Annotated in this window: 41 protein-coding genes; 22 read left to right on the top strand and 19 right to left on the bottom strand. The window is 70.1% G+C overall.

Features of this window, described 5'->3' with window-relative positions:
- Window position 1: 1 nt before the first annotated feature.
- Entirely contained in the window at window positions 2-898 is an 897-nt protein-coding gene (locus ACLL9L_RS08965; protein WP_411284299.1) for a COX15/CtaA family protein, read from the top strand.
- A 51-nt stretch (window positions 899-949) separates the two neighbouring features.
- On the opposite strand, the gene ACLL9L_RS08960 is transcribed toward ACLL9L_RS08965, so the two are convergent.
- Entirely contained in the window at window positions 950-1,942 is a 993-nt protein-coding gene (locus tag ACLL9L_RS08960) for a heme o synthase (RefSeq protein ID WP_411284298.1), read from the bottom strand.
- A gap of 203 nt (window positions 1,943-2,145) precedes the next feature.
- Between ACLL9L_RS08960 and tkt the strand changes: the two genes are divergently transcribed.
- The 6 genes from tkt to pgl are packed head-to-tail and all read left to right on the top strand — an operon-like array spanning window position 2,146 to window position 10,746.
- Window positions 2,146-4,449 carry a transketolase gene (tkt, locus tag ACLL9L_RS08955; RefSeq protein WP_411284297.1) on the top strand — a complete coding sequence of 768 codons (2,304 nt, stop codon included), beginning with the start codon at window positions 2,146-2,148 and terminating at the stop codon, window positions 4,447-4,449.
- Between the two features lie 28 nt (window positions 4,450-4,477).
- Window positions 4,478-5,590, top strand: a complete 1,113-nt coding sequence (gene tal, locus ACLL9L_RS08950; protein ID WP_411284296.1) for a transaldolase — start codon at window positions 4,478-4,480, stop codon at window positions 5,588-5,590.
- Window positions 5,587-7,242 carry a glucose-6-phosphate isomerase gene (locus tag ACLL9L_RS08945; RefSeq protein ID WP_411284295.1) on the top strand — a complete coding sequence of 552 codons (1,656 nt, stop codon included), beginning with the start codon at window positions 5,587-5,589 and terminating at the stop codon, window positions 7,240-7,242. The genes tal and ACLL9L_RS08945 overlap by 4 nt, the downstream gene beginning before the upstream one ends.
- Window positions 7,239-8,780: a glucose-6-phosphate dehydrogenase gene (gene zwf / locus ACLL9L_RS08940; protein ID WP_411284294.1), complete on the top strand. Its 1,542-nt coding sequence runs from the start codon at window positions 7,239-7,241 to the stop codon at window positions 8,778-8,780. Before ACLL9L_RS08945 ends, zwf begins: the two co-directional genes overlap by 4 nt.
- Window positions 8,777-9,997, top strand: coding sequence for a glucose-6-phosphate dehydrogenase assembly protein OpcA (gene opcA, locus ACLL9L_RS08935; RefSeq protein WP_411284293.1), 1,221 nt, complete (start codon window positions 8,777-8,779; stop codon window positions 9,995-9,997). Before zwf ends, opcA begins: the two co-directional genes overlap by 4 nt.
- Window positions 9,997-10,746, top strand: coding sequence for a 6-phosphogluconolactonase (gene pgl / locus ACLL9L_RS08930; protein WP_411284292.1), 750 nt, complete (start codon window positions 9,997-9,999; stop codon window positions 10,744-10,746). Before opcA ends, pgl begins: the two co-directional genes overlap by 1 nt.
- Before the next feature lie 303 nt (window positions 10,747-11,049).
- Here the strand turns inward: pgl and ACLL9L_RS08925 are convergent, their stop codons facing one another.
- The 10 genes from ACLL9L_RS08925 to ACLL9L_RS08880 form a co-directional block, all read right to left on the bottom strand.
- Window positions 11,050-11,400 carry an RNA polymerase-binding protein RbpA gene (locus ACLL9L_RS08925; protein WP_411284291.1) on the bottom strand — a complete coding sequence of 117 codons (351 nt, stop codon included), beginning with the start codon at window positions 11,398-11,400 and terminating at the stop codon, window positions 11,050-11,052.
- Between the two features lie 12 nt (window positions 11,401-11,412).
- Window positions 11,413-11,658, bottom strand: coding sequence for a preprotein translocase subunit SecG (gene secG, locus ACLL9L_RS08920; RefSeq protein WP_411284290.1), 246 nt, complete (start codon window positions 11,656-11,658; stop codon window positions 11,413-11,415).
- 132 nt (window positions 11,659-11,790) lie between these two features.
- Complete coding sequence (gene tpiA, locus ACLL9L_RS08915; protein ID WP_411284289.1) at window positions 11,791-12,621, bottom strand: triose-phosphate isomerase; 831 nt, start codon at window positions 12,619-12,621, stop codon at window positions 11,791-11,793.
- Complete coding sequence (locus ACLL9L_RS08910; RefSeq protein ID WP_411284288.1) at window positions 12,621-13,832, bottom strand: phosphoglycerate kinase; 1,212 nt, start codon at window positions 13,830-13,832, stop codon at window positions 12,621-12,623. The genes tpiA and ACLL9L_RS08910 overlap by 1 nt, the downstream gene beginning before the upstream one ends.
- A gap of 16 nt (window positions 13,833-13,848) precedes the next feature.
- A complete protein-coding gene (gap, locus tag ACLL9L_RS08905; RefSeq protein WP_411284287.1) occupies window positions 13,849-14,853 on the bottom strand; it encodes a type I glyceraldehyde-3-phosphate dehydrogenase in 1,005 nt (334 codons plus the stop codon).
- A gap of 209 nt (window positions 14,854-15,062) precedes the next feature.
- A complete protein-coding gene (whiA, locus tag ACLL9L_RS08900; RefSeq protein WP_411284286.1) occupies window positions 15,063-16,040 on the bottom strand; it encodes a DNA-binding protein WhiA in 978 nt (325 codons plus the stop codon).
- Between the two features lie 92 nt (window positions 16,041-16,132).
- On the bottom strand, window positions 16,133-17,098 hold the full coding sequence (locus tag ACLL9L_RS08895) for a gluconeogenesis factor YvcK family protein (protein WP_411284285.1): 966 nt from the start codon (window positions 17,096-17,098) through the stop codon (window positions 16,133-16,135).
- Window positions 17,095-17,994: an RNase adapter RapZ gene (gene rapZ, locus ACLL9L_RS08890; RefSeq protein ID WP_411284284.1), complete on the bottom strand. Its 900-nt coding sequence runs from the start codon at window positions 17,992-17,994 to the stop codon at window positions 17,095-17,097. Before rapZ ends, ACLL9L_RS08895 begins: the two co-directional genes overlap by 4 nt.
- A gap of 25 nt (window positions 17,995-18,019) precedes the next feature.
- Complete coding sequence (uvrC, locus tag ACLL9L_RS08885; RefSeq protein ID WP_411284283.1) at window positions 18,020-20,053, bottom strand: excinuclease ABC subunit UvrC; 2,034 nt, start codon at window positions 20,051-20,053, stop codon at window positions 18,020-18,022.
- Window positions 20,054-20,115: 62 nt separating this feature from the next.
- A complete protein-coding gene (locus tag ACLL9L_RS08880) occupies window positions 20,116-20,559 on the bottom strand; it encodes a Rieske 2Fe-2S domain-containing protein (RefSeq protein ID WP_411284282.1) in 444 nt (147 codons plus the stop codon).
- 287 nt (window positions 20,560-20,846) lie between these two features.
- Here ACLL9L_RS08880 and ACLL9L_RS08875 point away from each other — a divergent pair, with 287 nt between their 5' ends.
- The 6 genes from ACLL9L_RS08875 to ACLL9L_RS08850 all read left to right on the top strand — a co-directional run bounded on the left by ACLL9L_RS08875 (window position 20,847) and on the right by ACLL9L_RS08850 (window position 26,755).
- On the top strand, window positions 20,847-22,070 hold the full coding sequence (locus tag ACLL9L_RS08875; protein ID WP_411284281.1) for a branched-chain amino acid ABC transporter substrate-binding protein: 1,224 nt from the start codon (window positions 20,847-20,849) through the stop codon (window positions 22,068-22,070).
- Window positions 22,071-22,166: 96 nt separating this feature from the next.
- On the top strand, window positions 22,167-23,093 hold the full coding sequence (locus tag ACLL9L_RS08870) for a branched-chain amino acid ABC transporter permease (protein WP_411284280.1): 927 nt from the start codon (window positions 22,167-22,169) through the stop codon (window positions 23,091-23,093).
- Window positions 23,090-24,796 carry a branched-chain amino acid ABC transporter permease gene (locus tag ACLL9L_RS08865; protein WP_411284279.1) on the top strand — a complete coding sequence of 569 codons (1,707 nt, stop codon included), beginning with the start codon at window positions 23,090-23,092 and terminating at the stop codon, window positions 24,794-24,796. The genes ACLL9L_RS08870 and ACLL9L_RS08865 overlap by 4 nt, the downstream gene beginning before the upstream one ends.
- The gene (locus ACLL9L_RS08860; RefSeq protein ID WP_411284278.1) at window positions 24,793-25,650 is read left to right on the top strand and encodes an ABC transporter ATP-binding protein; all 858 of its coding nucleotides are present in this window, start codon (window positions 24,793-24,795) and stop codon (window positions 25,648-25,650) included. Before ACLL9L_RS08865 ends, ACLL9L_RS08860 begins: the two co-directional genes overlap by 4 nt.
- Window positions 25,647-26,360: an ABC transporter ATP-binding protein gene (locus ACLL9L_RS08855; protein WP_411284277.1), complete on the top strand. Its 714-nt coding sequence runs from the start codon at window positions 25,647-25,649 to the stop codon at window positions 26,358-26,360. The genes ACLL9L_RS08860 and ACLL9L_RS08855 overlap by 4 nt, the downstream gene beginning before the upstream one ends.
- Before the next feature lie 104 nt (window positions 26,361-26,464).
- Window positions 26,465-26,755, top strand: coding sequence for a putative quinol monooxygenase (locus ACLL9L_RS08850; protein ID WP_411284276.1), 291 nt, complete (start codon window positions 26,465-26,467; stop codon window positions 26,753-26,755).
- Between the two features lie 51 nt (window positions 26,756-26,806).
- Here ACLL9L_RS08850 and uvrA read toward each other — a convergent pair whose 3' ends face one another.
- Window positions 26,807-29,986, bottom strand: a complete 3,180-nt coding sequence (gene uvrA, locus ACLL9L_RS08845) for an excinuclease ABC subunit UvrA (protein ID WP_411284304.1) — start codon at window positions 29,984-29,986, stop codon at window positions 26,807-26,809.
- A 111-nt stretch (window positions 29,987-30,097) separates the two neighbouring features.
- Here uvrA and ACLL9L_RS08840 point away from each other — a divergent pair, with 111 nt between their 5' ends.
- The 4 genes from ACLL9L_RS08840 (at window position 30,098) to ACLL9L_RS08825 (ending at window position 34,838) form a co-directional block, all read left to right on the top strand.
- The gene (locus tag ACLL9L_RS08840; protein ID WP_411284303.1) at window positions 30,098-31,852 is read left to right on the top strand and encodes a glycoside hydrolase family 15 protein; all 1,755 of its coding nucleotides are present in this window, start codon (window positions 30,098-30,100) and stop codon (window positions 31,850-31,852) included.
- A complete protein-coding gene (locus ACLL9L_RS08835) occupies window positions 31,849-32,553 on the top strand; it encodes a maleylpyruvate isomerase family mycothiol-dependent enzyme (protein WP_411284275.1) in 705 nt (234 codons plus the stop codon). The genes ACLL9L_RS08840 and ACLL9L_RS08835 overlap by 4 nt, the downstream gene beginning before the upstream one ends.
- Window position 32,554: 1 nt before the next feature.
- Complete coding sequence (locus ACLL9L_RS08830; RefSeq protein WP_411284274.1) at window positions 32,555-33,214, top strand: MBL fold metallo-hydrolase; 660 nt, start codon at window positions 32,555-32,557, stop codon at window positions 33,212-33,214.
- A gap of 88 nt (window positions 33,215-33,302) precedes the next feature.
- A complete protein-coding gene (locus tag ACLL9L_RS08825) occupies window positions 33,303-34,838 on the top strand; it encodes a glycosyltransferase family 4 protein (RefSeq protein WP_411284273.1) in 1,536 nt (511 codons plus the stop codon).
- A gap of 4 nt (window positions 34,839-34,842) precedes the next feature.
- Here ACLL9L_RS08825 and ACLL9L_RS08820 read toward each other — a convergent pair whose 3' ends face one another.
- Entirely contained in the window at window positions 34,843-35,637 is a 795-nt protein-coding gene (locus ACLL9L_RS08820; protein ID WP_411284272.1) for a serine hydrolase, read from the bottom strand.
- A 65-nt stretch (window positions 35,638-35,702) separates the two neighbouring features.
- Between ACLL9L_RS08820 and ACLL9L_RS08815 the strand changes: the two genes are divergently transcribed.
- Both ACLL9L_RS08815 and ACLL9L_RS08810 read left to right on the top strand, forming a co-directional pair.
- Window positions 35,703-36,464 carry an NlpC/P60 family protein gene (locus tag ACLL9L_RS08815; protein WP_411284302.1) on the top strand — a complete coding sequence of 254 codons (762 nt, stop codon included), beginning with the start codon at window positions 35,703-35,705 and terminating at the stop codon, window positions 36,462-36,464.
- Window positions 36,465-36,676: 212 nt separating this feature from the next.
- On the top strand, window positions 36,677-37,702 hold the full coding sequence (locus ACLL9L_RS08810) for a TerC family protein (protein WP_411284271.1): 1,026 nt from the start codon (window positions 36,677-36,679) through the stop codon (window positions 37,700-37,702).
- A gap of 26 nt (window positions 37,703-37,728) precedes the next feature.
- Here the strand turns inward: ACLL9L_RS08810 and ACLL9L_RS08805 are convergent, their stop codons facing one another.
- From ACLL9L_RS08805 to coaE, 3 genes are all read right to left on the bottom strand, one after another.
- Window positions 37,729-38,604: an EamA family transporter gene (locus ACLL9L_RS08805; RefSeq protein ID WP_411284301.1), complete on the bottom strand. Its 876-nt coding sequence runs from the start codon at window positions 38,602-38,604 to the stop codon at window positions 37,729-37,731.
- A 92-nt stretch (window positions 38,605-38,696) separates the two neighbouring features.
- Window positions 38,697-40,811, bottom strand: coding sequence for an excinuclease ABC subunit UvrB (uvrB, locus tag ACLL9L_RS08800; RefSeq protein WP_411284270.1), 2,115 nt, complete (start codon window positions 40,809-40,811; stop codon window positions 38,697-38,699).
- A 29-nt stretch (window positions 40,812-40,840) separates the two neighbouring features.
- Window positions 40,841-42,079, bottom strand: coding sequence for a dephospho-CoA kinase (gene coaE / locus ACLL9L_RS08795; RefSeq protein ID WP_411284269.1), 1,239 nt, complete (start codon window positions 42,077-42,079; stop codon window positions 40,841-40,843).
- 135 nt (window positions 42,080-42,214) lie between these two features.
- On the opposite strand from coaE, the gene ACLL9L_RS08790 reads away from it, so the two are divergent.
- Window positions 42,215-44,284, top strand: a complete 2,070-nt coding sequence (locus ACLL9L_RS08790; protein ID WP_411284268.1) for a M64 family metallopeptidase — start codon at window positions 42,215-42,217, stop codon at window positions 44,282-44,284.
- 11 nt (window positions 44,285-44,295) lie between these two features.
- Window positions 44,296-45,012 (top strand): hypothetical protein, encoded by a 717-nt coding sequence (locus ACLL9L_RS08785; protein WP_411284267.1) that lies wholly within the window; start codon window positions 44,296-44,298, stop codon window positions 45,010-45,012.
- Between the two features lie 367 nt (window positions 45,013-45,379).
- On the opposite strand, the gene rpsA is transcribed toward ACLL9L_RS08785, so the two are convergent.
- A complete protein-coding gene (gene rpsA, locus ACLL9L_RS08780) occupies window positions 45,380-46,882 on the bottom strand; it encodes a 30S ribosomal protein S1 (protein ID WP_411284266.1) in 1,503 nt (500 codons plus the stop codon).
- A 187-nt stretch (window positions 46,883-47,069) separates the two neighbouring features.
- Here rpsA and ACLL9L_RS08775 point away from each other — a divergent pair, with 187 nt between their 5' ends.
- The gene (locus ACLL9L_RS08775) at window positions 47,070-47,873 is read left to right on the top strand and encodes a class I SAM-dependent methyltransferase (protein ID WP_411284300.1); all 804 of its coding nucleotides are present in this window, start codon (window positions 47,070-47,072) and stop codon (window positions 47,871-47,873) included.
- Here ACLL9L_RS08775 and ACLL9L_RS08770 read toward each other — a convergent pair.
- Window positions 47,814-48,536, bottom strand: coding sequence for a GNAT family N-acetyltransferase (locus ACLL9L_RS08770; protein WP_411284265.1), 723 nt, complete (start codon window positions 48,534-48,536; stop codon window positions 47,814-47,816). The genes ACLL9L_RS08775 and ACLL9L_RS08770 overlap by 60 nt on opposite strands.
- Window positions 48,537-48,545: 9 nt before the next feature.
- Entirely contained in the window at window positions 48,546-51,218 is a 2,673-nt protein-coding gene (gene polA / locus ACLL9L_RS08765) for a DNA polymerase I (protein WP_411284264.1), read from the bottom strand.
- Window positions 51,219-51,393 lie beyond the last annotated feature (175 nt).

Here is a 51,393-nt window from a genome sequence, read left to right as displayed (position 1 = left end):
AGTGCAGATCCCCGCGGTCCGACCCTCGCTCGTGCGCCCCGTCCTGCTGGCCAACCTCGTCGGCGAAGTGGCCATCGTCGTCACGGGCGGCGTCGTGCGGCTCACCGGGAGCGGGCTGGGCTGCCCCACCTGGCCGGAGTGCGTGCCGGGGTCGTTCACCCCGGTCCAACAACAGGCGGAGGGGTTCCACAAGCTCATCGAGTTCGGCAACCGGACCCTTACCGGCGTCGTCGGCATCCTCGCGCTGCTGGCCCTCTGGGCGGTCTTCACCCACCTGCCTCGTCGCCGCCCGCTGCACCTCGTGGCCCTCGGCATCGTCGTCGGTGTCCTCGTGCAGGCGGTCGTTGGAGGGATCACGGTCCGGACCGGGCTCAACCCCTTCACGGTCGCCTTCCACTTCCTCCTGTCGATGCTCATGGTCGTGCTCGCGACCATGCTCCTGCGCGGGGCGGAGGATCCGGAGCCCGGCCCGCGCGGGCTGCTGGTGCCCCCGCTCGTTGCCCGGCTCGGGTGGGCGACGTCGGTGGTCGCCTTCGTCGTGCTCGTCCTCGGCACGATCGTGACCGGCTCGGGTCCCCACTCCGGCGACGCCCTGCAGCCCGCCAGGACCGGCTTCGACCCGCGGTTCGTGTCCTGGTTGCACGCCGACACCGTGATGCTCTTCAGCGGCCTCGTGGTCGCCGTCCTCGTGGCGGTGAACCTGACGAGTGAGTCGTCACGCGCCAAGGCGACGTGGCGCACCGTGCTCATCGTCACGCTGGCGCAGGGACTGGTCGGCTACGTGCAGTACTTCACCAAGCTGCCCGAGGCACTCGTCGCGGTGCACATGCTCGGGGCGACGCTGCTCGTCGTGACCATGACGACCGGGATGCTCAACCTGCGCCGCAACCCGCTCTGAGCTCCCCCGCCCCTGCCGACCTCCCCCCTGAGCGCTCCCGCCCGGGACTGGTCAGCGCAGGATCGTCAGGTGGACCAACGGGTCGATGGCCACCCCGACGAAGAGGATCGTCAGGTAGGTGATCGAGAAGTGGAACAGCCGCATCGGCTTCAGCACCGAGGCGCCCGAGCCGAGCCGGGCGTGCCGCAGCAGGCGGTGCGCCTCGGCGATGAACAGGGCGCCTGCGACCACTGCGGCGACGAGGTAGACCCAGCCCATCCGGGCGACCGGCACGAGCACGAGCGACGTGACGACCATCGCCCAGGAATAGGCGACGACCTGCCGGGCCACGACAACGAACCGCTCCACGACCGGGAGCATGGGGACGCCCGCGGCGGCGTAGTCGTCCCTGAACTTCATCGAGAGCGGCCAGTAGTGCGGCGGCGTCCAGAAGAAGATCACCATGAAGAGGACCAGGGCCGACCACGACACGGAGCTTGTGACGGCCGACCAGCCGATGAGGACGGGCATGCACCCCGCCGCACCTCCCCAGACGATGTTCTGCGACGTGCGCCGCTTGAGCAGCACGGAGTAGACCCCGACGTAGAACGCGAGCGCCGCGAAGGCGAGCGCCGCGCTGAGCCAGTTGACCAACAGTCCCAGCCACACGGTCGACACCAGGGTGAGCGCGGCTCCGAAGACGAGCGCCGCCCGTGGCGTGATCGTGCCGGTGACGAGCGGTCGGTTGCTGGTGCGGTGCATCAACGCGTCGATGTCACGGTCGACGTAGCAGTTGAGGGTGTTGGCGGCCCCGGCCGATAGCGAGCCCCCGATGAGGGTCGCCACGACGAGCCACAACGAGGGCACTCCGCGCTCGGCGAGGAACATCACCGGCACCGTGGTGATGAGCAGGAGCTCGATGATCCGCGGCTTGGTGAGGGCGACATACTGCCCGACGACGAACGCGGGTCCGCGACCGCCGGGACCGGGCGCCGCCGACAGGTCGGCGCGGGGATCCAGGTCGGCGCGGGGGTTCAGGTCGGCGCGGGGATCCAGAGCGGTCACGACGTCCTTCGGGTGCGACGGGGCGGGTGGTGCAGGTGCTCGAGAAGTCTATCCCGGCTCCCGAGGACCGATCGCGGGGCGGGGTGCCGACCCCTGCCACCCACGCACACCGCCGAGAAGCCACGGCACCAGATGTTGTCGACGTCACGTCGGGGTCTAGGCTCGCAACGACCACCAAACCGGGTTCTGAAGGAGACGTCTTAGTGACCACCACATCGGCCCCACGCGCATCGAATCTCGCCAGACGCAGCGCAGACCTGCCTCTGCCGATCGCGACGAGGGCCGGCTGGGGCGACCTCGACGTCCGAGCGGTCGACACGGTCCGCCTCCTCGCCGCCGACGCCGTCCAGAAGGCCGGCAACGGCCACCCCGGCACGGCCATGTCGCTGGCCCCCGCGGCATACCTGTTGTTCCAGCAGGTCATGACCCACGACCCGTCGGACCCGTCGTGGCTGGGCCGCGACCGCTTCGTGCTCTCCTGCGGGCACTCGAGCCTGACGCAGTACATCCAGCTCTTCCTCTCCGGCTACGGCCTCGAGGTGAAGGACCTGCAGGAGCTGCGCACCTGGGGCAGCCTCACCCCCGGACACCCCGAGGTGCACCACACGAAGGGCGTCGAGATCACGACCGGCCCCCTCGGCAGCGGTCTCGCGTCGGCCGTCGGCATGGCGTTCGGGCAGCGTCGCCAACGCGGTCTGCTCGACCCCGACGCCAGGCCCGGCGAGAGCCCGTTCGACCACCACGTCTACGTCCTCGCCTCCGACGGGGACATCATGGAAGGCGTCAGCCACGAGGCCTCGGCGCTGGCCGCTCACCAGGAGCTCGGCAACCTCACCCTCATCTACGACCAGAACCACATCTCCATCGAGGACGACACCGAGATCTCGTTCTCCGAGGACGTCGCGAAGCGCTACGAGGCATACGGCTGGCACGTCGTCACCGTCGACTGGCGCAAGCAGGCCACGGTCGGCGACGGCGGGCACGACTACGTCGAGGACGTCGACGCCCTCCTCGAGGCGCTCGAGTCCGGCAAGGAGATCACGGACAAGCCGACGCTCGTCGTCCTCAAGACGGTCATCGCCTGGCCCGCACCGACCAAGCAGAACACCGGCAAGGCGCACGGCTCGGCCCTCGGCGACGAAGAGATCGAGGCGACCAAGAAGCTGCTCGGCTTCCCGGTGAAGCAGACATTCACCGTCGAGCGGCCCGTCCTGCGCCACGCCCGACAGGTGCTTCGGCGGGGCAAGGCCGCCCACACGGCCTGGGACAAGAGGTATACCGGGTGGCGCAGGGCCAACCCCGAGCGTGCCCGGCTGCTCGACCGGCTCGTCGCCGGCGACCTGCCGCAGGGACTCGAGCGTGTGCTCCCGAGCTTCCCCACCGACCTCGACAAGGGCGTCTCGACCCGGGCCGCCTCGGGCAAGGTCCTCGGCTCGCTCGCCGACGTCATGCCCGAGCTGTGGGGTGGCTCGGCCGATCTGGCCGAGTCAAACAACACGACGATGGAGGGTCAGCCGTCCTTCATCCCCGCGGGCCGCCAGACCACCGAGTGGCAGGGTGGGCCCTACGGCCGCACGCTCCACTTCGGCATCCGTGAGTTCGGCATGGGCTGCATCCTCAACGGCATCGCCCTCGAGGGACTGACCAAACCCTACGGTGGCACGTTCCTCGTCTTCTCCGACTACATGCGCGGCGCCGTGCGGCTGGCGGCGATCCAGAAGCTGCCGGTGACGTTCGTGTGGACCCACGACTCCATCGGCCTCGGCGAGGACGGCCCGACGCACCAGCCGGTCGAGCACCTCGCGGCCCTGAGGGCCATCCCCGGCCTCGACGTCGTGCGCCCCGCCGACGCCAACGAGACCGCGGTGGTGTGGGCCACGATCCTGCGCAACGCCCGCCCGGCCGGACTGGCCCTCACCCGCCAGAACCTCCCGGTCTTCGACCGGAAGGCGTTCGCCAGGGCGAGTGGAGCGGCCAAGGGCGCCTATGTGCTCGTCGACGGCGGCGAGAACGGCAAGGAGTCGCCCGACGTCATCCTCATCGCGACCGGTTCCGAGGTCAGCCTCGCCGTCGAGGCGCGGGCGAAGCTCGAGAAGTCGGGCATCCGCACCCGCGTCGTGTCGATGCCGTGCCGCGAGTGGTTCGAGGAGCAGACCAGGGCCTACCAGCAGAAGGTCCTGCCCCCGGCCGTCCGGGCACGGGTCAGCATCGAGGCGGCCGTGTCCTTCGGCTGGCACGACGTCGTCGGGGACGCCGGGCGGTGCATCAGCCTCGAGCACTTCGGCGCCTCCGCGGACTACAAGAGGCTGTATGCCGAGTTCGGCCTCACGGCGGACGCCACCGTCAAGGCCGCGAAGGACTCGATCAAGGCCGCAGGCAGGACCGGCGTCGCTCCCGGCATCACCGAGACCAACCCGCGCAAGCGCACCGACCCCGCGCAGACCGACACCGGCGCCGGGAAGTCCGCGGCAACGAAGAGCGCGGCCTCCAGGTCGTCCGCCCGATAACAGCCAGCCACCAACCGGAAGTGACATCATGAGCAACCCCAACCTCCAAGCCCTGTCCGACGCCGGCGTCTCCATCTGGCTCGACGACCTCTCCCGCGAGCGGCTGCGGTCCGGCAACCTCAAGGAGCTCATCGACACCAAGAACGTCGCCGGCGTGACGACCAACCCGTCGATCTTCCAGGCGGCCCTGGCCAAGGGCGACGCCTACGACGCCCAGCTCGACGAGCTCCGCGAGGCCGGCACGAACGTCGAGGACGCCGTCTTCGCCCTGACCACATCTGACGTGCGCGACGCCTGCGACCTCTTCCGGCCGGTCTTCGAGCGGACCGGTGGTGAGGACGGCCGGGTCTCGATCGAGGTCGACCCGCGGCTGGCCCACGACACCGGGAAGACCTCCGAGGAGGCCGGCAGGCTGAGCGACGAGGTCGACCGTCCGCAGGTGTTCATCAAGATCCCCGCGACCCGCGAAGGACTGTCGTCGATCAGCGCGACGTTGGCCCGCGGCATCAGCGTGAACGTCACGCTGATCTTTGCCCTCGATCGCTACCGCGCCGTGATGAACGCCTACCTCGACGGACTCGAGCAGGCCACCGCCAACGGTCACGACCTGTCCGGCATTCGTTCTGTCGCCTCGTTCTTCGTCTCGCGCGTCGACACCGAGGTCGACAAGCGGCTCGACGCCATCGGGACCGACGAGGCGAGGTCCCTCAAGGGCCAGGCGGGCATCGCCAACGCCAGGCTGGCCTACCAGGCCTACGAGGAGGTCTTCTCCACGCCCCGCTGGCAGACGCTCGCGGCCAGGGGCGCGCACCCGCAGCGTCCGCTGTGGGCCTCGACCGGCGTCAAGGACCCGGCCTACCGCGACACGATGTACGTCACGGACCTCGTCGCGCCCGGGGTCGTCAACACGATGCCGGAGAAGACCCTCGACGCCGCAGCCGACCACGGCGTAGTGACCGGTGACACCATCACCGGCCACTACGCGGACGCCCAGAAGGTCCTCGACGACCTGTCCGCCGTCGGGATCTCCTACACCGATGTCGTCGCCCTCCTGGAGAAGGAGGGCGTCGAGAAGTTCGAGAAGTCCTGGAGGGACCTCCTGGAGCAGGTCTCGGCCGACCTCGCCAAGGCCACGGCGTGAGCGCTCTGTCCGTCACCGCCTCCGGGCCGGCAGCGGACGCGATCGCCGCTCACGTGCCCGCCCTCGTGGAGGCCGGCTTCGCATCGAAGCTGTTCGACCGGGACCCGACCCTCTGGGGTCCCGATGCCGAGTCGGAGTCGAGGATCCGGCTCTCGTGGGTCGGCCTGCCCCGCAGCTCCCGGCCCCTCGTCGGTGAGGTGGCCGCGCTGCGTGACCACCTCGCCTCCCTGGGCCTGGACCACGTCGTCCTCTGCGGGATGGGCGGCTCGTCCCTGGCGCCCGAGGTCATCTGCGCCACGGCCGGCCGCGAGATCACCATCCTCGACTCCTCCGACCCCGACTACGTCCGGGCAGCACTGGGAGACCGGCTCGAGCGGACCGTCGTCGTCGTCTCGAGCAAGTCGGGCTCCACCGTCGAGACCGACTCCCAGCGCCGGGCCTACGAGGGCGCGTTCACGGCGGCCGGCCTCGACCCGAGCGAGCGGATCGTCATCGTCACCGACCCCGGGAGCCCCCTCGACGGGGACGCCCGTGCCGCCGGCTACCGCGTCATCAACGCCGACCCCGACGTCGGCGGTCGCTACTCCGCGCTGACCGCGTTCGGTCTCGTGCCGAGCGGTCTGGCCGGCGTCGACATCGAGGCGCTGCTGGACGACGCCGAGTCGGTGGCCGATCTGCTCGCCGCCAACGACGATGCCAACCCGGGCCTGCGTCTCGCCGCGGCCATCGCCGGCACGCAACCCCTGCGCGACAAGCTCGTCCTCGTCGACAACGGCTCCGGCATCGCCGGATTCGCGGACTGGGCCGAGCAGCTCATCGCCGAGTCGACCGGCAAGAACGGCACCGGCATCCTGCCGGTCGTCGTGACGGACGACGGCGACCCCGAGGTCCAGCACCCGGCGGCCGACGTCACCGTGGCGCGACTGGTCGGGTTCGACTCCGACGACGACGAAATCGACGAGGACGCCGAGCCGGACGGCTCCCGGGCCGAGGTGCACGTCGGGGGGTCCCTCGGCGCCCAGCTGCTGCTCTGGGAGGTGGCCACGGCCGCCGCGGGCGCCATCCTCGGCATCAACCCCTTCGACCAGCCCGACGTCGAGAGCGCCAAGAAGGCCGCCCGGTCGCTGCTGGGCCAGGACGCCGGCAAGGGCGCCGAGCCCGCCGCGACGGACGGCGCCATCGAGATCCGTTCGCTCGGCGGGGACTGGCTCGGCGACGCGACGAGCGTGCCGGACGCCCTCGACGCGCTCTTCGCGCAGCTCGATCCCGAGCACGGCTACGTCGCGATCATGGCCTACCTCGACCGGCTCGCCGACGCGTCCCTCGCCCGGTCACGACGGGCGGTGGCGGTGCGCACCGGCCGCCCCACGACGTTCGGCTGGGGGCCCCGCTTCCTGCACTCGACCGGCCAGTTCCACAAGGGTGGCCCCGCCGTCGGCGTCTACCTCCAGGTCACCACGAACCCCCACGAGGACCTCGCCGTCCCCGGTCGGGAGTTCACCTTCGGTGACTTCATCGCGGCCCAGGCCGGTGGGGACGCCGCGGTCCTGGCCGACCACGGGCGCCCGGTCCTGCGCCTGCACCTCAGCGACCACGACGCCGGCCTGGCCCAGCTGAGCCAGGCCCTCGGCATACAGGAAGGGACCGCATGAGCCCCACCCGAGTCGCCGACGGAGCCAACCCGCTCCGCGATCCCCGGGACCGGCGCCTCCCCCGGATCGCCGGCCCCTGCGGCATGGTGCTCTTCGGGGTGACCGGTGACCTGTCGCGCAAGAAGCTGATGCCGGCGATCTACGACCTCGCCAACCGGGGCCTGCTGCCGCCGGGCTTCTCGCTCGTCGGTTTCGCCCGTCGCGACTGGGCCGACCAGGACTTCGGCCAGGTCGTCTACGAGTCCGTCAAGGAGTATGCCCGCACCCCCTTCCGGGAGGACGTGTGGCGCAACCTCGCTGAGGGATTCCGTTTCGTGCCAGGCACGTTCGACGACCCCAACGGGTTCGACCTGCTCGCCGAGACCGTCCACGCCCTCGAGCACCAGCGCGGCACGGGGGGGAACCTCGCGTTCTACCTCTCCATCCCACCCGGCAACTTCGCCCAGGTCTGCGAGCAGCTGCAGCGCTCCGGGCTGGCCACGACGGAGGACCAGAGCTGGCGGCGCGTCGTCATCGAGAAGCCGTTCGGTCACGACCTCAGGAGCGCGCAGGAGCTCAACGCCATCGTGCGCACCGTCTTCCCGGCCGACTCCGTGTTCCGGATCGACCACTACCTCGGGAAGGAGACGGTCCAGAACATGCTGGCGCTGCGCTTCGCCAACCAGATGTTCGAGCCGATCTGGAACGCCAACTACGTCGACCACGTGCAGATCACCATGGCCGAGGACATCGGCATCGGCGGGCGCGCGGGCTACTACGACGGCATCGGCGCCGCCCGCGACGTCATCCAGAACCACCTGCTCCAGCTCCTGGCCCTCACGGCCATGGAGGAGCCGGTCTCGTTCAACGCCAGGGACCTTCGGGCAGAGAAGGAAAAGGTCCTCTCCGCGGTCAAGATCCCGCAGGACATCGCGGCCGACACCGCGCGCGGCCAGTACGCCAGTGGGTGGCAGGGCGGCGAGGAGGTCGTCGGCTACCTCGAGGAGGACGGCGTCGATGCCACCTCCACCACGGAGACGTATGCCGCGGTGAAGCTCGCGGTCGACACCCGCCGCTGGGCCGGGGTCCCGTTCTACCTGCGGACCGGCAAGCGCCTCGGCAAGCGGGTCACCGAGATCGCGGTCGTCTTCAAGAAGGCCCCGCACCTGCCGTTCGACGACACCGCGACGGAGGAGCTGGGCAAGAACGCCATCGTCATCCGGGTCCAGCCCGACGAGGGGATCACGATGCGCTTCGGCTCCAAGGTGCCGGGCAACCAGATGGAGGTGCGCGACGTGACGATGGACTTCGGCTACGGCAGCGCGTTCACCGAGTCCTCCCCCGAGGCCTACGAGCGGCTCATCCTCGACGTCCTGCTCGGCGACCCGCCGCTCTTTCCGAGGCATGAGGAGGTCGAGCTGTCCTGGCAGATCCTCGACCCCATCGAGCAGTGGTGGGGCAAGCACGGCAGGCCGCAGGCCTATCCCGCCGGCGGCTGGGGACCGGAGTCGAGTGACGCCATGATGGCCCGCGACGGCCGCACCTGGAGGATGCCGTGATCATCGACCTACCGAAGACCACCAGCGCGTCGGTCAGCAAGAAGCTGGTCCGTCTGCGCAACGACGTCGGCGCCATGACCCTCGGGCGGGTCCTCACGCTGATCATCGTCGTCGACGACCACCAGGCCGACGAGATCATCGAGGCGGCCAACGACGCGAGCCGCCAGCACCCCTGCCGGATCATCGTCGTCGTTGCCGGCAACCGGCGCGGGGCAAACCGCATGGATGCCCAGATCCGGGTCGGCGGCGACGCCGGCGCGAGCGAGGTCGTCGTCCTGCGGCTCTTCGGAGCACTCGCCAACCACGGGCAGTCGGTCGTCGTGCCGCTGATGCTGCCCGACTCCCCCGTCGTTGCGTGGTGGCCGCACGAGGCCCCCACCGACCTGCGCAAGGACCCGATCGCGCAGATGGCGCAGCGGCGCATCACCGACTCGGCCGAGTCGCCCAACCCGAAGGCGGCCCTGAAGCGGCTGGCCAAGGTCTACGCCCCGGGAGACACCGACCTCGCCTGGACGCGGATCACGTTGTGGCGTGGGCTCCTGGCCGCAGCCCTGGACGGACCTCCGTTCGAGCCGGTGACAGAGGCCGTCGTGGCCGGCGCCACGGACTCCCCGTCGTCCGACCTGCTCGCTGCGTGGCTGGCCCAGGTGCTCAAGGTCCCGGTCAAGCGGGTCCGCACCAAGGGCGGCACGGGCGTCATGAGCGTTCGCCTCGAGCGCGCTAGTGGCCCGGTCGACCTCGTCCGTCCCGACGGGGCCGTCGCGACGCTGTCACAGCCGGGACAGCCCGATCGCCGGATCAGCCTCAAGCGCCGCGGCGTCGCCGAGTGCCTGGCCGACGAACTGCGTCGTCTCGACGCCGACGAGGTCTACGCGGAGACGCTGACCCACGGGTTGGCCAGGCTCGGGGCAGCGACCAAGACCGCCAGCGAGGCGGCCGCTGACGGTGAGGCGCCGTCCGTGCCCGACTCGCGTCGTCTCGCGGCCAGGCTGGCCCGCAGGCCGTCCACCAAGGAGGCCTCCGAGATGGTGACGGCACCCCCGGCGCCCGACGGCGGGGACACGGCCACGGTCAAGAAGGCCACCGCCCACAAGCTCGCCGCCAGGGCGACGCCGCGGGAGAAGGAGCTCGCCTCCACCGCGGAGGCAGCAGAGCAGAAGGCGGCGACGAAGGGCAGCGCCCGCAAGAAGGCGGCCGCCCAGCCGGCGACCCGCTGATGACCGGCCGGCCGCGCGTCGTCGTCCACCGCGACAAGACGCTCCTCGCCGAGGCCTCGGCCGCACGGCTGGCCGTCGCGGTGCTCGACGCCCAGGCGGCGCGGGGCGGAGCCGACATCGTCCTCACCGGAGGCTCGATGGGCTCGGCCATCCTCGAGGCTCTGGGTCGCAGCCCGCTGCGCGAGGCCGTCGACTGGTCCACGGTGAACGTCTGGTGGGGGGACGAGCGCTTCCTCCCCACCGGCGATCCGGACCGCAACGAGACCCAGGCCCGCGAGGCGCTGCTCGACGCCATGCCCCTCGACCCGGCCCGGGTGCACCCGATGGCGGGCCCGGACACCTGCGGCTCACCCGAGGAGTCGGCCGAGCAGTATGCCGCTGCCTTGGCTCAGGGGTCCGGTGCGCCGGGCGACGTGCCCGCCTTTGACGTCGTCATGCTCGGGGTCGGCCCGGACGCCCACATCGCGTCACTCTTCCCGGGCCACGAGGCGCTGAGGGCCACGGGGAGCACCGTCGGTGTCCACGGGTCCCCCAAGCCCCCGCCGGAGCGGGTCTCGCTGACCTTCGAGGCCCTGCAGCGCGGCACCCAGGTCTGGTTTCTCGTCGCGGGTGCGGACAAGGCGGAGGCGGTCCGTCGGGCCCTCGGGGGCGCCAGCCGCGAGGAGGCGCCCGCCGGGTCCGTCCACGGCACCTCGGCGACCGTCTGGCTGCTCGACGCCGACGCGGCCGGCGAGCTTCCCGGCCGCTGACCCCCGCCGCTGACCCCCGAGGTTCGCCGGCACGCCCCCACGGGTCCGGTGCGCTGCCCACACCCGCGGGCACGGCATACGCGCCCCCGGCTGGCTCCTCCCACCCGCGCACGCCGGCCAGCGCCGCACTCGACCCGGCGCCGCACTCGACCCCGCGCCGCACTCGACCCCGCGCCGCACTCGACGCAGCGTCAACCCTGTTGACGCGGGCTGCAGGCAGCGTCAACCGGCTTGACGCCGCGTCAACCTCGCAGCGTCAACCTCACGAGGAAGCCAGACCACACCGCTCCTCGCGAGCGCGACCTACTGGATCAGCCCGCGCCCGCGCAAGGTTGCCAGCGCCTCGTCGAGGATCGCCTTGCCGTCGGCGTCGCTGCGACGCTCCTTCACGTAGGCGAGGTGGGTCTTGTAGGGCTCGACCTTAGGCGGGGCCGGGGGGTGGTCCTTGTCCTGGCCGGCCGGGAGCCCACAGCGCGGACAGTCCCAGGTCTCCGGCAGGACCAGCCCCTGCTCCTGCGCGAAGCTCGGACGGGTCTCGTGTCGGTTGGAGCACCAGTATGAGATGAAGACCCGAGGGGCGGAGTCGCCACGCTCAGCTTCGCCCATCGGCCCAGCGCCGACCCGACTGCCACGAATTGCGTTACCGCTGGCCATTCAAGCTACCTTTCAGGACGCGAACCGGGCGAGCAGCCCGAGTCCCACGACGGTGACGAACCAGACGATCCCCAGGGCGACGGTGAAGCGGTCGAGGTTGCGCTCGGCAATCGACGACCCGCCGAGCGAGGTGGACACGCCCCCACCGAACATGTCGGAGAGGCCACCGCCCTTGCCCTTGTGCATGAGAATCAGGAGGATCAGGAACAGGTTGGAGAGGACCAGGACGATCTGGAGGCCCAGTTTCACCGCGTTCACGCTCGGAGGTGTCCCATCTCGGGTCGATATCGGGTGAGTGCCACCCGCGGAGCGGACGGCCGTGGTCAGGATAACCCGCGCGGCGCGTGATCTCCCAACCCCGCGTCGAACATCGCCACGCGACAGCGCTGATCAGCCGGTCACGTGGTCGCGGTAACGGCAGATCGACGCGAACTCTGCCGGGTCGATCGAGGCCCCGCCGACGAGCGCCCCGTCGACATCCTCCTCCGCCATGATGGCGGCGATGTTGGTCGCCTTGACCGAACCGCCGTAGAGGATCCGGACCGCGTCCGCGACGTCCCCGGAGTAGAGCTCGGCGAGGAGGGTGCGGATCGCGGAGCACACCTCTTGGGCGTCCGACGGCGTCGCAACCTCACCCGTCCCGATCGCCCAGATGGGCTCGTAGGCGATGACGATGCTCCGGGCCTGCTCCTTGCTCACGCCGACGAGCGCCGCGCTGAGCTGGTCGAGCACGTGGGAGACCTGGCCGCCCGCCTTGCGGACCTCGAGCCCCTCACCGCAGCAGAGGATCGGGACGAGGCCGTGCTGGAAGGCCGCGCGCACCTTGTCGCCGACGATCTCGTCGCTTTCGTGGTGGTGCTCGCGGCGCTCGCTGTGCCCCACGGCGACGTAGGTGCAGTTCAGCTTGGCGAGGAAGGCGCCGGAGACCTCGCCCGTGAAGGCCCCTGCCGTATGCCGTGAGAGGTCCTGCGCGCCGTAGCGCAGCGAGAGCTTGTCCCCCTCGACCAGGGTCTGGACCGAGCGCAGGTCCGTGTAGGGCGGCAGCACTGCGACCTCGACAGCCGAGAAGTCGTGCTTGGCGTCGCGCAGGGTCCAGTCGAGCTTCTGGACGAGGTGGGTCCCCTGGAGGTGGTCGAGGTTCATCTTCCAGTTGCCCGCCATCAGCGGGGTCCGGCCCGATAACGCGCTCGCCTTCCCGGACCGTTCGGTGCGTGCAGCCATCAGTGGCCTTCCTCCTCGTCGAGAACGGTGAGACCGGGCAGCTCCTTGCCCTCGAGGTACTCCAGGCTCGCTCCACCGCCGGTCGAGATGTGACCGAACTGCGCGTCCGTGAAGCCCAGCTGGCGCACGGCCGCGGCCGAGTCCCCGCCGCCGATGACGGTCAGCCCCCCGGCCGCCGTCACGGCGACGAGCGCGTCGGCCAGCGCCTTGGTGCCGGCCGCGTAGGGCGCCATCTCGAACGCGCCCATGGGTCCGTTCCAGAACACGGTGCGGCAGTCGGCGAGCCTCTCGGCGAAGAGCTTCGAGGACTCCGGACCGATGTCGAGCCCCATCCGGTCCGCAGGAATGCTGTCGGCGTCGACGATGCGGTGGTCGGCGTCGGCGGAGAACGCCGCGGCGGCAACGACATCCACCGGCAGGACGATCTCGACGCCCCGCTGCTCCGCGTCGGCGAGGTAGCCCTTCACCGCCTCGACCTGGTCCTCCTCGAGGAGGCTGGAGCCGACCTCGTGTCCCTGCGCCTTGAGGAAGGTGAACACCATGCCGCCCCCGATCAGGAGGCGGTCCGCCGTCCGGAGGAGGTTGCCGATGACCCCGAGCTTGTCCGAGACCTTCGCGCCGCCGAGCACCACGGCATACGGGCGCGCTGGTTCGAGGGTGAGGCGGCGCAGCACGCCGACCTCCGCAGCGACGAGGGCCCCCGTCGCGTGCGGCAGCAGCCGCGCGACGTCATAGACCGAGGCCTGCTTGCGGTGGACGACGCCGAACCCGTCGGACACGAATACGTCGGCGAGGGCCGCGAGCTGCCCCGCGAACTGCGCCCGGTCTCCGTCGGTCTTGGCCGTCTCCCCCACGTTGAACCGCAGGTTCTCCAGCAGCACGACGTCGCCGTCGGCTGCGCCGCTGACCGCCGCCTGGGCCGAGCTCCCCACCGTGTCCTCGGCGAATGCCACCGGACGCCCGAGCAGCTCACTGAGGCGAGCAGCCACTGGCGCCAACGAGTACCTGGCCTCCGGAGCACCCTTGGGGCGCCCGAGGTGGGCGCACACGACCACGCGGGCGCCCGCCTCGGACAGGGTCTTGATGGTCGGGACGGAGGCGCGGATCCGGCCGTCGTCGGTGATCGTCGTGCCGTCCAGGGGCACGTTGAGGTCGGACCTGACGAGGACCCGTTTGCCGCGCAGGTCGCCCAGATCGGCAATCGTCTTCACGAGTTCCCTTCCGGGGTCAGAGGCTCTTGCCGACGAGGTCGACGAGATCGACGAGGCGGTTGGAGTAGCCCCACTCGTTGTCGTACCAGCCGACGACCTTGACCTGGTTGCCGAGGACCTTGGTCAGCCCGGCGTCGAAGATGCACGAGTGGGGGTCGGTGACGATGTCGCTCGAGACGATCTCGTCCTCGGTGTACTTGAGGAAGCCCTTGAGTGGACCCTCGGCAGCAGCCTTCATGACGGCGTTGACCTCGGCGGCGGTGGTCTCCCGGCCGGCCTCGAAGGTGAGGTCGGTCGCGGAGCCCGTCGGCACGGGGACGCGCAGGGCATAGCCGTCGAGCTTGCCCTTGAGCTCGGGCAGGACAAGGCCGATGGCCTTCGCGGCACCGGTCGAGGTCGGGACGATGTTGATGGCCGCGGCGCGGGCGCGGCGCAGGTCCTTGTGCGGGCCGTCCTGGAGGTTCTGGTCGCCGGTGTAGGCGTGGATCGTGGTCATCAGCCCCTTGACGATGGTGAACTCGTCGTTGAGGACCTTGGCCATCGGGCCCAGGCAGTTCGTCGTGCACGACGCGTTGGAGATCACCGTGTGCTTCGCGCCGTCATAGGCCTCATGGTTGACGCCCATGACGATCGTGACGTCTTCGTTCTTGGCCGGCGCCGAGATGATGACCTTCTTGGCGCCGTTGTCCACATGGACCCTGGCCTTCACGGCGTCCGTGAAGAACCCCGTCGACTCCACGACCACGTCGGCGCCGACGTCGGACCATTTCAGGTTGGCCGGGTCGCGCTCCTCGAAGACCTTGAAGGACCTGCCGTCAACGGAGATGCTGCCCTTGTCGGAGGTGACCTCACCCTCCAGCCGGCCGAGGATCGAGTCGTACTTCAGCAGGTGCGCCAGCGTGGCGTTGTCCGTCAGGTCGTTGACGGCGACGATCTCGATGTCGGCGCCGGAGGCCTGCACGGCACGGTAGAAGTTGCGGCCGATGCGGCCAAAGCCATTGATCCCTACGCGGACAGTCACAGTTCTCAAACCTTCCGGATGGTGGTCCATGTCCGGCGCCGCTCAGGCCGCATGGCAGCTGGCTGCGCCTCTCCTCGAAACCCTAGTGCCACGAGGTCGACGCGGTCAGGTCGGCCCGGCCACGCCGGGCCACTGGGAGGACACACGGCGGACGGTGTGCCGGGTGACGAGCACCCGGCACACCCCACCTCAGCGCGCTGCGGGTGGTGTCACTCGAGCATGTCGGCCGTGAGGTTGGCGTCCGTGCCCGGCAGGCCGTGGTCCTGGGCGCGCTTGTCGGCCATGGCGAGCAGTCGCCTGATCCGGCCGGCCACGGCGTCCTTGGTCATGGGGGGGCTCGCCAGCTGTCCGAGCTCCTCGAGGGAGGCCTGCTTGTGCTCCAGGCGCAGGGTGCCGGCCTCGCGCAGGTGGTCGGGCACCTCCTCGCCGAGGATCTCCAGCGCCCGCTCCACGCGGGACCCGGCGGCCACGGCCGCACGGGCCGAGCGGCGCAGGTTGGCGTCGTCGAAGTTGGCGAGGCGGTTGGCCGTGGCCCGCACCTCGCGGCGCATTCGGCGCTCCTCCCACGCCATGACCGCGTCGTGGGCGCCGAGTCGGGTGAGCATCGCGGCGATGGCGTCCCCGTCGCGGATGACGACCCGGTCGACCCCGCGGACCTCCCGGGCCTTGGCCTGGACGCCCATCCGGCGGGCCGCACCGACGAGGGCCAGCGCCGCCTCGGGGCCGGGGCAGGTGACCTCCATGGCCGAGGAGCGGCCCGGCTCGGTCAGCGAGCCGTGGGCGAGGAAGGCCCCACGCCAGGCAGCCTCCGCGTCGTGGGCGGAGGCGCTGACGACCTTCGGCGGCAGACCGCGGACCGGGCGACCGCGTGAGTCGATGAGGCCCGTCTGGCGAGCCAGGGTCGCGCCCTCCTCGACGACCCGCACGACGTAGCGGCTGCCCTTGCGCAGCCCCCCCGCCGACATCACGAGGACCTCGGATCGATGGCCGTAGACCTCGGCGATGAACTTGCGCAGCCGCCGGGCGGCGTTGGCGGTGTCGAGCTCCGCCTCGACGACGATCTGACCCCCGACAATGTGGAGACCCCCGGCGAAGCGCAAGGTGGCCGCCACCTCGGCCTTGCGACAGCAGGGCTTCGTCACCTCGAGTCGGCTCAGCTCGTCCTTCACCTTCGCCGTCATCGCCATGCGGGCCATCCTGTCATCGACTGGCGCTGGGTGCGGCCCAGAGGCCGGCGCCTCCGGCGAAAAGCGCCACGCACTCCTGCGAACGGGTCACCTTAGCCGATCACGTCCCGGTAGGCGGCGGCCAGTCGGAGCGAGTCGTGCTGGCCCAGGGACCCGACCGCGGACACGGTCGACACGACGAGCTCGGCGCCGAGCCCGGCCGCCGCCGCACGCAGCACGGCCGGGTCGTCGACACAGCTCGGATCGGCGAGCACCACGTCGACCCGCAGCTCGGGCGCGTGCTTGAGCAGGGACTCGAGGTGGTCCTGGGCGCGGAAGCCCTTGGTCTCGCCGATGTGGATCTCGAGGTTGAGGTTGAGCAGCAGCCTCGCCGAGGTGGTGGTCAGGGCCTCACGCAGGCTGGGCACGAGGACGTGGGGCAGCACCGAGGTGAACCAGGACCCCGGTCCGAGGAGCACCCAGTCGGCGTTCCGGACCGCGGCGAGCGTCTCGAGGGGGCAGCCCGGATCGGCGGGCAGGAGCCGTACCCCCTGGACTGTGCCCCGGGACGAGGCGACGACGTGCTGGCCCCGCACGGTGACGAGCGCGTCGGGTCGCGTCGGGTCGTGCCCGAGGATGTCGGCCTCGATCTCGAGTGGGCTGCTCGCCATAGGCAGCACCCGTCCCCGGGAGTTGAGCAGGCGGCCGACAAGGTCGAGCCCGCCGACGGTGTCGTCGAGCAGGTCCCAGAGCGAGACGATGAGCAGGTTGCCGAGGGCATGCCCGCCGAGCGGTCCGTCTCCTTGGAACCGGTGCTGCAGGACGTCGCGCCAGGTGTGACCCCACTCGGTGTCGTCGCAGAGCGCTGAGAGCGCCATCCGCAGGTCACCCGGCGGCAGGACGTCGAACTCGTCGCGCAGCCGGCCGGACGATCCCCCGTCGTCAGCGACGGTGACCACGGCCGTGATCCGGTCGGTGATCAGCTTGAGGGCGGCCAGCGACGCAGCCAGGCCGTGGCCACCACCGAGGGCCACGACCCGGGGCTGGGTGAACCGCCGCTCCTCCGTCGGGCCCGTCACTCGCGGCCCAGGTCACGGTGGACGAGGAAGGTGTCGACGCGGTCGCTGGCGAGCCGACGGGCCAGCTGCTCGGCGACGGCGACAGACCGGTGCTTGCCCCCGGTGCACCCCACCGCGAGCGTGACGTAACGCCGTCCCTCGTGGACGTAGCCCGTGACGACCGGGTCCATCAGCGCGACGACCCCGTCGACGAAGGGTCCGGCGCCCGGCTGGGTCAGGACGAACTCCGAGACCGCAGCGTCCTGCCCCGTCTGCGCCCGCAGCGCCGGCACCCAGAACGGGTTGGGGAGGAAGCGCATGTCGTAGACGAAGTCGGCGTCGAGGGGGACGCCGTACTTGAACCCGAACGACATCACCGCCAGCCGGATCTGCGCCGCGCCCTCCCGCCGGAAGAGGGAGGTGATCTTGGCCGCGAGCTGGTGGACGTTGAGGCCGGAGGTGTCGACGATGATGTCGGCCTCGGACCGCAGCTCGCCGAGGAGCTCGCGCTCCTCGAGGATGCCGTCCAGGAGCCGGCCGTCGCCCTGGAGCGGGTGCGGGCGGCGGACGCTCTCGAAGCGCCGGACCAGGGCCTCGTCGGTCGCGTCGAGGAAGACGACGACGGGCCGGTGACCGGCTCGGGCCAGGTCCCGGACGATCTCGCCGAAGTCGACGAAGATGCCGTGGCTGCGCACGTCGACCACGGCGGCCACCCGGGGCGTCGTGCCGTCGGGTGCGCGCTCGAGGTAGGCCGCGTGCAGCTCGAGCAGCTGCGGCAGCATCTGCGGGGGCAGGTTGTCGACGACGTAGAACCCGAGGTCCTCCAGGACGTTGCCGGCGGTGGTGCGGCCGGCCCCGCTCATCCCCGTGAGGATCAGCAGCGGCTCCGCCTCGGCCTGCGGCTCGAACACGCTCACTCTGCTCCGTCCCTCGTCGTCCTGGTCATTCGAGCACCTCTCCGGTCGTCAGGTTGACGGCCGGGACCGCGGCGGACGCGTCCTGACCGAGGCGGGCCGAGACGGTCGCGGCGAGCGCGGGCCCGATGCCGGCGACCTCCACGATCTCCTCCACGGACGCCGCCCGCAGCTTCTTGACCGATCCGAAGTGTCGCAGCAACGCCTTGCGACGGGTCTCCCCCAGGCCCGGTATGCCGTCGAGCACCGAGGCGGTCATCGACGTGGACCGGCGCTGGCGGTGGAAGGTGATGGCGAACCGGTGCGCCTCGTCGCGCACCCGCTGCAGCAGGTAGAGACCCTCACTGGTGCGGGGCAGGATGACCGGGAAGTCCTGACCGGGGACCCAGACCTCCTCGAGGCGCTTGGCGAGCCCGACGAGGGCGACGTCGTCGATGCCGAGCCCGGTCAACGCGGCGCGGGCCGCGTTGACCTGCGGCAGGCCCCCGTCGACGACGACGAGGTTGGGCGGGTAGGCGAAGCGCCGCGGTCGCCCGGTGACCTCGTCGATCGGGCCCGAGGAGCGAGGCCCTCCCGAGGGCACCCGACCCTCGTCGTCGGCGTCCGTGTGGTCGGGGATCTCGAGGTCGCTCGCGCCGTCGCGGTCGCTGAGGTAACGCGTGAAGCGACGGGTGAGGACCTCATGCATCGCCGCCGTGTCGTCGATGGTCGCGGGCTGACCGTCGGGGCCCTGCGTGAGGGCGCCCCGGACGATGAAGCGCCGGTACTCCGCCTTGCGCACCAGCCCGTCCTCGAAAACGACCATCGACGCGACGACGTTGGTGCCCTGGACGTGGCTGACGTCGTAGCACTCGATGCGCAGCGGGGCCTCGTCGAGCTCGAGCGCCTCCTGAAGCTCGGCCAGCGCCAGGCTGCGCGCCGTGAGGTCGCCAGCGCGCTGGACCTTGTGGCGGGTAAGGGAGTGCTCGGCGTTGCGGCGGACCGTCTCCATCAGCGCGCGCTTGTCGCCGCGCTGTGGCACCCGCAGGTCGACCTGGGCCCCCCGCAGCCCGGACAGCCAGGCCTGCGCGGCGTCCCGCTCGGTCGGGAGCACGGGCACGAGCACCTCGAGGGGCACGGCGTCCGAGCCCTGGTCGCCGTAGACCTGTTGGAGCAGGTGCCCGACCAGCTCGGGCACGTCCTCGCTCTCCTTCTCGACCACCCAGCCGCGCTGGCCGCGGATCCGCCCGCCGCGCACGTGGAAGACCTGCACAGCCGCCTCGAGCTCGTCGTCGGCGAGCGCGAAGACGTCGGCGTCCGTGGCGTCCCCGAGGACGACGGCGGACTTCTCCAACGCCTTGTTGAGGGCGCCGATGTCGTCCCGCAGCCGGGCGGCGAGCTCGAACTCCAGCGCCGACGACGCGTCTCTCATACGCCGCTCGATGCGCTTGACGAACTTCGTCGTGTTGCCGGCCATGAAGTCGCAGAAGTCCTCGGCAATGGCCCGGTGCTCCGCCGGGGTGACCCGTCCCACGCAGGGGGCGGAGCACTTGTCGATGTAGCCGAGCAGGCAGGGCCGGCCGCTCGCGCTCGCCCGCTTGAACACCCCCGAGCTGCAGGTGCGCACCGGGAACACGCGCAGGAGCAGGTCCAGGGTCTCGCGGATCGCCCAGGCGTGCGAGAACGGCCCGAAGTAGCGGGTCCCCTTGCGCTTGACCCCGCGCAGCACCTGGGCACGCGGGAAGTCGTCAGCCAACGTCACGGCGAGGAACGGGTAGGACTTGTCGTCGCGGTACTTGACGTTGAAGCGGGGGTCGAACTCCTTGATCCAGGAGTACTCCAGCTGGAGCGCCTCCACCTCGGTCGCCACGACGGTCCACTCGACGCTCGCACCGGTGCGCACCATCGTCGCGGTCCGCGGGTGGAGCGCGGCGATGTCCTGGAAGTAGGACGACAGCCGGGGTCGCAGCGACTTGGCCTTGCCGACGTAGATGACCCGGCCGTCCTTGTCCCGGAACCGGTAGACGCCCGGGTCGACGGGGATCTCCCCCGGCTTCGGGCGGTACGTCGACGGGTCGGCCACGAATCCACTCTAGGTCGCGGGACCGACGCTCCCTCGCCAAGGGCCGCGGCCGGGGCTGCTCCTCAGGTGATGGTGATCGTGGCGCCGCTCACCGTGGCCGTCCTCGACCCGAGCGGGGCCTTGGCCGGGCTCTCCGCCGTCGGGGCGCCGGTGGTGATGTCGAAGTGGCTGCCGTGGCAGGAGCAGACGATCTGACCGCTCTCGACCTTGGAGACCGTGCACTGCTTGTGGGTGCACGTGGCGCTGAAGGCCTTGAACATGCCCGGCGTGGGTTGGGTGACGACGAGCTCATCGGCGAGGATGATGCCCCCACCCACCGGGACATCGGCCACCTTGACGACGGAGCCGGTGGACGACGTGGCGGAGGTGCCGCGGGCGCCGGGAGCGGCGCTCTCACCGCTGGCGGACGAGCCGCAGGCCGCCAAAGACCCGGCACCGGCGACCCCCACCCCGAGGACGCCGGCGGCGCGCAGGACCGTGCGGCGGTCCGTGGATTCGTGTGACATGGTCAGGCTCCTCGCCCGTGGAAGTGGTTCTCGTCTCAACGACACCGTCCGGGGTGGAGGTTCCCGGGCAACAGGGACAGACGTCCGGGAAGAGTCCGTGGTCGGGTGGGTCTGAAGAACTTTCTCCTCGTGCGGCAGACACGAAACACCACGGTTACACATAACGAGAGAGACACAGAGGGCGGGTGTCCACGTTGTGGACGCCGTCATAGCGTTAATGTGCGGAGCGCTCGCGGTTGTCGCGAGGGTCCTGCCTCTCGGTGGGACCGAACAACACAGGAGGAACTGTGCAGCAGCGTTCCATTGTCCGGATTGGTGTGCCGCTCGCCGTCGCGGCCCTCGCTCTCTCTGCCTGCGGCTCCCGCGGCGACTCAGGCACGACCGGTGGCGGCACGGGAGGCAGTGCCAGCAAGACCGTCAAGATCGGCGTCATCGCCCCGTTGTCCGGCGACCTCTCCGCCCTGGGCAAGGGCATCCAGCACTCGGTCGAGCTCGCGGTCAAACAGGCCAACGACACCAACGCGATCCCTGGCTGGAAGATCTCGGTTGAGGCCGTCGACGACGAGGGCAAGGCCGAGGTGGGCAAGAACGGTGCGACCAAGCTCGCCTCGGACGACCAGGTCATCGGCGTGGTCGGAAACCTCAACTCCAGCGTCAGCCAGCAGACCCAGCCGGTGTTCTCCTCCGCGAAGATCACCCAGATCTCCCCGGCCAACACCAACCCGAGCCTGACCAAGGGCGCCGACACGGCGAGCCCGAAGCGGGCCTACCCGACCTACTTCCGGACCTGCACCACGGATGCCGTCCAGGGTCCCTTCGCCGCCCAGTACCTCATCAGCAAGGGCATCATGAAGGTCGCCACGATTCACGACAAGAAGACCTATGGCCAGGGTCTGGTCGATGCCTTCTCCGCCGAGTTCAAGAAGGGCGGCGGCACGATCGTCGCGGCAGAGACGATCAACCCGGACGAGTCCAACTACCAGGCCGTGGTGTCCAAGGTCGCTCCGTCCGCTCCGCAGGCGGTCTACTACGGCGGCGAGTTCCCGCAGGCCGGGCCGCTCTCGCAGCAGATGAAGAACGCGGGGCTCAACGTCCCGCTCATGGGCGGTGACGGCATCTTCGACCCGAAGTACATCGACCTCGCCGGCGCCAACGCGACCAACGACCTCTCGACCTCGGTCGGAGCGCCCACCGACAGCACCCCGGCGGGCAAGAAATTCCTCTCGGAGTACCAGGCGGCTGGCTACGCCGACCCGTCGGCGGCCTACGGCGGCTACTCCTACGACGCAGCCACCGCCATCATCACCGCGATGAAGGCGACCCTGGCGAGCGCCAGCGACGTCAAGTCCGCCCGCGAGGCGACCACGGCGGCCGTCGGCAAGGTGAGCTTCGACGGGGTGACCGGCAAGGTCGCGTTCGATCAGTTCGGCGACACCACGAGCAAGATCCTCACGGTCTACAAGGTCACCGGCGGCAAGTGGGCTGCGGACAAGACCGACGAGTTCAAGTAAGCCGGACGACGACCAGCGCAGGGGCGGGCGGGTGCTCGCCCCTGCGTCGTCGGATCCGGGAGCCCGTGCGAACGAGGACCTAAGGAGCGCTGGGTAGTGGTCAACGACTTCCTGCAGCAGCTGGTCAACGGCTTGAGTCTGGGATCGCTGTATGCCCTGATCGCCGTGGGGTACACGGTGGTCTACGGCATCGTGCAGCTGATCAACTTCGCCCATGGCGAGGTGTTCATGATCGGAGCGTTCGGGTCGCTCGCCACGTGGACGGTGCTCTTCAAGGGCACGACGACCGTGTGGGTCCTGCCGGTGATGCTCGTCGGCGCCATCGTCGCCTCGGTGGGCGTGGCCGTGATCATGGAGCGGTTCGCCTACCGGCCACTGCGACATGCGCCCCGACTCGCCCCCCTCATCACGGCCATCGGTGTCTCGGTCTTCCTGCAGGAGGCGATCCGGCTCTTCTATCCGGGAGCCAAGAGCAAGATCCCGTTCCCACAGATCGAGTTCGTGACCGGCAACGCGCTCAAGATCGGGTCATTGACGATCCAGCGCGCGGCGATCTTCACCGTCCTCGCCCTGGCCGTCTGCGCCGCCCTGCTGTGGTTCTTCGTCAACCGCACCAAGCTCGGGCGCGGCATGCAGGCCGTCTCGCAGGACCCGGACACCGCCCGTCTCATGGGCATCAACGTCGACCGGATCATCGTCGTCGCATTCGTCCTCGGGGCGATCCTCGCCGGCATCGCCGGTGTCGCCCAGGGGCTGCAGAACAACAACATCGACTTCCGGATCGGCTTCCTCGCCGGTCTCAAGGCCTTCACGGCCGCCGTCCTCGGTGGCATCGGCAACATCCAGGGCGCGGTCGTGGGCGGCCTCGTCCTCGGGGTCGTCGAGTCGATGGCCACCCAGTTCATCCCCGGCCAGTTCGGGGGGTCCTCGTGGAAGGACGTCTGGGCCTTCGTCCTGCTCATCATCGTCCTCGTCTTTCGTCCACAAGGCCTCCTCGGCGCCCGGGTGGTGGACCGGGCATGAGCACTGACACCACGATCTCGACCACCGCCGCGCCGGCCCCCTCGTCCTCACCACGGGGATGGGCCATCGCCCTCGTCGGCGTTGTCCTCCTCGCTGTCGGGTGCTTCCTCTCGTGGAGCTACGTCGCGGACATCCTCGGTGACCTGTCGATCGACGGCTACCCCGGCTCCCTGCAGATCCTCGTCCTCATCCTCGTCGTCGTCGCCCTCCTGCTCCTGCTTGCCCACCGGGGCCCGCTGCGCCGGCTCGGACACTGGCTGGACACCACCGCTGCCCTGCGCGTCCTCGGGCTCGGCGCCGTCGCCATCATGGTCCTCACCGTGGCGGTCATCGCCCTCTCCAGCGGTGGCCTGATCAACGTCCAGCCGGGTGGGTGGTTGTCACTCGTCGGCGCCGGCCTCCTCGCCGGAGGGGCCTGGCTGATGCCCGTCACCGAGACCCGCGACATCCTGCGTGCCCGCGTTCCCGGGTGGTTGGAGATCCTCGTCATCGTGGCCATCATGGCCGCCGCCCTGTTCGGGGCCGCGTTCGCCCTGAACCAGAACGACGGGTCGATCTTCTCCCTCTTCCTCATCCTCGCCGGCACAATCGCCGTCGCGCTCGCCAGGGCCCACGCCTTCACGTGGGTCGGGGTCATCGCGCAGCGCCACCGGCGGGTCCTCACCCTCGGCGCCTTCGCCGTCGCGTTCCTGTTCCCGTTCACCCAGAACGGTTCCGACGCAAACATGTCGATCGCGACCCAGGTCCTCATCTTCGCCGCGACCGCCCTCGGCCTCAACATCGTGGTCGGCCTCGCCGGTCTGCTCGACCTCGGCTACATCGCCTTCCTCGGTGCCGGTGCCTACGTCGGCGCCACGTTGTCGACCTCGGCGTTCGCCACGATCGGGTGGAAGCCCCCCTTCATCATCGTCGTGCTCCTCGGCGCCCTCGTCTCGGCCACCCTCGGCCTGATCATCGGCACCCCGACCCTGCGGGTCTCGGGTGACTACCTGGCCATCGTCACCCTGGCCTTCGGTGAGATCTTCCGCCTCTCGGTCAACAACCTGGACGGCAGCAACGGCCCGGACCTGACGAACGGCCCGAACGGCATCCCCGCCATCCCCGACCTCGAGATCGGGGCGTTCAACTTCGGCGACACGCACCAGGTCCTCGGAATCACCCTGGGCCGGTTCGCGAACTACTACTTCCTGCTGCTCGTGGTCGCGGCGGTGATCATCACCATCTTCACCCGGCTCAACAACAGCCGGATCGGCCGGGGCTGGGTCGCCATCCGCGAGGACGAGAAGGCCGCCGAGGCGATGGGCGTCAACGTCTTCGGTCTCAAGATCTTTGCGTTCGCCAGCGGAGCGTTCCTCGCCGGCATGGCGGGCACGATCAAGGCTCATCAGGACGTCTCGGTGACCCCGGACCAGTACGTCTTCCTCGAGTCCGCCTTCCTCCTCGCGGCCATCGTCCTCGGGGGGATGGGGACGGTCGCGGGCGTCCTCGTCGGCGCGACGGTCCTCAAGCTCCTCCCCGAGAAGCTGCGGTTCGTCGCCGACTACCGACTGCTGATCTTCGGCCTCCTGCTCGTGCTGATGATGCGCTTCCGCCCGGAGGGGATCGTGCCCAGCCAGCGTCGCACGCTCGAGTTCCACGAGGAGGACGAGGGGCTCGCCGAGCGCATCGAAGCTGTCCATCTCGAGGAAGAGGCGACGACATGACCGTCACGCACGAGACCCCGACGCGGACCGCCCCGCCGCGGGGAGCCCTGATCCTCGAGGCCCGCGGCGTGATCATGCGGTTCGGCGGCCTCACGGCGGTCAACAACGTCGACCTCACCGTCCACCGGGGGGAGATCGTCGGGCTCATCGGCCCGAACGGGGCCGGCAAGACGACCTTCTTCAACTGTCTCACCGGCCTCTACAAACCGACCGAGGGGCAGGTGACCTTCGACGGAGCGATCCTGCCGCCCAAGCCACGAGCCGTCGTCATCGCCGGCATGGCCCGCACGTTCCAGAACATCCGCCTCTTCAACAACATGACGGCCCTCGAGAACGTCATGGTCGGCCGCTACTGCCGCACGAGCGCCGCGGCCCTGACCTCGGTCCTGCGCGGTCCGAAGTTCCGTCGCGAGGAGGCCGAGACCCGGGCGAAGGCGCAGGAGCTGCTCGACTTCGTCGGGCTCGGCCGGACCAGCGAGCACCTGGCCCGCAACATGCCCTACGGCGACCAGCGGCGGCTCGAGATCGCGCGGGCCCTCGCCACGGATCCCCAGCTGCTCCTGCTCGACGAGCCGACGGCGGGGATGAACCCGCAGGAGACCAAGCAGACGATGGAGCTGATCTTCAAGATCCGCGAGAGCGGGATCGCCGTCGTGGTCATCGAGCACGACATGCGGTTCATCTTCGGCCTGTGTGACCGGGTCCTGTGCCTCGTGCGCGGCGAGACGCTCGTCGAGGGGACGCCCACGGAGGTCCAGTCGGATCCTCGGGTCATCGAGGCCTACATCGGCACAGGAGACGACGACGAGGACGACGAGGGCCCCGAGACCAAGGACGGGGTGGTCGGCCCGTGACCGCGATGCTCGAGGTCCGTGACCTGCGGGTCTCCTACGGCAAGATCGAGGCCGTCAAGGAGATCAGCTTCTCTGTCGAGGAAGGCCAGGTCGTCACGCTCATCGGGACGAACGGCGCCGGCAAGACGACGACCCTGCGGACGATCTCAGGACTCCTGCGCCCCTCGGGTGGGTCGATCCACTTCCAGGGCAAACCGATCGACAGGACACCCGCGCACGAGATCGTCACCCTCGGCGTCGCGCACTCTCCCGAGGGCCGAAAGATCTTCCCCCGGCTCACCGTGGAGGAGAACCTCCTCCTCGGGGCCTTCTCCCGCAAGGACGGCGGGGTCAAGGCGGACCTCCAGGCTGCCTACGAGCTCTTCCCAATCCTCGGTGAGCGCTCGAAGCAGCCCGCTGGCACCTTCTCCGGTGGCGAGCAGCAGATGCTGGCCATGGGCCGGGCGATGATGAGCCGCCCCAAGTTGCTCATGCTCGACGAGCCGTCCATGGGTCTCTCGCCGCTGATGATGAAGCGGATCATGTCGACGGTGAAGACCCTCCAGAGACAGGGCACGACGATCCTCCTCGTCGAGCAGAACGCCCAGGCTGCGCTCAAGCTCGCCGACCGGGGGTATGTCCTCGAGGTGGGCAAGATCGTCCTGCAGGGTTCGGGCAAGGAGCTGCTCGCCAGCGATGACGTGCGCAAGGCCTACCTCGGCGAGGACTGAGGGCCGGGGGCTGCCCCGTCGGTCCCGGGTGACGAGGTCGGTCCGCATGCCACACTGCCCCCGTGGCCGTCCGGCCGCGCCAGCTCGAGTGAAGGATTCGTCTCATGAGCGTTCTCAATGTCGTTGCGCTGATCACCGCAAAGCCCGGGTCGGAGGAGCTGGTGCGCTCGACCCTCGCCGCCCTCGCCGAAGAAACCACAAAGGAGGAGGGCTGCCGCAAGTACGAGCTCTTCGCGTCCGCGGCCACCCCCGGCACGTTCGTGACGATCGAGGAGTGGGCGAGCCAGGCCGACTTCGACGGCCACCTGGCCTCGCCCCACATCGCCGCAGCGCTCGGCGCCACCGCGGACGCGTTGACGACCCCCCCGGCGATCCACCCCCTGCTCCCGGCCTGACCAGCCCGTCGCTCTGGCCCCGACCCTGCTGTCCGCCGCCGGACGGCAGGGTCAGGCCGACTTCCTCGATCTCGCCTTCTGCGGGGTCGTCGCGGACGTGCGCGACGTCGACGTGCCGGTCTTAGAGGTCGCGGCCGCAGCGGTCTTGGCGGCGCGCTTGACCGGCGCCCGGTCGGCCTTGGTGGTCTCCGCCTTGGCGGTCGACGTCGCTCGTGGGGCCGCCCTTGCCGCGACCTTCTGGGCGGGCCGGCTCTTCGCGGCACCCTTCCGCCCTGAGACGCCGGCCCCGCTCACGCTCGGACGAGCCGACGGGCCGACGCTGGCGCCCTTCGCGAGGACCGGCGCCAGGAACTGCCCGGTGTAGGAGTCGCCCACTGCGGCCACGTCCTCCGGGGTGCCCTCCGCGAGCACCTGGCCCCCGCGCTTGCCGCCCTCGGGACCGAGGTCGATGATCCAGTCCGCGCTCTTGATCACGTCGAGGTTGTGCTCGATGACGATGACCGAGTTGCCCTTGTCGACCAGGCCCTGAAGCACCTCGAGGAGCTTGCGGATGTCCTCGAAATGCAGGCCGGTCGTCGGCTCGTCGAGCACGTAGATCGTCCGTCCCGTCGAGCGCTTCTGCAGCTCGGTGGCGAGCTTGACCCGTTGGGCCTCCCCACCGGAGAGCGTCGGCGCGGGCTGGCCGAGACGGACGTAGCCGAGGCCCACGTCGTTGAGCGTGCGCAGGTGGCGGGCAATCGCCGGGACCGCCGCGAAGAAGTCCGCTGCCTCCTCTATCGGCATGTCGAGGACGTCGGAGATCGTCTTGCCCTTGAAGTGGACCTCGAGCGTCTCGCGGTTGTAGCGGGCGCCGTGGCAGACCTCGCATGGGACGTAGACGTCCGGCAGGAAGTTCATCTCGATCTTGATCGTGCCGTCGCCGGAGCAGTTGTCGCACCGACCGCCCTTGACGTTGAAGGAGAACCGGCCGGGAAGGTATCCGCGCACCTTGGCCTCGGTCGTCTCCGCGAAGAGCTTGCGCATGTTGTCGAAGACCCCCGTGTAGGTGGCCGGGTTGGACCGCGGGGTGCGCCCGATCGGGCCCTGGTCGACGTGGACGACCTTGTCGAGGTGCTCGAGGCCGGTCACCGTCTTGTGCCGGCCCGGGACGTGCCGGGCGCCGTTCAGCTTGTTGGCCAGGACGTTGTAGAGGATGTCGTTGACGAGGGTCGACTTGCCGGAGCCGGAGACGCCCGTGACCGCGACGAGGTTGCCCAGCGGGAAGGAGACCGCCACGTCGTCGAGGTTGTTCTCGCGCGCCCCGACGACGCTGACCGCGCGGCCGTCCTGCGGACGGCGCTCGGCGGGGATGGCGATCTCGCGGCGGCCGGACAGGTATTGCCCGGTGATCGAGTCGGGGTGGTCGAGCAGTCCCTGCACTGTGCCGCTGTGGACGACCTCGCCGCCGTGTTCCCCGGCGCCCGGGCCGATGTCGACGACCCAGTCGGACGCGGCGATGGTGTCCTCGTCGTGCTCGACGACGATGAGCGTGTTGCCGAGGTCCCGCAGCCGGGTCAGCGTCTCGATGAGGCGGTGGTTGTCGCGCTGGTGGAGCCCGATGGACGGCTCGTCCAGCACGTAGAGCACGCCCACGAGGCCCGATCCGATCTGGGTGGCGAGCCGGATCCGCTGGGCCTCACCCCCGGAGAGGGTGCCGGCGGGACGGTCGAGGGAGAGGTAGTCGAGCCCGACGTCGAGGAGGAAGCCGAGGCGGGCCTCGATCTCCTTGATGACCCGCTCGGCGATCTGGCGCTCCCGCGTCGAGAAGTCCACGGTCGCGAGGAACTGCGCGCACTCGTTGATCGCCAGGGCGCAGATCTCGGAGATGTTCTTGCCGCCGACGTGGACGGCGAGGATCTCCGGCCTGAGGCGGGCGCCAAGGCACTGTGGGCACGGCACCTCGCGCATGTAGCCCTCGTAGCGCTCCCGGCTCCACTCGGAGTCGGTCTCGCCGTGGCGGCGCCGCACGAACGGCACGACGCCCTCGAATCCCGTGGTGTAGGAACGGTCCCGGCCGTAACGGTTGCGGTACTTCACGTGCACCTTGTAGTGCTGGCCGTGGAGCAGCGCCTCCGTGGCCCGGGCGGGCAGGGACTTCCACGGCGCGTCCATCGAGAACTTCAGGTCATCCGAGAGGGCGCTGATGACGCGCTGGAAGTACTCCGCCGACCCGGACCCCTGCGACCACGGCGCGATGGCGCCCTGGTTGATCGACAGGTCGTCGTCGGGGATGAGCAGCTCGGGGTCGACCTCGAGCTCGGTGCCGATGCCGGTGCACTTGGTGCAGGCGCCGAAGGGTGAGTTGAAGGAGAACGACCGGGGCTCGATCTCGTCGATGGAGATCGGGTGGTCGTTGGGGCAGGCCATCTTCTCGGAGAAGCGCCGTTCCGACACCGCGTCGGGTTCGCCCGGGTCGACGTCGACGAAGTCGATCAGGACAACACCGTTCGCGAGCTTCAGCGCGGTCTCGACGGAGTCCGTGAGGCGACGCTTCGCGCCCCTGTCGTCACCCTTGGCGACGAGCCGGTCGACGACGACCTCGATGGTGTGCTTGATCTGCTTCTCGAGCCTGGGCGGCTCCGCGAGGGAGATCACCTCGCCGTCGACGCGGGCCCGGGAGAACCCCTTGGTCTGCAGCTCGGCGAAGAGGTCGACGAACTCCCCCTTGCGTGCCTGGACGACGGGCGCGAGCACCTGGAACCGGGTGCGGTCGGGCAGCTCGAGGAGCCGGTCGACGATCTGCTGCGGCGACTGTCGGGTGATGGCCTCACCACAGACGGGGCAGTGCGGTCGTCCGGCCCGGGCGAAGAGCAGGCGCAGGTAGTCGTAGACCTCCGTGATCGTCCCCACCGTCGAGCGCGGGTTGCGGTTGGTCGACTTCTGGTCGATCGACACGGCCGGTGACAGGCCCTCGATGAAGTCGACGTCCGGCTTGTCCATCTGCCCGAGGAACTGGCGTGCATAGGCCGACAGCGACTCGACGTAGCGGCGCTGGCCCTCCGCGAAGATCGTGTCGAACGCCAGCGACGACTTCCCCGACCCCGAGAGCCCGGTGAAGCAGATGAGGCTGTCGCGGGGCAGCTCGACCGAGATGTCCTTGAGGTTGTGCTCGCGGGCACCGCGGACGACGAGCGAGTCGTGCGCGTGTCGAGAGGGGGTGCGGGGGGACGCAGAAGTCACGCTGGCAACCATAAGTCCGACCACCGACAACCCTTCAATCGCCACCGAGCGGGCACGGCATACGCTCTGGGGGTGCCCGAGCACCTGCCCACCCCCATCGAGGACTACGCCGTCATCGGTGACATGCAGACCTGCGCCCTGGTCAGCCTCGGCGGGTCGGTCGACTGGCTGTGCCTGCCCCGCTTCGACTCGCCCTCGTCGTTCACCGCCATCCTCGGCACCCCCGACAACGGCCGGTGGCTCCTCGGGCCGCGTGACCCGGCCCGCACGAGCCGGCGCTACGTCGGGGACACCTTCATCCTCGAGACGACCCACGAGACCGCGACCGGCGTGGTCCGGGTCATCGACACGATGCCGACCGGCGACGACCGGGCCGACATCGTGCGCTGCGTCGTCGGGGTGAGCGGCACCGTGACCATGGAGCACGAGTGGGTGGTGCGGTTCGGCTACGGGAAGATCAAGCCGTGGGTCAGCCGCCAGACCGGCCCCGGCGGCAAGGGCGACCACCTCATCACCGCCGTCGCCGGACCGGACCTGCTCGTCCTGCGCGGCACCCGCCTCCCGAAGGCCTCCGACGGGCGGCACTGTGACCAGTTCGACGTTTCCGAGGGGCAGACGCTGACCTTCACCACGACGTGGATCCCCTCGCACCTGCCCGTCCCGACCGCCCTCGACGTCGAGACGACGATGGCCATCACGAAGACGCAGTGGCAGGAGTGGACCGACCGGTGCCCCTCCGACGGGCCCTATCGCGACGTCGTCGCCCGCTCGTTACTCGTCCTGCGCCTGCTCACCCACAGCGGCACGGGTGGGATCGTCGCGGCGCCGACGACGAGCCTGCCCGAGGACCTCGGGGGTGGCCGCAACTGGGACTACCGATACTGCTGGCTCCGGGACGCCTCCCTGACCCTGCAGGCGCTGCTCGTCTCCGGCTTCCTCGACGAGACGAAGCTGTGGCGGGAGTGGCTGATCCGTGCCGTCGGCGGGGACCCCGAGGACCTGCAGATCATGTATGCCGTGGACGGTGGCCGCGAGCTGCCCGAGCGGGAGCTGGACCACCTGGCCGGATATGCCGGGTCCCGGCCGGTCCGGGTCGGCAACGGCGCCGTCGAACAGCGCCAGACCGACGTCCTCGGCGAGGTGATGATGGCCCTCGCCCAGGGCCGGCATCTCGGCCTCGAGGAGTCCGACCGGTCCTGGAAGATCCAGCGCGCCCTGGTCGACGACCTCGGGAAACACTGGGACGACCCGGACAACGGGCTGTGGGAGATCCGTGGCCCCCTCCGGCACTTCACCCACTCGCGCGTCATGGTGTGGGCCGCCTTCGACCGCGCGATCTCCGGGGTCGAGGACCACGGGCTGCACGGGCCGGTCGAGAAGTGGCGACGGCTGCGGGACAGGGTGCACGCGGAGGTCCTCGAGAAGGGCTTCGACGCCGGGCGCAACACCTTCACCCAGCACTACGACACGACCGAGGTCGACGCGTCGCTGCTTCTCATCCCGATCAGCGGCTTCCTCCCGCCGGACGACCCGCGGGTGCTCGGGACGATCGCGGCGATCGAGGCCGACCTCATGCGAGACGGGTTCCTCCTGCGTTACCGCACCGCAAGCGGCGTCGACGGGCTCACCGGCGACGAGAACCCGTTCCTCGCCTGCTCCTTCTGGCTCGTGCAGGCCTACGCCCTCGCGGGGATGCGGGACAAGGCCACGGCGCTCATGGACCGGCTCGTGGCCCTCGCCAACGACGTCGGCCTGCTCGCCGAGGAGTACGACCCGCACGAACGGCGAATGGTCGGCAACTTCCCGCAGGCGTTCTCCCACCTCACCCTCATCGGTGCCGCCCACGCGCTCGCCGGGATCGATACGGTGAAGGGGTGAACGACACCCCCCCATCCTTCAGCGACGACCTCGCGGCCGTCGAGGTGCAGACGACGCTCCTGCTCGAGACGACGAGGAGCCTCCACCCCGGCTCCGTCCACCACCCGAGCCTCTGTCCGGGGTGGACGCGCGGCCACGTCCTCACCCACGTCGCCCGCAACGCCGACGCCATGGTCAACCTCGTGACGGCCGTGACGACCGGCCAGCAGATCCCGATGTATGCCAGTCCGGAGGCCCGGGACGGCGACATCGAGGTCGGCGCGGGTCGGTCGATGAGCGAGCAGCTGGCCGACGTGGAGGCCAGCGCGGGGCGGTGGGGCCGGATCTCCTCGTCCCTGGGCGAGGCACACGCGGGCGTGAGGGTCGAGGGCCGTGGTGGGGTGATGCTCCGCGGCGGCTACCTGCCCTTCATGCGGTTGCGCGAGGTCGTCCTCCACCACGTCGACCTCGACGCCGGTTTCGGTTTCGCCCGGGTCGACACCGCGGTGACCACCCGCCTGCTCGACGATGCCGTGCACCGGCTGCGCAACAACCCGACGACCCCGTCGATGACGATCCGCACCGACGAGGGCGACTCCTGGTCCATCGGGGACGGCCGGCCGACCGTCTCGGGTTCGCGCACCGCCGTCCTCGGCTGGCTGACCCGCGGCCTCACCGACGGCGTCGCGGGCGATCTCCCCACTCTCCCCTTTGGAGGCTGACATGTATGCCGGTGACGTCACCCCTGGTGGCCCGTCCGACGTCCGGGAGCTCGCGGCGCTGACGATCCGCAAGTGCAGCGTCGGCTCGATGGACAACAACGCCTATCTGTTGACGTCCACGGCAACCGGGGCCCAGCTGCTCATCGACGCAGCCGCAGATGCTCCCCGGCTGACGGCGCTGCTGTCGGAGGGCACCGGGTCGCTCGACCTGGTGGTCACGACCCACCAGCACCACGACCACGTCCAGGCACTCGCGGAGGTGGTCGCGGCCACCGGTGCACGCACGGCGGCGGGGGCCGAGGACGCCGACGCGCTCCCGGTGCCGGTCGACGACCGGTTGGCCCAGGGTGACCGGGTGCGCTTCGGGGACATCACCCTCGACGTCCTGCACCTGCGAGGTCACACGCCGGGGTCCGTCGCGCTGGCCTACGCCGACCCCGGAGGCCACACCCACCTCTTCACCGGCGACTCGCTCTTCCCCGGGGGCGTCGGCAACACCAAGAGTGCCGGCCAGGACTTCGACGCGCTGATCGCGGACGTGAGCGACCGGGTCTTCGACGTCTACGACGACCAGACGTGGGTCTATCCCGGACACGGGGGCGACACGACGCTCGGCGCCGAGCGCCCGCACCTGCCGAAGTGGCGGGCCCGCGGCTGGTGACCGGCCCGCACGCCCGTCCGGGACCGCTTCGCCAGTCGGGACTCGTCGTGGTCGAGGAGGTCGCGCGGTTGCTGCGATCATCTCCTGTGTGTCAGCCGCCCAGAGCCCCCACGTCGTCATGGCCCTGCAGTTCTGGCCGCGCGGGGGCTCGGCGCAGGTGGTGCGCTACCTCGTCCCCGAGATCGTCGCCGCGGGCTGGCCGGTCTCGCTCGTCACGGGCTCGCTGGGTGGACCGGGGGCGGACGGGTATGCACCCGAGTTCTTCGCGCCACTGCCGGTGACCGCGGTCGACTACACCCCGGCGATGGACGCGTGGCAGGCCGGGGGTGACCCCTTCTCGGTGCCGGTCCCGCTGCACCCGTCGTTCGAGGATCGCGCCGGGGCTCCGGACCGCGTCTTCGCGAGTGTGGACGACGACGACTTCGAGCGCCAGGTCGCCGCCTGGTCCGAGGCACTGGTCGACGGTGGGCTGGACACGGCGACCGTGGCTCATCTGCACCACCTGACGCCGATCAACGAGGCCGTGCACCGACGGAGACCGGACCTGCCGGTGATCGTGTCGCTGCACGGCACGGAGCTGAACATGCTCGAGGCGATCATGGGTGGCGGCGACGATGGTGGCGGCCCGGGCTGGCCTCATGCGCAGGCGTGGGCGGCCCGGCTGCGTGCGTGGGCCACCCGGGCAGACCGCCTGCTGGTGGATTCTCCGACGGACCGGGAGAGGGCGCTCGCGGTCTTCGACGTCCCCGCCGAGCGGTTGGTCATCGAGGCGCCAGGAGTCGACCAGGAGCGCTTCCGTCCTGGCCATCGGACCGCGCCGGAGCGCATGGAGCTGCTGCGCACCTGGCTGGTCACCGACCCGCGCGGTTGGGACGAGTCGGGGGTGGTCGGCTCCGTCCGCTACACGCCGCAACAGCTGACCACGTTCGCAGACCCGGACCAGCCCGTGCTGATCTTCGTCGGCCGTTTCACCACCCCGAAGCGGCTCCCGCTGCTGCTGCGCGCGTATGCCAGGGCGCGGCGCGAGCACGGGGTGCGCGCTCCGCTGCTGGTGTGGGGCGGCTTCCCCGGGGAGTGGGAAGGTGCGCATCCGGTCTCCGTCGTGCGAGACGAGGGCATCGACGGGGTGTTCTTCACCGGCTGGCGCGGCCACGACGAGCTGCCGACCGGCCTGGGTTGTGCGGACGTCTTCGTGTCGCCCTCGGTCGGCGAGGCGTTCGGCCAGGTCTTCGTCGAGGCGATGGCCTGCGGCCTCCCCGTGGTGGCTGCTGCGTCGGGCGGCCCGCTGTCCTTCGTCAACGACGTCGAAGGTGAGCCGAACGGCTGGCTGGTGCGCCCCGACGACGAGGTGGCCCTGGCCGCGGCCCTTGCGGACGCGACGGCGGGTCCGGCGGCAGCCGCCGAGCGGGTCGCTCGCGCCGCCAACGCCCTGGCGCAGGTCCGGGCCCGCTTCTCCTGGGCCACCGCGGCACGGGACGTCGTCGAGCACTACGAACAGGTCAGTGCGCCTGCCGCTCATGAGGTGGCCCGCCGGGCAACAGGATCCCTCGTCGGTGTCCCGGCTCACTCACCGACAGCGGACACCCCGTCCACCGGCGAGACCTCTTGTCTCGAAGAGGCCTGAGGCCTCAGAGCAGGCCAGCGACGATCTCGCCGATCGTCGCGAAGGTCGGGAGCACGCTCGTCCCGCGGTCCACGCCATCTCTTGCAAGGTCTGTCGCGAGCGCGGCGGCGACGACCCACCGGTCCTGGCGCTCGAACAGCGCGACGTCACCCCGGACGCCGACGATCTCCCCCGTCTTCGACGCCACCGAGATGTCCTCGGTCAGATAGGCAGGAAGACCCTCGCGGAACTGCTGGGTGCGCAGGATGTCCAGGGCCGCCAGCGTGGTCGAGGGCCCGAGCAGCCGCCCCTGACGTAGGGCGACGAGGAGCGCAACGAGGTCGGCGGCGCAGGTCTCGTTCTGCAGGCCGCGCTGCGCCGCGGCGACGTCCATCATCCGGCGCTGCAGCCGGGTGCTGGCGGTCGGGACCGACGCCAGCAGCTCGGTCAGCGGGTCCTCGCCGAGCAGGTCGATGACGACGTTGGTCGCGTCGTTGTCACTGAGCGAGATCATCAGCGTGAGCAGCTCACCGAGCGGCAGGCCCGTCACCGAGGGCAGCAGGGACAAGGGGCCCGACCCGCCGACCCGCTCGGAAGGGAGCGCGACGGAGGTCGCGAGAGCCAGTCGACCCTCCTCGACCTGCTTGAGGGCGGCGAGGAGGATGGGGACCTTGATCGTGCTGGCCGACGGCACCACCCGGTGGGCGTCGCTCGACCAGCTCCACCCCCCACCGGTGGTGACCGCGACGCCGAGCCGGCCGGGTGCCTGCTCCACCACGGACTGCAGCCGTGTCGCGACGGCCAGCCTGTCCGCATCCATCCGTGCAGTATCACCGACGCGCCGCGCCGCCCCCGGGTCGTGTGAGGATGTCGGTCGTGAGAACGATGCGCGTCAACGTCCCCGTCACCACTGTGTGGATCAGTCCGGGCTCACCGCGCCCCATCGACGCCCCGGCGCTGTCCGACACGCCTGACCCGGCTGCCTGGCTCGCGGCCCTCGACGAGCACCCCGACGACAGCGAGGACGGCGACGGCCGTCTCGCGCTCCACGGTCGGGTCCACACCCAGCTGCTGGCCGGCGAGCCGGTCCTGATCATCTCCGTGCGGGCCGGCGACCCCGACTGGGTCGAGGTGGTCTGCCCGTGGCAGCCGAGCGAGTCCGACCCGCGCGGATATCCCGGCTGGGTGCGCCGCGCCCACCTCATCAACGACGACAGCCGCGGCCACGGTCGGGGGCCCGAGGACGAGTCGTGGGCGCTCAGCTCCGAGGAGGCGGAGCAGCCCGTCGTCTCCCTGGCTCGTCAGCACCTCGGGCTCGCCTACCTCTGGGGAGGGACGTCGGCGCTCGGTCTCGACTGCTCGGGACTCGTCCACCTCGTCCATCGTGAGCTGGGCGAGATCGTCCCTCGTGACGGCCACGACCAGCAGCTGGTCGCACGAGAGGTCGACCTCGAGGACGTCCAGCCCGGCGACCTCTACTTCTTCGCCCATCCCGGGCAGACGGCCCACCACGTCGGGATCGTCACCGGGCGCGGCTGCATGATCCACGCCCCCGAGACGGGACGGCGCATCGTGGAGGAGCCGCTGAGCGCCGCCCGGCTCGACACCCTCAGCGGGGCCGGGCGACTCACCCGGGCCCCTGGGTAGCCACTGCGGGGCGGGCCGGCCTTAAAGGGAATGCCGCCGCCTGTGCGATGCTTGACCCTGAACACGGAGGGGAGTATCCCCGACAAGCGGTTTCCTCGTCAGCACGGCACGTCGACCTCGGGGTCGGTCGGGCCCGGGGTGCCGGTCCGCCCCAGGGCGGGAGAGACCTCCGGCCACTGCTTGTTGCACTGTGCCCGGAAGGCTTTGAACCTGTGGATGTCTCTCCCGTTGTCTGGTGGACCACCATCGGCCTGCTCACCGTCTTCCTCGTCGTCGACATCGTCGTCATCGGTCGACGACCACACGTCCCCACCCTGCGAGAGTGCGCCTGGAACCTGGCGCTCTACGTCGGCCTCGCCGTCATCTTCGGTCTCGGTGTCTGGAAGTTCGCCGGTGGCCAGTATGCCGGTGAGTACTTTGCGGGGTGGCTGACGGAGTACTCGCTCTCGATCGACAACCTCTTCGTCTTCCTCCTGATCATGGCGAAGTTCCGGGTCCCCGAGCGCCTCCAGCAGTCGGCGCTGCTCATCGGCATCGTCATCGCGATCATCCTGCGGGGCATCTTCATCGCGCTGGGGGCGGCGGTCATCAACGAGTACGCCTGGGTGTTCTACGTCTTCGGCGCCTTCCTCATCTACACAGCCGTCAAGCTCTCCCGCGAGGGCAACGACGACGAGGAGTTCGAGGAGAACCGCTTCCTCATGTGGGTCGAGCGGCGTCTGCCCGCCACGACGGAGTTCCGCGGGGCGCACCTCACGACCGTCGAGGCCGGCAAGCGGCTGATCACGCCGATGTTCATCGTCATCCTCGCGCTGGGGACGACCGACCTGCTCTTCGCGCTCGACTCCATCCCGGCGATCTACGGCCTGACGAAGGAGCCCTACCTCGTCCTGACGGCCAACATCTTCGCGCTGATGGGCCTGCGCCAGCTCTACTTCCTGATCGGCGGCCTGCTCAAGAAGCTGGTCTACCTCAGCGTCGGCCTCGCCGTCCTGCTCGCCTTCATCGGCGTCAAGCTCGTCCTGCACGCCCTGCACGAGAACAACCTGCCGTTCCTCAACGACGGCCAGCCGCTGCCGGTCTGGGAGGTCCCGATCTCCGTGTCACTCGGCGCGATCGTCGGCATCCTCACGGTCACCACGGTGGCGAGCCTGATGAAGTCGAGCCGTGACCGCAAGGACGTCCGCGAGGAGGAGCGGATGGTCGCTGCGAGCGAGCAGGACAACCCGCTGCTCTGAGCGTTCGTCAGGTGCTCGAGCCCTCGTCAGGTGCTCGCCGCCTCGGCCGGGTCAGCCCGCTCCCGTCCACCCATGACGAGGGCGCTGGCCCCCACGACGAACGCCATGCCCAGCAGCTGCCACCCGGTCAGGCGTTGGTGCAGCACGAGGAGCCCGGCCAGGGCAGCGACGGCGGGCTCGAGGCTGAGCATGATGCCGAAGACCTGCGCGCTGAGTCGGCGCAGGGCCAGCAGCTCGAGGGAGTAGGGCAGCACCGAGGACAGCACGGCGATGCCGAGGCCCTTGAGCAGCACCTCCCCCGTCCACTGGCCCACCGAGCCCAGGCCGAAGGGGGCGACGAGGACCGTGGAGACGACCATCGCCAGCGCCAGTCCGTCCAGCTGGGAGAAGGCCGCCCCGGTGCGGGCGGAGAGGACGATGTATGCCGCCCAGCAGGCCCCCGCGGTCGCGGCCAGCCCCAGCCCGAGCAGGTCGAGGTCGGCGAACGGCATGCTGAGGGCCCGGGAGATGAGCAGCACGCCGACGGCCGCCCCGACGACGGCGGCCGCGTCCTTGCCGCGCCGCGAGAGCACCGCCGTGAGGGTGAGCGGTCCGATGAACTCGATCGTGACGGCCACCCCGATGGGCAGCCGGGCCAGCGACGCGTAGAACGCCCAGTTCATGCAGCCGAGCGCGAGCCCGAAGAGCAGCACCGTCGTCCAGTCACCCCGGCTGTGGCCGCGCACCGTCGGGCGGACCACGGCGAGGAGGATGACCGTGCCGATGGCCAGCCGGAGGGTGACCGAGCCGGCCGCGCCGATCGTCGGGACGAGGGTCGCAGCCAGCGCACCACCGAACTGGACGGAGAGCACCGCGAACAGCACGAGCACTGGCGCAGGCACGCGGGCCGCGCCGAACGGCATACGCTCCCCCACCGGCTCTGCACCCCCTGGCCCTGCATCGCCTGACCCTGCTGCCCCCACTGACCCTGCTGCCCTCGCGTCGTCGGCCGAGCTCACGAGATGGCACGGTTCATCTGGCGCAGCTCCTTCTTCAGGTCGCCGAGCTCGTCGCGCAACCTCGCCGCGAGCTCGAAGTGCAGCTCCGTGGCCGCCTGGTGCATCTGCGTCGTGAGCTCCTGGATGAGGTTGGCGAGGTCGGAGGCGGGCATCCCCTCGGCCCGGTTGCCGGCGGCGACCCCGACGTCGGCGGCCATGGCGCCGCGGCCGCCGCCGCCCTTGGCCGTCTTGCCCCGGGACTGGGCCCGGCCGCTGCCGAGCAGGGCCTCGGTGTCGGCGTCCTCGCGGTTCAGCAGGTCGGTGATGTCGGCGATCTTGCGGCGCAACGGCTGCGGGTCGACGCCGCGCTCGAGGTTGTAGGCGACCTGCTTCTCGCGGCGGCGGGACGTCTCGTCGAGGGCCTGTCGCATCGAGGGGGTGATCTTGTCGGCATACATGTGGACCTGCCCGCTGACGTTGCGCGCGGCGCGGCCGATGGTCTGGATCAGGCTGCGGGCCGAGCGGAGGAAGCCCTCCTTGTCGGCGTCGAGGATGCTGACGAGCGACACCTCGGGCAGGTCCAGCCCCTCGCGCAGGAGGTTGATGCCGATGAGGACGTCATACTCCCCCAGCCGCAGCTCGCGCAGCAGCTCGACCCGGCGCAGCGTGTCGATGTCGGAGTGGAGGTAGCGGACCCGGACGCCCTTGTCGAGGAGGTAGTCGGTGAGGTCCTCGGCCATCTTCTTGGTCAAGGTGGTGACCAGGACCCGCTCGTTCCTGTCCGCCCGGAGGTTGATCTCGTGGAGCAGGTCGTCGATCTGGCCCTTGGTCGGCTTGAGGACGATCTCGGGGTCGATCAGCCCGGTCGGGCGGATGATCTGCTCGACTGCTACGCCGGATTTCGCCGTCTCGTAGGTGCCCGGCGTCGCCGAGAGGTAGAGGGTCTGGCCGATCCGCTCGAGGAACTCCTCCCACATCAGCGGCCGGTTGTCCGTCGCGCTCGGCAGCCGGAAGCCGTGGTCGACCAGCATCCGCTTGCGGGACATGTCGCCCTCGTACATCGCCCCGATCTGGGGCACCGTCTGGTGCGACTCGTCGATGACGAGGAGGAAGTCCTCGGGGAAGTAGTCGATGAGACAGCTCGGGGCGGTCCCCGCGGCCCGGCCGTCGATGTGGCGGGAGTAGTTCTCGATGCCGCTGCAGGAGCCGACCTGGCGCATCATCTCGATGTCGTAGGTCGTGCGCATCCGCAGCCGCTGGGCCTCGAGCAGCTTGCCCTGCTGCTCCAGCTCGGCCAGGCGGTCGACCAGCTCCAGCTCGATCCCGATGATGGCCCGCTCCATCCGCTCGGGACCGGCGACGTAGTGGGTCGCGGGGAAGACGTACATCTCGTCCTCCTCACGCACCACCTCACCGGTGAGCGGGTGGAGGGTGTAGATCCGTTCGACCTCGTCACCGAAGAACTCGATGCGGATCGCGAGCTCCTCGTATACCGGGATGATCTCCACCGTGTCCCCGCGCACCCGGAAGGTGCCGCGGGTGAACGCGAGGTCGTTCCGGGTGTATTGCATCTGGACGAACTGGCGCAGCAGGTCGTCGCGCCTGATCTCCTGGCCGACCCGCAGCTGGACCATCCGGTCGACGTACTCCTGCGGGGTGCCGAGCCCGTAGATGCAGGACACCGAGGCGACGACGATGACGTCCCGCCGGGTCAGCAGCGACTGGGTCGCGCTGTGTCGCAGCCGCTCCACCTCCTCGTTGATCGAGGAGTCCTTCTCGATGTAGGTGTCCGTCTGCGGGATGTAGGCCTCGGGCTGGTAGTAGTCGTAGTAGGAGACGAAGTACTCCACCGCGTTGTTGGGCAGCAGCTCGCGGAACTCGTTGGCCAGCTGGGCGGCGAGCGTCTTGTTCGGCGCCATGACCAGGGTCGGGCGCTGGACCTGCTCGATCACCCACGCCGTCGTCGCCGACTTGCCGGTGCCCGTCGCGCCGAGCAGGACGGTGTCCTGCTCGCCGGCCTTGATCCGGCGGGCGATCTCGGCGATGGCCGTCGGCTGGTCGCCGCTCGGGGTGAACTCCGAGACCACCTCGAAGGGGGCCACGGTGCGCTTGATGTCGGTGGTGGGACGCATGGGTCAACCGTAAGCCCCACCACCGACAGCTAGCCGGGCCAGCCGTCGTGGTGGGCCCCGCCCGGCGCCCGCCAACCGGACTGCTGGGCCCAGGCCAGGGCCCGGGGGTATGCCTCGGCGAACCACGGCTCCTTGGCCGCGGCATACGCGGTGGTTGACTCGACGACGCCGAGCAGGCGCCGCTTCGCCGCGGCATACGCCGCTAGTTCGTCCTCCTCGGCTCGCAGCCAGTCACGGAAGAGCAACGCGAACTCCCAACCACCAGAACCGAGCTCGCGGACATGGAGGTGAGCCACCCGGCCCGGATCCGTCGACGCATGGAACCGCTTCTGCCAGTCCGCTGCGTCGGTTCGCGGCGGGTGGGCGTGGTCCTGGAGGTTCTCAGGGACGCGGAGGAAGCCCCGCTGCTCCAGGGCCTGGACGAAGCTCGGGTCGTCGGCGTCGGCGAGGTGTCGGACGGTGACCTGGAGGTCGATGACGTCCTTGGCGATGAGGTCCGGCACGCTGGTCGACCCGATGTGGTCGACGGACAGGACGGCGCCCGGGGGCAGGGCGCCCAGCGCGTCCTCGATCCGGGCGACGAGGCGCGCTGCCTGGGCCGGCCACGTCGGGTCGGGCTCGACCACCGCGACCTGGTCGGGGCGTCGGCTGCGGGTGCCCGTGACCAGGTTCACGTTGAAGGGCACGAGGCGGGTCCCCCAGAGCCGGCGGACCTGCCCCAGGGTCGCCTCTCGCGGACCGTTGTTGTCGACCCAGATGTCGGCCGCCGCGCGGCGCTCGGCGTCGCTCGCCTGGGCGGCCATCCGGTGACGGGCGTCCTCCTCACGCAGCCCGCGTTGCCCGACGAGCCGGCGCAGGCGGACCTCCTCGTCCGCGCCCACCACGAGCGTGAGGTGCTCGTGCGGCCAGAGGCGTCGCTCGACGAGAAGCGGCATGTCGTAGACGGTGATGGTGCCGGGGTCGATCCCCGCTCGCAGCAGGGCGACCCGTGAGCTGATCGCCGGCCCGGTGATCGCGTTGAGGTCGGCGAGGGCACCGGGGTCCGGGAACACGACCGCTGCGAGACCAGCCCGGTCGAGGGACCCGTCGGCACGGACCAGGTGCTCGCCGAATCGCGCTGCGACGGCCGCCAGGGTGGGGGTTCCGGGCTCGACGACCTCGCGGGCCACCTGGTCGGCGTCGATGACCACGGCGCCCAGCTCGGCGAGCAGGTCGGCAACGGTTGACTTGCCGGAGCCGATCCCTCCGGTGAGTCCGACGGTGAGCACGCGGCCAGCGTAGTCGGCTGAACAGCCTCACGTATCAGGGGGATCCACCGACCCCTCCTCCCCGCTAGAGCCACAGGCACCCGTGCGACCCGCACGTGTCACCGCCTTGGGCACCCGGGACGGAAGGGGCCACTCATGGCCGACAGCGTCACTCGCCTCCGCGCCGCTGGACCAGCGGGGACCAAGAAGAACCTCGTCATCCTCGGCGACGGGTTCACGGCCGCCGACCAGGCGGCATACAACACCTGGGTCGACACGACGGTGATGCAGGGCGTGTTCGCCCACGACTACTTCCTCGAGGACGCGTCGGCCTGGAACATCTACCGCGTCAACCTCGAGTCGGTGGACTCGGGTGTGAGCACGAGGACCTACGACCTGCACGGCACCCCCGACGACGCGAGCGACGACACCATCGCCTCGCAGACGACCCGCAACACCCCGCTGAACATGATCTTCAACGGGTCCTGGGCGCACTGCTGGCTCGACTACGGCGCCAACACCGACACGTTGATCACGACCGCCCTCGACACCTGGGTGCCCGACCACGACTTCGTCCTCGTCGTCCTCAACAACCCCGGCTTCGGCGGGTGTGGCGGCGGGGGGCGGGCCCACGTGCCGATGGGCGTGGGGTGGGAGACCATCGCCCACGAGTTCGGGCACGGTCTCGGCAGCCTTGGGGACGAGTACTCCGTCACGGGAGCGTGGGGCGGTGGCGGCGAGCCGGTCAATCTCACGGCCGACGGCAACCGGGCGACGACGAAGTGGCGCCAGTTCATCGCGCCGACGACCCCGGTCCCGACCGGCGTCGGCTCAGGGGCGAGCTGGAACCAGGGCCCCCGGCCCTCGACGTGGGACAGCAACACCGACGTCGGGCTCTTCGAGGGCGGTGGCACGGTCAACACCGGTGTCTACCGGCCGGTCGAGGACTGCCGGATGAAGAGCAACAGCCCCGCCTACTGCCCGGTCTGCTACACCTCGTTCAAGCAGCAGTACGACCACAACACCGGCCACGACTTCCTGCACTGCGTGCCCGGGAGGTTCTCCGGCAACGACCGCAGCGACCTGCTCGTCCACGCGGACAACTCGATTCAGATCTTCCGTTCGAACGGCTCGCAGCTCGACCACTCCTCCAGTGCCGTGGAGCGGATCCCGGGATCCTGGCAGTTCAAACCCCACGACCAGTTCTTCGTGGGTGACTTCAACGGGGACGGTGTCGACGAGGTGGCCGTCTTCAACGGTGTCGACTGGGCCATCCCCTATCTCGGGCTGCTCGTCGGTGACGGGTCGGGTGGGCTGCGGCTCGTGGCCCGCTACGACGGGGACATCCCCGGCTGGGGCGGGTTCGCGCGGGGGGACCACTTCCTCGTGGCGGACTTCAACGGGGACGGCCGGGACGACCTCGTCGTCTGGAACGGTGACGACTGGTCGATGACGTATGTGGCGATGCTCCGCAGCACGGGCAGCGGCTTCACCATGAGCCGCCGGTTCGACGGGGACATCCCCGGGTGGGGCGGGCTCGCGCGGCACGACCAGTTCTTCGTGGCGGACCTCGGCGGCGACGGCAAGGACGACCTCGTCATCCTCAACGGTATGGATTGGTCGATGACCTACCTCGGGCTCTTCCGGTCCACCGGCTCGACCTACTCGATGACGGCCCGCTTCGACGGGGACATCACCGGTTGGGGCGGACTGGCCGGCCACGACCAGGTCCTGGTCGGTGACTTCGACGGCGACGGCCGGGACGACCTGTTCATCTTCAACGGAGACGACTGGTCGATGTCCTACCTCGGGATGTTCCGCTCGACGGGGTCAAGCCTGTCCATGGTGGCCCGCTACGACGGCGACGTCCCCGGATGGGGCGGTCTGGCCCGGCACGACCGCTTCTTCCCCGCCGACATCTCCGGCGACGGGCGCACCGACCTGTTCGCCTACAACGCCGACGACTGGTCCGAGGAGTATCTCGGGCGGATGATCTCGACCGGGACCGGGCTGCAGGCGAGCTTCACCGGCGACTGGGTCGGTGAGTGGAACCTCGGACCGCAGGACCGCTTCGAGGTGGCCAACCTCGGCGGCGGCACGGGGGAGCCCAACCTCTACGTGCACAACAAGGACTGGTTCGGCATCATCACGGGACGGCGTTCGTTGTCCCTCCAACGCATCCACTTCCGCTGGATCCACAACTACCGCTTCGGCCGGAACTGGTGAAGGGACACATCATGAGCGACGACAACGCCAGGGGGACCAAGCCCGGGCGCGACGAACCGGTGGAGCCTGGCACGTCCAGCGGGCCGACGAAGACCGACCGGATGCCGCAGCCCGGGAGGTCGGACCGGATCAAGGCCGAGGTCAAGGAGGCCCGCGCGGCCGCAGGCTCGAGCCGGCCACCGAGACGTGGCTACGACGACCAGGTGCCGTCGCAGGTCGAGGAGCGGATCCGACCCGGGAGCGAGGCGCCCGAGGCCTACGTGCGGCTGCGCGTGAGGGTGACCCGGGGAGGGCTGACGGTCACCGACGCCCACCTCGTCGACGGGCCGCTCAGCCAGGGGAGCGTGTTCAACGGCGACTACGCCTACGAGATCACCCTCGGCGACCGGCTCATCCACGCGGCGTCGCTGGCGGACCTCGGCGCGCGGCGCTCATTCGCCCATCCGGACGGGCCGCCGGCCGAACGAGCGCACCACGTCGAGGAGCGCTCGACCTACGACTTCACGGCCAGGATCCCGGCCGAGGAGGTCACGCCCGACACCGTCGGCGCGATCTCGCTCACCCTGCACCGGGTCAAGGGCACCGCCCCGGCCCGTCGGCTGACCGACCAGCCGCTCGCCGTGCAGTATGCCGAAGAGCTGCGCCCCGTCGTCGGGCTCGTCGGGCTGCCCGAGTGGACGGTGCCAGCAGCTCTCGTCGACAGCGGCAAGGTGACACCGACCAGCTGAGCCACCTGCAGCGGCACCAGGTCAGGTCAGAGGGTCACAGGTCGCCCGGACCCCCAGCGCGAGACAGACCAAGACGACCGCGGCCCAGACCGCGAGGGATCCACCCCACCGCTGCCCCGGCCACCGTCTCGCCCGGTTCCGCTATCGATCGGCGCGCGATCGCGGACGCCGCGCAAGCCAGCACCAGGCAACCGGTCAGCTGGGCGACGACTGCGAGCAGGATGCCAGACTGGCTGTCGACCTCCGCTGGCCCTATGGTTCCGCGATCGAGGCACAGCACGCGGGAAGGCCCGGACCAGTCGGTCCGGGCCTTCCTGGTGAGGTCAGCGACCCACGGCGGTGGGTGCCGGTCACGGCATACGGCGAATCAGTTGCCGGTGAGCTTCTCACGCAGGGCGGCGAGCGCCTCGTCGGACGCCAGCGTGCCCTCGGCAGCGACCACCGGTCGCGCCGCCGGACGCTCGGTGCCCTCCTCGGGGGCGACGTCGCCGGTGGCCGAGGAGTACGACGTGCTGTCGCCCCCGCCAGCAGCAGCCTCGGCGTCGGCCTTGGCCGCCGACTCGACCTGCGCCTTGTGCGCCTCCCAGCGGGTGTGGGCCTCGGCGTACTGCTTCTCCCACTTCTCGCGCTGCGTCTCGAAGCCCTCGAGCCACTCGTTGGTCTCCGGGTCGAAGCCTTCGGGGTACTTGTAGTTCCCCTCGTCGTCGTACTCGGCGGCCATCCCGTAGAGCGTCGGGTCGAACTCCGCGGCCGTGGAGCCCTCGTCGTTGGCCTGCTTGAGCGACAGCGAGATCCGGCGACGCTCGAGGTCGATGTCGATGACCTTGACGAAGATCTCGTCGCCGACGTTGACGACCTGCTCCGGCAGCTCCACGTGGCGCTCGGCCAGCTCGGAGATGTGGACCAGGCCCTCGATGCCGTCGTCGACGCGCACGAAGGCACCGAAGGGAACGAGTTTGGTGACCTTGCCCGGGACGACCTGGCCAATCGCGTGGGTCCGCGCGAAGTGCTGCCACGGGTCCTCCTGCGTCGCCTTCAGCGACAGGGAGACGCGCTCGCGGTCCATGTCGACGTCGAGCACCTCGACGGTGACCTCGGTGCCGACCTCGACGACCTCGGACGGGTGGTCGATGTGCTTCCAGGACAGCTCGGAGACGTGCACGAGACCGTCGACACCGCCAAGGTCGACGAACGCACCGAAGTTGACGATGCTGCTGACGACCCCTGACCGGACCTGCCCCTTCTGGAGCTCCTTGAGGAAGGTGGTGCGCACCTCGGACTGCGTCTGCTCGAGCCAGGCCCGACGCGACAGGACCACGTTGTTGCGGTTCTTGTCGAGCTCGATGATCTTGGCCTCGATCTCCTTGCCGACGTAGGGCTGGAGGTCGCGGACCCGGCGCATCTCCACGAGGGAGGCGGGGAGGAAGCCGCGCAGGCCGATGTCGAGGATGAGCCCACCCTTGACGACCTCGATGACGGTGCCGGTGACGACGCCGTCCTCCTCCTTGATCTTCTCGATCGTGCCCCAGGCGCGCTCGTACTGAGCCCGCTTCTTGGACAGGATCAGCCGACCTTCCTTGTCCTCCTTCTGGAGGACGAGGGCCTCGACCTCGTCGCCGACCTTGACGACCTCAGAGGGGTCGACGTCGTGCTTGATGGAGAGCTCGCGCGAGGGGATGACACCCTCGGTCTTGTAGCCGATGTCGAGCAGGACCTCGTCCCGGTCGACCTTGACAATGACACCTTCGACGATGTCTCCGTCATTGAAATCCTTGATCGTCGCGTCGATTGCGGCGAGCAGGTCTTCCTCAGAGCCAATGTCGTTGATGGCAACCTGAGGGGCGGTCTTCTCGACCGTGCTGGCAGTCATGTAGGAGGAACTCCGATGGTGGACAAGTGGATAGGCACAAACTATGGGCGCACACACGCGTATGCACCCTCAGCCTACCCGTGCGGTCCGGACCCGGTCAAAGCCGCCGCCACGCGAGAGACTGTATGCCGTGAGCACGCCTGAGACCCCCACCTCCCCCGCCGCGGCCCTTACCATCGCCGAGGTCGTGGCCGGCACCGTGGCCCGGCGCGCCGCCGATCAGGACGAGACGGTGGAGGCGAACCGGTCGTGGTGGGACGGACAGGCGGACGAGTACTACCTCGAGCACGGGGGCTTCCTCGGCGACGCCGACTTCATCTGGGGCCCGGAGGGTCTTCGCGAGGCTGACGCGAGGCTGCTCGGCGACGTCAGCGGCGCCCGGATCCTCGAGATCGGGGCCGGTGCGGCCCAGTGCTCGCGCTGGCTCGCGAGCCAGGACGTCCGGATCGTCGCCTCCGACCTGTCCTTCGGCATGCTCAGACAGGGCCTCGAGCTCAACCACAGGGTGAGTGATCCGAGCGGGCGGGTGCCCCTCGTGCAGGTGGACGGCCTCGCCCTGCCCTTCGCCGACGAGAGCTTCGATGTCGTCTTCACGGCATACGGCGTCGTCCCCTTCGTCGCCGACTCGGCGCTCGTCATGCACGAGGCGTCCCGGGTGCTGCGGCCCGGGGGGCGCTTCGTCTTCTCGACCACCCATCCCCTGCGCTGGGCACTGCCCGACGACCCGGGCGAGGGAGGTCTGCGGGTGATCCAGTCCTACTTCGACCGCACGCCCTACGTCGAGCAGGACGAGACGGGCCGCGCGACCTACGTCGAGCACCACCGCACGATCGGGGACCGGGTGCGTGAGCTCGCCGCCGCGGGCCTGCGGGTCATCGACGTCGTCGAACCGGAGTGGCCCGAGACCAACACCGCGACCTGGGGCGGGTGGTCACCGCTGCGGGGCAGGCTCATCCCCGGCACGGCGATCTTCGTCGCCGAGAAGCCGTAGCCACCGCGTCGAGACCGGCCACCCTTGGGAGCCGCACTTCCCGGTGGAGGTATATCCGAGCGCTAGACGTCTCGGATATACCTCCACTGATGAAGTCGGGGGGCGGGAAGGCATCGCCCCCCGAATCCGGTGGAGCACGTGACGTCGGAGGCGATCACCCTCCGGCAGTCGGGGGTGGTCGAAGTCGTCAGCCGGGTCGCGGGTCATCCCCAACCGCTCCATCACGGCCCGGCTCGCCAGGTTGCCCATGAACGTCCACGACAGGACTTCATCGAGTCCGAGCGGGCCGAAGGCGACGTCGAGGGCGGCGCTGGCCGCCTCGGTGGCGAACCCCTGCCCCCACGCGGCCCGGGCCAGCCGCCAGCCGATCTCGGTGCACGGCGTGAAGGCTGTCTCGAACGTCGGCCGCGCCAACCCGACGAACCCGATGAACTCGTGGGTGTCACGGACCTCGACAGCCCAGAGGCCGTAGCCATCTGCGTCGATCCGGGCCGTGAGGCGATCGACCATCGCGTCGGACTCCGCTCGGGTCAGAGGCGCCGGAAAGTGTTCCATGACAACGGGATCCGCGTTGAGCGCGGCAAACTGCTCCCGGTCGGTGTCTCGCCACTGCCGCAGGACCAGCCGCGGCGTCACCGGTTCGATGAGCCTGATGCGAGCCACGACCGGCGCTCAGTGCGCGGCGTCGTGCCAGGACCGGCCGACGCCGACGCTGACGTCGAGTGGCACGTCCATCTTGACGGCGTGGCCCATCTCGTGTCGGACGAGCTTCTCCACGTCGTCCCGTTCGCCCGGCGCGATCTCGAGGACCAGCTCGTCGTGCACCTGCAGGAGCATCCGGGACTGCGCGCCGGCGGCGGCAAGTCCCGAGTCGACCTTGAGCATGGCGACCTTCATGATGTCGGCCGCGGAGCCCTGGATCGGCGCGTTGAGCGCCATCCGCTCGGCCATCTCGCGGCGCTGCCGGTTGTCCGACGTCAGGTCGGGCAGGTAGCGGCGCCGGCCGAGCATGGTCGCGGTGTAGCCGGTGCTGCGCGCCTCGGCGACGAGCTCGTGCAGGTAGTCGCGCACGCCGCCGAACCGCTGGAAGTAGACGTCCATGAGGTCCTTGGCCTCGCCCGTGCTGATGGACAGCTGTTTGGAGAGGCCGAACGCCGAGAGCCCGTAGGCCAGCCCGTAGGACATCGCCTTGATCTTCGACCGCATCGCCGAGGTGACGTCGTCGACTCCGACGGCGAAGACCTTCGACCCGACGAAGCTGTGCAGGTCCTCGCCGGTCCGGAACGCGGCGGTGAGCCCCTCGTCACCGGACAGGTGGGCCATGACCCGCATCTCGATCTGGCTGTAGTCGACCGACATCAGCGACTCGAACCCCCGCCCGACGACGAACATCTCGCGGATGCGGCGGCCCTCCTCGGTGCGGATCGGGACGTTCTGGAGGTTGGGGTCGGTCGAGCTGAGGCGGCCGGTCGCGGCGATCGTCTGGATGTAGGTCGTGTGGATCCGCCCGTCCTCGGCAACCGACTTGAGCAGGCCCTCGACGGTGACCCGCAGCCGCGCTGCGTCCCGGAAGGCCAGGAGCTGGTTGAGGAAGGGCACATCGACCTTGGTGCCGAGGTCGTTGAGCGCGTCGGCGTCGGTGGTGTAGCCGGTCTTGGTCCGCTTGGTCTTCGGCAGCTTGAGGCGCTCGAAGAGCACCTCCTGCAGCTGCTTCGGCGAGCCGAGGTTGACCGACTCGTCGCCGATGGAGTCCCACGCCGCCTGCTGGGCGTTGGCCACCTGTCCGTCGAAGTCGGTGAACAGGGCCTCCAGCGCCTCGACGTCGACGGCGATGCCGGCGCGCTCCATCCGGGCGAGCACCTCGACGAGCGGCAGCTCGACGTCGCGCAGCAGCGCGGTGCCGTCGGTCCGAGCGAGCTCGCCGTCCAGCGCGTCGGACAGCGCGAGGACCGCCCTGGCGACGACCATCGCCTCGCCGGCCGCCCGGTCGCCCTCCCCCTCGAAGTCGAGCATCCCCTGGCCGTGCCTGTCGGTGTCGTTCTTCAGCTCGCGGCGCAGCATCCGCAGGGCAAGGTCGCCGAGGTCGTAGGAACGCTGGTCCGGCTTGACGAGGTAGGCGGCGAGCGCGGTGTCACTCGTCAGCCCGGCGAGGGTCCAGCCACGGGCCGCGAGCGCCTGCGACGGCCCCTTGGAGTCGTGCAGGACCTTCGCCCGGTCGGGGTCGGCGAGCCAGCTGGCAATCGCCTGCTCGGCCGGCTCGTCGAGGTCGGTCACCTCGAGGTATGCCGCGTGGCCGTCTGCCGCGGCAACGGCCAGGGCCCGCACGTCGCCGGTGCCACGGGCCCACTGGCCGACGACCGAGACCCCGACGCGCTCACCCACACGGGTGTGCTCGGCGAACCAGCCGGGCACCTCGGTGCTCGTGAGGACGTCGCCGTCGACGTCGAAGCCGGACTCGGCCTCCACCGTCACCGCCTCCAGGGTTGCGAAGAGCCGCTCGCGCAGCACCCGGAACTCCAGCCCGTCGAAGACGGTGTGGACCTCCTCGCGGTCCCAGGTCTGGCGCTCGAGGTCCCCGACCTCCAGCGGGAGGTCCATGTCGCGGATCAGCTGGTTGAGTCGCCGGTTGCGCAGGACGCCGTCAAGGTGCTGGCGCAGCGACTCCCCGGCCTTGCCACCGATCTTGTCGACGTTCGCGACGATGCCCGGCAGGTCGGCATACAGGCCGATCCACTTCGCGGCGGTCTTGGGCCCGACCCCGGGGACTCCCGGCAGGTTGTCGGAGGACTCCCCGACGAGGGCGGCCAGGTCGCTGTAGCGCTCCGGCAGCACGCCGTACTTGGCCTCGACAGCCGCCGGGGTCAGCCGGGTCAGCTCCGAGACGCCCTTGACGGGGTAGAGGAGCGTGACCTTGTCGGTGACGAGCTGGATCGCGTCGCGGTCGCCCGAGCAGATGAGGACCTCGACGTCCTGCGCGGTCGCCATCGTGGTCAGCGTCGCGATGATGTCGTCGGCCTCGTAGCCCTCCGACTCGACGTAACGGATCCTCAGCGCATCGAGCACCTCGTGAAGGAGCGAGACCTGGCCCTTGAACTCGTCCGGCGTCGCCGTGCGCCCGGCCTTGTACTCGGGGTACTCCTCCACCCGGAAGGTCTGGCGCGAGATGTCGAAGGCGACCGCCAGGTGGGTCGGCTCCTCGTCCCGCAGCAGGTTGATCAGCATCGAGGTGAAGCCGTAGACGGCGTTGGTGTGCTGGCCCGTCTTCGTCGAGAAGTTCTCGGCCGGGAGCGCGAAGAAGGCACGGTAGGCCAGCGAATGTCCGTCGAGCAGAAGGAGGCGACTCACGTGGTGCAGCCTAGATGAGTGATTCCTGGTGTGACTAGTGTGACTGGTGTGACTGGTGTGGCGTGTGTGATTTTTGTGGCTCTCCTGACGTCGCATTCCAGGTGACCGTCGATGACGTGTTGAAGCGCCACCCCGACCGGGTGCCGCCGCGGCCACCGGGCGGGTTCGCGCCGCG

This window comes from Lapillicoccus sp. (genome assembly GCF_046595215.1).
Taxonomy (GTDB): Bacteria; Actinomycetota; Actinomycetes; order Actinomycetales; family Dermatophilaceae; genus Lapillicoccus.
Note: the sequence above shows the minus strand (reverse complement) of the source record. Positions and strands in the feature narration are given on the sequence as shown.

Coding starts and splice junctions, on each gene's coding strand:
- ACLL9L_RS08815 (WP_411284302.1), top strand. CDS start 35,703: ATGCGCGTCAACGTCCCCGTCACCACTGTGTGGATCAGTCCGGGCTCA.
- ACLL9L_RS08865 (WP_411284279.1), top strand. CDS start 23,090: ATGAGCACTGACACCACGATCTCGACCACCGCCGCGCCGGCCCCCTCG.
- zwf (WP_411284294.1), top strand. CDS start 7,239: ATGAGCCCCACCCGAGTCGCCGACGGAGCCAACCCGCTCCGCGATCCC.
- ACLL9L_RS08830 (WP_411284274.1), top strand. CDS start 32,555: ATGTATGCCGGTGACGTCACCCCTGGTGGCCCGTCCGACGTCCGGGAG.
- rpsA (WP_411284266.1), bottom strand. CDS start 46,882: ATGACTGCCAGCACGGTCGAGAAGACCGCCCCTCAGGTTGCCATCAAC.
- ACLL9L_RS08805 (WP_411284301.1), bottom strand. CDS start 38,604: ATGCCGTTCGGCGCGGCCCGCGTGCCTGCGCCAGTGCTCGTGCTGTTC.
- ACLL9L_RS08840 (WP_411284303.1), top strand. CDS start 30,098: ATGCAGACCTGCGCCCTGGTCAGCCTCGGCGGGTCGGTCGACTGGCTG.
- pgl (WP_411284292.1), top strand. CDS start 9,997: ATGACCGGCCGGCCGCGCGTCGTCGTCCACCGCGACAAGACGCTCCTC.
- ACLL9L_RS08850 (WP_411284276.1), top strand. CDS start 26,465: ATGAGCGTTCTCAATGTCGTTGCGCTGATCACCGCAAAGCCCGGGTCG.
- whiA (WP_411284286.1), bottom strand. CDS start 16,040: ATGGCGATGACGGCGAAGGTGAAGGACGAGCTGAGCCGACTCGAGGTG.
- ACLL9L_RS08860 (WP_411284278.1), top strand. CDS start 24,793: ATGACCGTCACGCACGAGACCCCGACGCGGACCGCCCCGCCGCGGGGA.
- uvrB (WP_411284270.1), bottom strand. CDS start 40,811: ATGCGTCCCACCACCGACATCAAGCGCACCGTGGCCCCCTTCGAGGTG.
- ACLL9L_RS08790 (WP_411284268.1), top strand. CDS start 42,215: ATGGCCGACAGCGTCACTCGCCTCCGCGCCGCTGGACCAGCGGGGACC.
- tpiA (WP_411284289.1), bottom strand. CDS start 12,621: ATGGCTGCACGCACCGAACGGTCCGGGAAGGCGAGCGCGTTATCGGGC.
- tal (WP_411284296.1), top strand. CDS start 4,478: ATGAGCAACCCCAACCTCCAAGCCCTGTCCGACGCCGGCGTCTCCATC.
- ACLL9L_RS08925 (WP_411284291.1), bottom strand. CDS start 11,400: ATGGCCAGCGGTAACGCAATTCGTGGCAGTCGGGTCGGCGCTGGGCCG.
- ACLL9L_RS08820 (WP_411284272.1), bottom strand. CDS start 35,637: ATGGATGCGGACAGGCTGGCCGTCGCGACACGGCTGCAGTCCGTGGTG.
- uvrA (WP_411284304.1), bottom strand. CDS start 29,986: ATGGTTGCCAGCGTGACTTCTGCGTCCCCCCGCACCCCCTCTCGACAC.
- ACLL9L_RS08785 (WP_411284267.1), top strand. CDS start 44,296: ATGAGCGACGACAACGCCAGGGGGACCAAGCCCGGGCGCGACGAACCG.
- ACLL9L_RS08880 (WP_411284282.1), bottom strand. CDS start 20,559: ATGTCACACGAATCCACGGACCGCCGCACGGTCCTGCGCGCCGCCGGC.